Source organism: Burkholderia sp. KL41 (genome assembly GCF_057005415.2).
The window spans coordinates 2,327,138-2,382,141 of sequence record NZ_CM174446.1 but is presented as its reverse complement, the minus strand read 5'-3'; the positions used below and the strand labels follow the sequence as shown (position 1 = coordinate 2,382,141).

Annotated in this window: 60 protein-coding genes and 1 tRNA gene (2 of these 61 running past the window's edge); 39 read left to right on the top strand and 22 right to left on the bottom strand. The window is 62.9% G+C overall.

Features of this window, described 5'->3' with window-relative positions:
- Positions 1-146, bottom strand: partial view of a hydroxyisourate hydrolase gene (uraH, locus tag PQB87_RS11160; RefSeq protein ID WP_233344676.1) — the beginning only. Its footprint begins 208 nt before the window's first position; 146 of the gene's 354 nt are visible here — the first part of the coding sequence; it begins with the start codon at positions 144-146; the stop codon falls past the left edge of the window.
- 518 nt (positions 147-664) lie between these two features.
- Here uraH and PQB87_RS11155 point away from each other — a divergent pair.
- Positions 665-2,077 (top strand): 8-oxoguanine deaminase, encoded by a 1,413-nt coding sequence (locus PQB87_RS11155; RefSeq protein WP_059490025.1) that lies wholly within the window; start codon positions 665-667, stop codon positions 2,075-2,077.
- Positions 2,078-2,223: 146 nt separating this feature from the next.
- On the opposite strand, the gene PQB87_RS11150 is transcribed toward PQB87_RS11155, so the two are convergent.
- Both PQB87_RS11150 and PQB87_RS11145 read right to left on the bottom strand, forming a co-directional pair.
- On the bottom strand, positions 2,224-3,153 hold the full coding sequence (locus PQB87_RS11150; RefSeq protein ID WP_006478550.1) for a LysR substrate-binding domain-containing protein: 930 nt from the start codon (positions 3,151-3,153) through the stop codon (positions 2,224-2,226).
- Between the two features lie 222 nt (positions 3,154-3,375).
- Complete coding sequence (locus tag PQB87_RS11145) at positions 3,376-3,585, bottom strand: dodecin (RefSeq protein ID WP_021160372.1); 210 nt, start codon at positions 3,583-3,585, stop codon at positions 3,376-3,378.
- A 135-nt stretch (positions 3,586-3,720) separates the two neighbouring features.
- On the opposite strand from PQB87_RS11145, the gene PQB87_RS11140 reads away from it, so the two are divergent.
- Positions 3,721-4,614 (top strand): NAD(P)-dependent oxidoreductase, encoded by an 894-nt coding sequence (locus PQB87_RS11140; protein WP_048020970.1) that lies wholly within the window; start codon positions 3,721-3,723, stop codon positions 4,612-4,614.
- A gap of 66 nt (positions 4,615-4,680) precedes the next feature.
- Here PQB87_RS11140 and PQB87_RS11135 read toward each other — a convergent pair whose 3' ends face one another.
- The 4 genes from PQB87_RS11135 to PQB87_RS11120 form a co-directional block, all read right to left on the bottom strand.
- A complete protein-coding gene (locus PQB87_RS11135) occupies positions 4,681-5,127 on the bottom strand; it encodes a hypothetical protein (RefSeq protein WP_027784713.1) in 447 nt (148 codons plus the stop codon).
- A 333-nt stretch (positions 5,128-5,460) separates the two neighbouring features.
- Positions 5,461-5,892: a large conductance mechanosensitive channel protein MscL gene (gene mscL / locus PQB87_RS11130; RefSeq protein WP_006487991.1), complete on the bottom strand. Its 432-nt coding sequence runs from the start codon at positions 5,890-5,892 to the stop codon at positions 5,461-5,463.
- 232 nt (positions 5,893-6,124) lie between these two features.
- A complete protein-coding gene (locus tag PQB87_RS11125; protein WP_233344675.1) occupies positions 6,125-7,288 on the bottom strand; it encodes a tetratricopeptide repeat protein in 1,164 nt (387 codons plus the stop codon).
- Positions 7,289-7,378: 90 nt separating this feature from the next.
- The gene (locus PQB87_RS11120; protein WP_021160377.1) at positions 7,379-8,059 is read right to left on the bottom strand and encodes a PspA/IM30 family protein; all 681 of its coding nucleotides are present in this window, start codon (positions 8,057-8,059) and stop codon (positions 7,379-7,381) included.
- Positions 8,060-8,502: 443 nt separating this feature from the next.
- Here PQB87_RS11120 and PQB87_RS11115 point away from each other — a divergent pair, with 443 nt between their 5' ends.
- On the top strand, positions 8,503-11,022 hold the full coding sequence (locus tag PQB87_RS11115) for a penicillin-binding protein 1A (protein WP_489241808.1): 2,520 nt from the start codon (positions 8,503-8,505) through the stop codon (positions 11,020-11,022).
- 83 nt (positions 11,023-11,105) lie between these two features.
- Here the strand turns inward: PQB87_RS11115 and PQB87_RS11110 are convergent, their stop codons facing one another.
- From PQB87_RS11110 to mfd, 4 genes are all read right to left on the bottom strand, one after another.
- Positions 11,106-11,576, bottom strand: a complete 471-nt coding sequence (locus tag PQB87_RS11110; RefSeq protein ID WP_489241806.1) for a DUF3574 domain-containing protein — start codon at positions 11,574-11,576, stop codon at positions 11,106-11,108.
- A 145-nt stretch (positions 11,577-11,721) separates the two neighbouring features.
- Positions 11,722-12,741 carry a threonine/serine dehydratase family protein gene (locus PQB87_RS11105; protein ID WP_021160381.1) on the bottom strand — a complete coding sequence of 340 codons (1,020 nt, stop codon included), beginning with the start codon at positions 12,739-12,741 and terminating at the stop codon, positions 11,722-11,724.
- 60 nt (positions 12,742-12,801) lie between these two features.
- On the bottom strand, positions 12,802-14,022 hold the full coding sequence (gene argE / locus PQB87_RS11100; RefSeq protein WP_021160382.1) for an acetylornithine deacetylase: 1,221 nt from the start codon (positions 14,020-14,022) through the stop codon (positions 12,802-12,804).
- 115 nt (positions 14,023-14,137) lie between these two features.
- Complete coding sequence (gene mfd, locus PQB87_RS11095; protein ID WP_027787144.1) at positions 14,138-17,608, bottom strand: transcription-repair coupling factor; 3,471 nt, start codon at positions 17,606-17,608, stop codon at positions 14,138-14,140.
- Positions 17,609-17,715: 107 nt separating this feature from the next.
- Between mfd and ispD the strand changes: the two genes are divergently transcribed.
- A complete protein-coding gene (gene ispD, locus PQB87_RS11090) occupies positions 17,716-18,426 on the top strand; it encodes a 2-C-methyl-D-erythritol 4-phosphate cytidylyltransferase (RefSeq protein ID WP_489241803.1) in 711 nt (236 codons plus the stop codon).
- 28 nt (positions 18,427-18,454) lie between these two features.
- Positions 18,455-18,940, top strand: a complete 486-nt coding sequence (gene ispF / locus PQB87_RS11085) for a 2-C-methyl-D-erythritol 2,4-cyclodiphosphate synthase (protein WP_060068091.1) — start codon at positions 18,455-18,457, stop codon at positions 18,938-18,940.
- Between the two features lie 132 nt (positions 18,941-19,072).
- Here the strand turns inward: ispF and PQB87_RS11080 are convergent, their stop codons facing one another.
- The 4 genes from PQB87_RS11080 to ompR form a co-directional block, all read right to left on the bottom strand.
- Complete coding sequence (locus tag PQB87_RS11080; protein WP_011352388.1) at positions 19,073-19,600, bottom strand: carboxymuconolactone decarboxylase family protein; 528 nt, start codon at positions 19,598-19,600, stop codon at positions 19,073-19,075.
- Between the two features lie 76 nt (positions 19,601-19,676).
- A complete protein-coding gene (locus PQB87_RS11075; protein WP_006478563.1) occupies positions 19,677-20,225 on the bottom strand; it encodes a peroxiredoxin in 549 nt (182 codons plus the stop codon).
- Positions 20,226-20,414: 189 nt separating this feature from the next.
- Positions 20,415-21,776 carry an ATP-binding protein gene (locus tag PQB87_RS11070; RefSeq protein WP_027787146.1) on the bottom strand — a complete coding sequence of 454 codons (1,362 nt, stop codon included), beginning with the start codon at positions 21,774-21,776 and terminating at the stop codon, positions 20,415-20,417.
- A gap of 40 nt (positions 21,777-21,816) precedes the next feature.
- Positions 21,817-22,551: an osmolarity response regulator transcription factor OmpR gene (gene ompR / locus PQB87_RS11065; protein ID WP_006478565.1), complete on the bottom strand. Its 735-nt coding sequence runs from the start codon at positions 22,549-22,551 to the stop codon at positions 21,817-21,819.
- A gap of 258 nt (positions 22,552-22,809) precedes the next feature.
- Here ompR and PQB87_RS11060 point away from each other — a divergent pair, with 258 nt between their 5' ends.
- The 3 genes from PQB87_RS11060 to PQB87_RS11050 all read left to right on the top strand — a co-directional run bounded on the left by PQB87_RS11060 (position 22,810) and on the right by PQB87_RS11050 (position 26,006).
- Positions 22,810-23,088: a hypothetical protein gene (locus PQB87_RS11060; RefSeq protein WP_011352385.1), complete on the top strand. Its 279-nt coding sequence runs from the start codon at positions 22,810-22,812 to the stop codon at positions 23,086-23,088.
- Between the two features lie 139 nt (positions 23,089-23,227).
- The gene (locus PQB87_RS11055; protein ID WP_233344673.1) at positions 23,228-24,730 is read left to right on the top strand and encodes a DUF1800 domain-containing protein; all 1,503 of its coding nucleotides are present in this window, start codon (positions 23,228-23,230) and stop codon (positions 24,728-24,730) included.
- Positions 24,731-24,797: 67 nt separating this feature from the next.
- Positions 24,798-26,006: a DUF1501 domain-containing protein gene (locus PQB87_RS11050; protein WP_060068089.1), complete on the top strand. Its 1,209-nt coding sequence runs from the start codon at positions 24,798-24,800 to the stop codon at positions 26,004-26,006.
- A gap of 13 nt (positions 26,007-26,019) precedes the next feature.
- Here the strand turns inward: PQB87_RS11050 and hpnD are convergent, their stop codons facing one another.
- Positions 26,020-26,853 carry a presqualene diphosphate synthase HpnD gene (gene hpnD / locus PQB87_RS11045; RefSeq protein ID WP_059490014.1) on the bottom strand — a complete coding sequence of 278 codons (834 nt, stop codon included), beginning with the start codon at positions 26,851-26,853 and terminating at the stop codon, positions 26,020-26,022.
- Positions 26,854-27,088: 235 nt separating this feature from the next.
- Between hpnD and PQB87_RS11040 the strand changes: the two genes are divergently transcribed.
- The 5 genes from PQB87_RS11040 (at position 27,089) to PQB87_RS11020 (ending at position 29,925) form a co-directional block, all read left to right on the top strand.
- Positions 27,089-27,175, top strand: a tRNA-Leu gene (locus tag PQB87_RS11040).
- A gap of 172 nt (positions 27,176-27,347) precedes the next feature.
- Entirely contained in the window at positions 27,348-28,529 is a 1,182-nt protein-coding gene (locus PQB87_RS11035) for a tyrosine-type recombinase/integrase (RefSeq protein WP_489241798.1), read from the top strand.
- A gap of 119 nt (positions 28,530-28,648) precedes the next feature.
- On the top strand, positions 28,649-28,897 hold the full coding sequence (locus PQB87_RS11030; protein WP_489241796.1) for a hypothetical protein: 249 nt from the start codon (positions 28,649-28,651) through the stop codon (positions 28,895-28,897).
- A gap of 3 nt (positions 28,898-28,900) precedes the next feature.
- The gene (locus tag PQB87_RS11025; RefSeq protein ID WP_489241794.1) at positions 28,901-29,461 is read left to right on the top strand and encodes a hypothetical protein; all 561 of its coding nucleotides are present in this window, start codon (positions 28,901-28,903) and stop codon (positions 29,459-29,461) included.
- A 248-nt stretch (positions 29,462-29,709) separates the two neighbouring features.
- On the top strand, positions 29,710-29,925 hold the full coding sequence (locus PQB87_RS11020; RefSeq protein ID WP_489241792.1) for a hypothetical protein: 216 nt from the start codon (positions 29,710-29,712) through the stop codon (positions 29,923-29,925).
- A 14-nt stretch (positions 29,926-29,939) separates the two neighbouring features.
- Here PQB87_RS11020 and PQB87_RS11015 read toward each other — a convergent pair whose 3' ends face one another.
- A complete protein-coding gene (locus tag PQB87_RS11015; RefSeq protein WP_489241790.1) occupies positions 29,940-30,431 on the bottom strand; it encodes an aldose epimerase family protein in 492 nt (163 codons plus the stop codon).
- Positions 30,432-30,485: 54 nt separating this feature from the next.
- Between PQB87_RS11015 and PQB87_RS11010 the strand changes: the two genes are divergently transcribed.
- From PQB87_RS11010 to PQB87_RS11000, 3 genes are all read left to right on the top strand, one after another.
- Positions 30,486-31,187 (top strand): SOS response-associated peptidase family protein, encoded by a 702-nt coding sequence (locus PQB87_RS11010; RefSeq protein ID WP_489241788.1) that lies wholly within the window; start codon positions 30,486-30,488, stop codon positions 31,185-31,187.
- Positions 31,188-31,236: 49 nt separating this feature from the next.
- On the top strand, positions 31,237-31,599 hold the full coding sequence (locus PQB87_RS11005) for a hypothetical protein (protein WP_489241786.1): 363 nt from the start codon (positions 31,237-31,239) through the stop codon (positions 31,597-31,599).
- Positions 31,600-31,699: 100 nt separating this feature from the next.
- Complete coding sequence (locus PQB87_RS11000; protein WP_489241784.1) at positions 31,700-32,020, top strand: hypothetical protein; 321 nt, start codon at positions 31,700-31,702, stop codon at positions 32,018-32,020.
- Positions 32,021-32,038: 18 nt separating this feature from the next.
- Here the strand turns inward: PQB87_RS11000 and PQB87_RS10995 are convergent, their stop codons facing one another.
- The gene (locus PQB87_RS10995; protein WP_489241782.1) at positions 32,039-32,317 is read right to left on the bottom strand and encodes a pyocin activator PrtN family protein; all 279 of its coding nucleotides are present in this window, start codon (positions 32,315-32,317) and stop codon (positions 32,039-32,041) included.
- Positions 32,318-32,740: 423 nt separating this feature from the next.
- Between PQB87_RS10995 and PQB87_RS10990 the strand changes: the two genes are divergently transcribed.
- The 11 genes from PQB87_RS10990 (at position 32,741) to PQB87_RS10940 (ending at position 41,331) form a co-directional block, all read left to right on the top strand.
- Positions 32,741-33,076, top strand: coding sequence for a hypothetical protein (locus PQB87_RS10990; RefSeq protein ID WP_489241780.1), 336 nt, complete (start codon positions 32,741-32,743; stop codon positions 33,074-33,076).
- A 46-nt stretch (positions 33,077-33,122) separates the two neighbouring features.
- Entirely contained in the window at positions 33,123-33,272 is a 150-nt protein-coding gene (locus PQB87_RS10985) for a hypothetical protein (protein ID WP_489241778.1), read from the top strand.
- An 804-nt stretch (positions 33,273-34,076) separates the two neighbouring features.
- A complete protein-coding gene (locus PQB87_RS10980) occupies positions 34,077-35,135 on the top strand; it encodes a hypothetical protein (protein ID WP_489241776.1) in 1,059 nt (352 codons plus the stop codon).
- 150 nt (positions 35,136-35,285) lie between these two features.
- Positions 35,286-35,552, top strand: a complete 267-nt coding sequence (locus PQB87_RS10975; RefSeq protein ID WP_489241774.1) for a helix-turn-helix transcriptional regulator — start codon at positions 35,286-35,288, stop codon at positions 35,550-35,552.
- Positions 35,553-35,603: 51 nt separating this feature from the next.
- Positions 35,604-35,873, top strand: a complete 270-nt coding sequence (locus tag PQB87_RS10970) for a hypothetical protein (RefSeq protein WP_489241772.1) — start codon at positions 35,604-35,606, stop codon at positions 35,871-35,873.
- A 283-nt stretch (positions 35,874-36,156) separates the two neighbouring features.
- Positions 36,157-36,450: a hypothetical protein gene (locus PQB87_RS10965; RefSeq protein ID WP_489241770.1), complete on the top strand. Its 294-nt coding sequence runs from the start codon at positions 36,157-36,159 to the stop codon at positions 36,448-36,450.
- On the top strand, positions 36,428-37,435 hold the full coding sequence (locus tag PQB87_RS10960; protein ID WP_489241768.1) for a hypothetical protein: 1,008 nt from the start codon (positions 36,428-36,430) through the stop codon (positions 37,433-37,435). The genes PQB87_RS10965 and PQB87_RS10960 overlap by 23 nt, the downstream gene beginning before the upstream one ends.
- Positions 37,432-38,982, top strand: a complete 1,551-nt coding sequence (locus tag PQB87_RS10955) for a DEAD/DEAH box helicase (RefSeq protein ID WP_489241766.1) — start codon at positions 37,432-37,434, stop codon at positions 38,980-38,982. The genes PQB87_RS10960 and PQB87_RS10955 overlap by 4 nt, the downstream gene beginning before the upstream one ends.
- A complete protein-coding gene (locus tag PQB87_RS10950) occupies positions 38,979-39,866 on the top strand; it encodes a toprim domain-containing protein (protein WP_489241764.1) in 888 nt (295 codons plus the stop codon). Before PQB87_RS10955 ends, PQB87_RS10950 begins: the two co-directional genes overlap by 4 nt.
- Positions 39,867-40,195: 329 nt before the next feature.
- Positions 40,196-40,549 (top strand): hypothetical protein, encoded by a 354-nt coding sequence (locus PQB87_RS10945; RefSeq protein ID WP_489241762.1) that lies wholly within the window; start codon positions 40,196-40,198, stop codon positions 40,547-40,549.
- Between the two features lie 524 nt (positions 40,550-41,073).
- Positions 41,074-41,331, top strand: a complete 258-nt coding sequence (locus tag PQB87_RS10940) for a hypothetical protein (protein ID WP_489241760.1) — start codon at positions 41,074-41,076, stop codon at positions 41,329-41,331.
- Between the two features lie 16 nt (positions 41,332-41,347).
- Here the strand turns inward: PQB87_RS10940 and PQB87_RS10935 are convergent, their stop codons facing one another.
- Together PQB87_RS10935 and PQB87_RS10930 are read right to left on the bottom strand one after the other, a co-directional pair.
- Positions 41,348-41,527, bottom strand: a complete 180-nt coding sequence (locus PQB87_RS10935; protein WP_489241758.1) for a beta-lactoglobulin I — start codon at positions 41,525-41,527, stop codon at positions 41,348-41,350.
- 67 nt (positions 41,528-41,594) lie between these two features.
- Entirely contained in the window at positions 41,595-41,867 is a 273-nt protein-coding gene (locus PQB87_RS10930) for a hypothetical protein (protein WP_489241756.1), read from the bottom strand.
- Between the two features lie 538 nt (positions 41,868-42,405).
- On the opposite strand from PQB87_RS10930, the gene PQB87_RS10925 reads away from it, so the two are divergent.
- Genes PQB87_RS10925 through PQB87_RS10910 form a run of 4 tightly spaced genes read left to right on the top strand, consistent with a single transcriptional unit; the run spans position 42,406 to position 45,503 of the window.
- Positions 42,406-44,409 (top strand): hypothetical protein, encoded by a 2,004-nt coding sequence (locus PQB87_RS10925; RefSeq protein ID WP_489241754.1) that lies wholly within the window; start codon positions 42,406-42,408, stop codon positions 44,407-44,409.
- A 2-nt stretch (positions 44,410-44,411) separates the two neighbouring features.
- A complete protein-coding gene (locus PQB87_RS10920; RefSeq protein ID WP_155624950.1) occupies positions 44,412-44,573 on the top strand; it encodes a hypothetical protein in 162 nt (53 codons plus the stop codon).
- Between the two features lie 2 nt (positions 44,574-44,575).
- Positions 44,576-44,752, top strand: a complete 177-nt coding sequence (locus PQB87_RS10915; RefSeq protein ID WP_489241752.1) for a hypothetical protein — start codon at positions 44,576-44,578, stop codon at positions 44,750-44,752.
- Positions 44,753-44,759: 7 nt separating this feature from the next.
- Positions 44,760-45,503 (top strand): hypothetical protein, encoded by a 744-nt coding sequence (locus tag PQB87_RS10910; RefSeq protein ID WP_489241750.1) that lies wholly within the window; start codon positions 44,760-44,762, stop codon positions 45,501-45,503.
- Here the strand turns inward: PQB87_RS10910 and istB are convergent, their stop codons facing one another.
- Complete coding sequence (gene istB / locus PQB87_RS10905) at positions 45,504-46,370, bottom strand: IS21-like element helper ATPase IstB (RefSeq protein ID WP_489241748.1); 867 nt, start codon at positions 46,368-46,370, stop codon at positions 45,504-45,506.
- Entirely contained in the window at positions 46,367-47,593 is a 1,227-nt protein-coding gene (istA, locus tag PQB87_RS10900) for an IS21 family transposase (protein WP_248557994.1), read from the bottom strand. Before istA ends, istB begins: the two co-directional genes overlap by 4 nt.
- 177 nt (positions 47,594-47,770) lie before the next feature.
- Here istA and PQB87_RS10895 point away from each other — a divergent pair, with 177 nt between their 5' ends.
- The 8 genes in view from PQB87_RS10895 to PQB87_RS10860 are tightly spaced (at most 37 nt apart) and all read left to right on the top strand, a layout consistent with a single transcriptional unit that may run on beyond the window.
- Positions 47,771-49,276, top strand: coding sequence for a hypothetical protein (locus PQB87_RS10895; protein WP_489241745.1), 1,506 nt, complete (start codon positions 47,771-47,773; stop codon positions 49,274-49,276).
- Positions 49,273-49,617: a M48 family metalloprotease gene (locus PQB87_RS10890; RefSeq protein ID WP_489241743.1), complete on the top strand. Its 345-nt coding sequence runs from the start codon at positions 49,273-49,275 to the stop codon at positions 49,615-49,617. Before PQB87_RS10895 ends, PQB87_RS10890 begins: the two co-directional genes overlap by 4 nt.
- Positions 49,610-49,858: a hypothetical protein gene (locus PQB87_RS10885; protein ID WP_489241741.1), complete on the top strand. Its 249-nt coding sequence runs from the start codon at positions 49,610-49,612 to the stop codon at positions 49,856-49,858. The genes PQB87_RS10890 and PQB87_RS10885 overlap by 8 nt, the downstream gene beginning before the upstream one ends.
- On the top strand, positions 49,855-51,732 hold the full coding sequence (locus PQB87_RS10880) for a glycosyl hydrolase family 28-related protein (RefSeq protein ID WP_489241739.1): 1,878 nt from the start codon (positions 49,855-49,857) through the stop codon (positions 51,730-51,732). The genes PQB87_RS10885 and PQB87_RS10880 overlap by 4 nt, the downstream gene beginning before the upstream one ends.
- Positions 51,733-51,769: 37 nt before the next feature.
- Entirely contained in the window at positions 51,770-52,534 is a 765-nt protein-coding gene (locus PQB87_RS10875; RefSeq protein ID WP_489241737.1) for a hypothetical protein, read from the top strand.
- Between the two features lie 12 nt (positions 52,535-52,546).
- Entirely contained in the window at positions 52,547-53,302 is a 756-nt protein-coding gene (locus tag PQB87_RS10870; RefSeq protein WP_489241735.1) for a hypothetical protein, read from the top strand.
- Positions 53,303-53,318: 16 nt separating this feature from the next.
- On the top strand, positions 53,319-54,734 hold the full coding sequence (locus PQB87_RS10865; protein ID WP_489241733.1) for a N4-gp56 family major capsid protein: 1,416 nt from the start codon (positions 53,319-53,321) through the stop codon (positions 54,732-54,734).
- Positions 54,735-54,744: 10 nt separating this feature from the next.
- Positions 54,745-55,004: the 5' portion of a hypothetical protein gene (locus PQB87_RS10860; RefSeq protein ID WP_489241731.1), read on the top strand. Its footprint extends 256 nt past the window's final position; 260 of the gene's 516 nt are visible here — the first part of the coding sequence; its start codon is at positions 54,745-54,747; its stop codon lies off the right edge, out of view.

Sequence of the window (55,004 nt, the reverse complement as noted above, 5' to 3'; positions counted from 1 at the left end):
GGCTCGTCGCAGCGGCCGTCGCTATTGGTCAGCACGGTCTTGATCGCGCGGCGCGATTCGCTGTCCAGCGCGTAGAGGTCCACCTTGATTGCCGCGCCGGGGCGACCGTGCGCCGTATCGAGTACGTGGGTAGTGAGCTTTCCCATTCGTTGAGTCCTTGTGTGAATGCGAGGTTCGGCGGCGACTCGATCCATTGACTGTGCGGCGGATCGAGGCTCCACGTCACGTGGCTACATACCCGTCGGCGAGATTGAAGCGAGCGCCGTGCAGGCATTGTAAAAAGGTTCCCCGCGCAAATACGGGCGCGATATCAAAGATAATGCGCCGCGCATGAGCGGCTGTCGACGGTACGCCGGATACCGCTTCCGGCGGGCTTTTCGCGTGTTTCCGGCCTTCCGCCGGGCGGTGCGCGGCGTACCATATCGAAACCGTGAAGCGCGGTATTCCGGATCGCGCATTGTGTGCGGCGCGTGCTTGGGCGATCCTCCCGCCGTGCGCGTCGGCTTGTGGCCCGCGCGTACCCCGAAGACGGCGAGCACGCCGGGTAACCGGGCCAGGGCGTTCGAACGGACGCAGGCACCGGAGCGTGCCGCGATTCAGCGTTCGAACGGCTGTGTGACCGCCTCCAGGATCAGCGCCTGGGGCAGACCGACGCGGAGAACGCATGAACCTCGAGCAGTACGCTGGCGCACGCGCGCCGAACCCTTCCTCATCCCGCCCGAAAACCCTGCTGGTCAAGCACGCCGACGTGCTCGTGACCATGGACGACACGCGCCGCGAGCTGCGCGACGCCGGGCTCTACATCGAAGACAACCGGATCGTCGCGGTCGGCCCGAGCGCCGAGCTGCCCGACACGGCCGACGAAGTGCTCGACCTGCGCGGCCACCTCGTGATCCCGGGGCTCGTGAACACGCACCACCACATGTACCAGAGCCTGACGCGCGCGGTGCCGGCCGCGCAGAATGCCGAACTGTTCGGCTGGCTCACGAACCTGTACCGGATCTGGGCGCACCTGACGCCCGAGATGATCGAGGTGTCGACGCTCACCGCGATGGCCGAGCTGCTGCAGTCGGGCTGCACGACGTCGAGCGACCACCTGTACATCTACCCGAACGGCAGCCGCCTCGACGACAGCATCGGCGCCGCGCAGCGGATCGGCATGCGCTTTCACGCGAGCCGCGGCTCGATGAGCGTCGGCCAGCGCGACGGCGGGCTGCCGCCCGATTCGGTTGTCGAGCGCGAGCCCGAGATCCTGCGCGACACGCAGCGCCTGATCGAGACCTATCACGACGAGGGCCGTTACGCGATGCTGCGCGTGGTGGTCGCGCCGTGCTCGCCGTTCTCGGTGAGCCGCGAGCTGATGCGCGACGCGGCCGTGCTGGCGCGCGAATACGGCGTGTCGCTGCACACGCACCTCGCGGAGAACGTCAACGATATCGCGTACAGCCGCGAGAAGTTCGGGATGACGCCGGCCGAATATGCGGAAGATCTCGGCTGGGTCGGCCACGACGTGTGGCATGCGCACTGCGTGCAGCTCGACGATGCGGGCATCGGCCTGTTCGCTCGCACCGGCACGGGCGTCGCGCACTGTCCGTGCTCGAACATGCGGCTCGCGTCGGGCATCGCGCCGGTGAAGAAGATGCGTCTCGCGGGCGTGCCGGTCGGCCTTGGCGTCGACGGCTCCGCGTCGAACGACGGCGCGCAGATGGTCGCGGAAGTGAGGCAGGCGCTGCTGCTGCAACGGGTCGGTTTCGGGCCCGATGCCATGACCGCGCGCGAAGCGCTCGAGATCGCGACGCTCGGCGGTGCGAAGGTGCTGAACCGCGACGATATCGGCGCGCTGAAGCCTGGCATGGCCGCCGACTTCGCCGCATTCGACCTGCGCCAGCCGCTGTTCGCGGGCGCGCTGCACGATCCGGTCGCGGCGCTGGTGTTCTGCGCGCCGTCGCAGACGGCATACACGGTGGTGAACGGGAAGGTGGTGGTGCGGGAGGGGCGGCTGGCGACGCTCGATCTGCCGCCTGTCATCGCGCGGCATAACGCGCTGGCGCAGGCACTCGTGGAGGCGTCGCGCTGATGCACTGAGCTGGAGAGTGCGCCGCGCGCTGCACGTCGGGCGCGTGGCGGCCGAGGCGGGATCCGTCACGCGCGGCCGCACGAGGCCACTTCGGGCCACGCCGGGCCACTCCGCAGCGGCGTGGCCGGCGCGCGCGTCGTGCGCGCTTACGCTTCGATCAGCGTGCGGGTGGCTTCGGCGACGAGGCTGCGCAGCCAGCGCACTTCGTCGGAGTAGTGGCAGCGCTCGTGCCACAGCTGGTAGTACTGCATCGGCGGGAAGTCGAGCGGTGCCGGCACGACCGACAGCGGCAGGAACTTCGCGTAGTGATCGGCGAACAGGCGCGTCGTCGTGAAGATCAGGTCGGACTTCACGAGCACGTACGGCGCGAGGTTGAAGTACGGCAGCGTGACGACCACGTGGCGCTTCAGGCGTTCGCGCGCGAGATGCACGTCGATCGCGCCGCGCTGGCCGACCGAGTACGGCGTCGGCGCGAGATGCGGCGCGTTCAGGTACTGGTCGAGCGTGAGCCCGCCACGCTTCGCGAACGGGTGCGTGTTGCTCATCAGGCAGACGATTTCGTCGACGAACAGGTTCGACAGGTGCAGCTGCTCGGGCGGTTCGGGCCAGTTGCCGACGACGATGTCGAGCTTGCCGTCCTCCAGCGCGAGCTCGTAGTCGAATGCGGGGCCGAGCGAATGGAACTCGAGCGTCGCGTTCGGCGCGGCCAGGCGGAAGCGCTCGACGACGGTCGGCACGAACAGCACGTTCAGGTAGTCGGGGCAGCCGATCCGGTAGCAGCGGATCGACGTGGCCGGGTCGAAGTTGTGCTGCTGGAACTTGATTCGCTCGATTTCACGCAGCGCGTTCTGCACGGGCTCGAGCAGGCGCAGCCCGTATTCGGTCGGCACCATGCCGGATTTGCCGCGCACCAGCAGCGGATCGCCGGTGATGTCGCGCAGGCGCCGCAGCGCGGCGCTGATCGCCGGTTGCGACTGGTTCAGTTTGACGGCCGCGCGCGTGACGCTGCGCTCCATCAACAAGGTATGCAAGACGCGCAAGAGGTACGTGTCGATCGCCTCGCGTTGCTGACTCATGATTTCTCCGGGTTATATGTCTGGGCTGATCGAGGGGTACTGTGGGTATATCGTTTTTAATATGAACGAAAGTCAGCGTCAAGAGATGGATACCCGCAGGCACCCGCCGGCCGGGCCTCGACAAGGGGCCTGAACGGGGCTGCAAGCGGACGCGCCGCGCCGTGCGGAGGCACGTGTCGTGCGACTCCGGATCGCGGCGCGGCGTGGGATGCGACGGGCGCGTCAGTCGTCGATGCGCATGCCGACCTTCAGCGTCACCTGCCAGTGAACCACCTGGTCGCCTTCGATGTGGCCGCGCGTTTCGGTCACCTGGAACCAGTGCAGGTTGTGCAGTGTCTTGCCGGCTTTCGAGATCGCGTTGCGGATGGCGTCGTCGCTCGATTGCTGTGACGAACCGGTCAGTTCGATCATCTTGTACACGTGGTCGCTCATGATGCGCTCCCTGGGATATCGGCATATATCGCCGGTGCAGGTCGCGTTCCCGAAGCGGCGCCGCGCATGCCCGGCTTCTTGAGTGATAGGTATGATGGGCGGCAAGTGCAACCCATATCGGAGACGAGGAACATCGTGGAAGTCGGATTTTGCGGACCGGGATTGATGGGCGCGCCGATGATTCGGCATTTGCTGGCGGCCGGGCATCGGGTCAGCGTGTGGAATCGCTCGCGCGACAAGGCCGAGGCGCTCGTGAAGGATGGCGCGCAAGTGGCCGGCACGCCGCGTGAACTGGCGGAGCGCGTCGATACGGTATTCGTGTGCGTGCTCGACGGCCGCGCGGTGGGCGACGTCGTGTTCGGCGAGCACGGGCTGCTGGCCGGCGACGCCGCCGCGCGTCGCCTGCAACGCATCGTCGATCATTCGAGCATCCCGCCCGCCGCGACGCGCGATTACGCGGCGCGCGCGGCCGCACTCGGCGTCGGCTGGATCGATGCGCCCGTATCGGGCGGCGTGCCCGGCGCGCAGGCCGGCACGCTCGCGGTGATGGCCGGCGGCCGCGCGGCCGATCTCGACACGGTGCGGCCGCTGATCGACACGTATGCGTCGCGCATCACGCACATGGGCGACGCGGGCGCGGGGCAGACGGCGAAGCTGTGCAACCAGGCGATCGTCACCGCGACGGTGACCGCGATTGCCGAGGCCGTCGGCCTCGCGCAGGCGAGCGGCATCGATGCCGCCCGCCTGGCCGAAGCGCTGGCCGGCGGCTGGGCCGATTCGGTGCTGCTGCAGACGTTCGTGCCGCGCATGACGTCGGGCGGTCATGCACCGATCGGCGCGCTCGGCACGTTCCAGAAGGACGTCGATGCGATCGCCGACGCGGCCCGCGACACGGGTGCGGTGATGCCGGTGTCGGCCACCGTGCAGCAGGTGCTGCGGCTGGGCGCCGCGCAAGGGCTCGCCGGCGCCGATTTCGCCGCGTTCATCGACATCGTGCGGCCCGGCAACGGGCGTCGGCAGGCGTCGTGACGGGCAAGCGGGGCGCGTGAATGGCAGATGGGCCGCCCGGAGGCGGCCCATCGAATGGCAGGCGGATCAGCCGAGGGAGCGGGGTGTCGTGTCGCCGGCGTTCTGGCGGCCGAGCCCGCCGCGCAGGCTCGCTTTCGTGCCTGCACCAAACTCGGGCAGGATGCGCGCACGCGCACGGCTGGCGAACACGAGGAAACCGAAGCCGTTCGCTTCGTACCAGTAACCACCGTTCTCGAGGCCGTCGAGCGGCTGCTCGAGTGCGTTGGCGATCGATTCGATGCAGCGCTTGCGCAGCTCGGCGATGGCGGGATAGGGCGGCTGGGCGCCGCGCACGCTGCACAGGAGCACGTCGAGACCGGGCAGCACGTGGGCGTACAGGACGGGTTCGTCCTGCGCACGGGCGCGGGCAATCTTGGTGTCGAGCTGGGCAAACGGTTTCGAGTGGCGCAATACCGCGAGGAATGACTCCTGGCCATCCTGCTGGGCACGCCGACGTTTTTTCGGGAAGGACATAAACACTCGCCTCAAAAACAATTGCAAGAAATGCGGCATTTTCATGCGACCCACTCCCGGCTATGTACGCCGCATGTCGATCCTTTATAGCACACGAAAATGCTGCCTTCGTGCAGTACGACGATCAATGTCTCCCGTCGACCTGCTCGCCATGATCGACACAGTCAGCGTCTTGGCGCCCGTACTGTCGTTTAGTCTCCATCATAGACCTGCTTTTCCCGCGCGTGCATTCGCCCGTCACAAAAAAGTGAGATAGGCCGCATGCGGCGGTGCATCGCGCGCGCAATAAAAAGGCCCGCACGGGGCGGGCCTGGCAGGCGGAGTGCTCGGCGATCAGCGCTGCTTCAGCGAATCGCGGATCTCGCGCAGCAGCACCGTGTCTTCCGGCGTCGCGGCCGGTGCGGCTTCTTCCGGCTTGCGCAGCTTGTTGATGAATTTCACCATCAGGAAAATGATGAACGCGAGGATGACGAAATTGATCGCCACGGTGATGAACGAGCCGTAGCCGAACGCGGCGACACCCGCGGCCTGCAGGTCCTTGAACGAATCGGGATTACCCTTGAACGTCGGGGGGATGGTGCCGAGCAGAACGAACTTGTTCGAGAAATCCAGACCGCCCGTCAGCACGCCGATCACCGGCATGATGAGGTCTTTCACGACCGAGTCGACGATCTTCGAGAACGCGCCGCCGATGATCACGCCGACGGCGAGATCCATGACGTTGCCCTTGACGGCGAACTCCTTGAATTCCTTGATGATGCTCATGAGCGGCTTTCTCCTGTTGGGGGCGAGGGGAGGCGTGCCGCGACGCGCGGGGATGCGGAGCGTCGAATGAGGGTCGGTGGCACGCCGATGGCCGCATGATAGCGAACGCTCCCCATTGCCGGTAGTCCATCTTGAAATGATTGACAAATCCGCGCGTCGGCGCGGCCGGCGATGAAAGGGAGCGTGGCGTGCGTTGCAGCGCGTCGCGGGTGTGTCGACGCGCTGCGCGGCGTCAGGTGTTGTCGTCGGTCCAGCCGTCGTCGTTGCTGCCGAGGTCCATGCCGCCGCCGCCGTTGCCGTCGCTCCAGTTCGACGCATCGCCGCGTCCCAGGTCGAAGCCCGGGTCGTTCTCCTGCCGGTGGCGTTCGCCGTCGACGATCACGTCGCGTTCGACCACGCGCTCGCGGCCGCCCGACATCGCCTCGCCGAGCAATACGCCCGTCAGCAGCCCGCCCATGCCGCCGCCGAAACCGCCGCCGCCTTGCTGGATCACGACGGGCGGTTGCTGTTGCGGGTAGGGTGGCGGCGGATACGGCTGGCCCTGTGCGCCCGTCATGCGATCGGCTTCCTGCGCATACACGGAGCCGCTGCCGTTCACCGGTGCAGCAGGTTGCGCGGCCGGGTCGGGGCGCCCTTCGACGCGTGCCTTCACGCTCGCATGGCGCTGTTCGAGTTCATCGACGCGATAGGGCGGTACCGGATTCTTGCCGTTGGACAGCGTTTCGACGAGCGTGCGCGCGTCGGTCTCGATCGCTTCAAGTTCGCCCGTGAGCGCCGCGGCCCCCGGCGCCGTCGACAGCTTCGCGTCGAGCTTCAGCGGGCGGATGTCGTTCAGCACGTCGGTGGCGCGCTTGAGCTGCGTGCGGCGCTCGTCGTCGGCGCGGCTGTTGTCGGCCGTGCGCGCGCGCCGCAGCGTCCAGCGCAGCACCAGCGCGATCACCGCGACGATCAGCCCGAGGCCGATCCACATGCCGGTCGACGGGCCGTGTTTTTCGGCCGGCGCGGCAGCGGGCGCGAGCGACGATTGCAGCGTACCGGCCTGCGTCGCCGACGGCGCGTTGCCGCTCACGCGCGCGGCGTCGGCGCGAATGCGCGACTCCGTCTGGGCAAAGCGCGACGCATCGGTGAACTTCAGTTGCGGATCGAGCGACTTCGCGCGCTGCAGCTGCGCGAGCGCATCGGACGCGCGGCCCTCGCGGTCCAGCACCTGTGCATACAGGTAGCGCGCGTGCGCGTTGTTCGGATGGGCGTCGATGACTTGCGACAGCTGCGTGTCGGCCTGCTGCCAGTTGCGTTGCGCGATCGACTGCTCGACCTGCTGCAGCGACGGGACCGCAAACGCGGCGGACGACAGCAACATCAGCGAGAGGCCGAGTGCGGCGAGAGATTTCTTCATGGTCGAACCGGGCGCAGGCGCCCGTCTCCTGACGATCGGTTCGCACCGCGCGCCCGGGACGGGCGGCGGCGCGGTTGCCCGCAGTTGCCGTTACTGCGCGGGCGTGTCGAGCTGCTTCTTCAGCGCGGCGAGGCGATCCTCGACCGACGGGCCCTTGTTCAGCGCGGCGAGCTTGTCGTCGAGTGCCTTGCCGCTCGACGTGTCGGCGGAATTGAGGCGCGCGTCCGAGCGGGCGTTCTGCAGCGCGACCTTGTCCTCGAGCTTCTGGAAGTCTTCGGACAGGTTCTTGCCGCCGATGCCGCCCAGCGCGCTTGCCGCGACGTCCTTCGCCTGCGCGATTTCCTGCTTGGCCTGCAGGATGTTCGAGCGTGCATTCAGGTCGTTGCGGCGCTGACGCATGTCGGCGATCTGCCCCTTCAGCTTGTCGACCGACGGCTCGAGCGTCGACAGTTCGGCCGCGAGCGCGTCACGCTCGGCTTCCGCGTTCGACTGCGCACCGAGCGCCTCGCGTGCGAGTGCCTCGTCGCCGGCCTGCAGCGCGCGTTTCGCGCCGTCCTCGTACTTCTTCACCTTGTCGTCGGCCGCATCGCGCTTGCTGCGCTGGGTCGCGACCTGTGCCTCGATCTCGATCAGCGAATTCTCGGCACGACCGATGCTGTCGTCGAGCTCCCGCACGATCTGCCGTGCGTCGCGCGACGGATCCTGTACCGAATCGGCCGCATCGTTCAGCAGGCCTTTGATCGTGCGCGAAACAGAGTCGAAAAGCGACATGAAATCCTCCGTGATTGAAAGGCGCCGCGTCACCGCGGCAGTGCCCGTAGCGAGCCGGTTCCGACCCGCATGAGCCGGCGGATATTACACCACCGGTTCACTTAAATACGGCTTAAACGCGCGAGTTCAAGCGGCGTGCGCATCAGGATGTCGAACCTTTCGCGGTTGAAAGAAAATCGACCGTGCGCACCATATTGCGTGTCCATGATAGGCAGAGGATGCCGACAATACGTTCCTCAAATCACGGCATTGCGGGAATTTTTACAAAAAATCGCGAAGGCCCCCGGTCGATTTCATTAAAATGCGCTGTCACGTCGCGGGAACGGATCGCCGCGCGGCGGGGTCTGTCGACGTGACAGCCGCATCACGCTGTACCCGCTCTGATTCATCCGCTTGCATTTCCGCATGCGTCCGAGGGTGCCACGTACGCCCGCCATTCCGACATGCCAATTATCAAACGACCGCCTTCTTCTTCCGACAGGAACGAACCCCACTACACGCTGCGCCGTTCGCCGTCCGGAGCCTATTACCCCGATGACGACGATCGCGACGACGACCGCCGCACCCAGCGCAGCAGCGGCGGCGGAGGGCGCCGTCGCTCGTTCGGCTCGCGCGTCGCGCTGTGGTTCGCCGGCCTGTTCGCGACGCTGGCGATCGTCGGCGCGCTGATCGTCGGCTACGCGCTGGTCGTGATGGCGCCGCAACTGCCGTCGCTCGATGCGCTGACCAATTACCAGCCGAAGGTGCCGCTGCGCGTGTTCACGGCCGATCACGTGCTGATCGGCGAGTTCGGCGAGGAGCGCCGCAGCCTCGTGCGGTTCCAGGACATTCCCGACGTGATGAAGAAGGCCGTGCTCGCGATCGAGGACTACCGCTTCTACGAGCACGGCGGTGTCGACTTCGTCGGCATCCTGCGCGCGGGCGTCGCCGACCTGATGCACGGCGGCGCGCGCCAGGGCGCGAGCACGATCACGATGCAGGTCGCGCGCAACTTCTTCCTGTCGAGCGAGAAGACCTACACGCGCAAGATTTACGAAATGCTGCTCGCGTACAAGATCGAGAAGGCCCTGACGAAGGACCAGATCCTCGAGCTGTACATGAACCAGATCTATCTCGGCCAGCGCTCGTACGGCTTCGCGGCCGCCGCGCGCGTGTATTTCGGCAAGGACCTGAAGGACATCACGCTCGCGGAAGCGGCGATGCTCGCGGGGCTGCCGAAGGCGCCGTCCGCCTATAACCCGGTCGTCAATCCGAAGCGCGCGAAGGTGCGCCAGGAATACATCCTGAAGCGCATGCTCGAGGTCGGCTACATCACGCAGCCGCAGTACGACGAGGCCGTGAAGGAAGAGATCCACGTGCGCACGCCGGGCAACCAGTACGCGGTGCACGGCGAGTACGTCGCCGAGATGGTGCGGCAGATGATGTACCAGCAGTACAAGGACGAAACCTATACGCGCGGGCTGACCGTCACGACGACGATCAATTCGGCCGACCAGGAAGCCGCGTACCAGGCCGTGCGTCGCGGCATTCTCGACTACGAGCGCCGCCACGGCTATCGCGGGCCGGAAGCGTCGATCCAGCTGCCCGCGTCCGGCGACGACCGCGACGAGGCGATCGACGACGCGCTCGCCGATCACCCGGACAACGGCGACCTGCAGTCGGCGGTCGTGCTGTCGGCGTCGCCGAACGCGGTCGAGGTGCAGTTCGTCGGCGGCGCGACCACGACGATCGGGCCGGCCGGGCTGCGCTTTGTGTCGGCCGCATTGAGCCCGCGCGCGAACGATGCGCTGCGCATCAAGCCGGGCTCGGTCGTGCGCGTGCTGAAGGACGGCAAGACGGGCTGGCAGGTCGTGCAGTTGCCGCAGGTCGAAGGCGCGCTCGTCGCGATCGCGCCGCAGGATGGCGCGATCCGCTCGCTCGTCGGCGGCTTCGACTTCAACAAGAGCAAGTTCAACCACGTGACGCAGGCATGGCGGCAGCCGGGCTCGTCGTTCAAGCCGTTCATCTACTCGGCGTCGCTCGACAAGGGCATGGGGCCGGCGACGATGATCAACGACGCGCCGCTGTACTTCCCGCCGAGCGTGCCGGGCGGCACCGCCTGGGAGCCGAAGGACGACGACCAGCCGGACGGCCCGATGACGATGCGTACCGGCCTGCAGCGTTCGAAGAACCTCGTGTCGATCCGGATCCTCGCGTCGATCGGCACGCAATATGCGCAGCAGTACGTGACGCAGCGCTTCGGCTTCGATCCCGCGAAGACGCCGCCCTACCTGCCGATGGCGCTCGGCGCGGGCCTCGTGACGCCGCTGCAGCTCGCGACGGGTTATGCGGTGTTCGCGAACGGCGGCTACAAGGTCGATCCGTACCTGATCGCCGAGGTCGACGACGCACGCGGCCAGCCGCTGCAGAAGTCGCAGCCGGTGCTGGCGGGCAGCACGGCGCCGCGCACGATCGAAGGCCGCAACGCGTACGTGATGAACAGCCTGCTGCATTCGGTCGCGACGGCCGGCACGGGCGCGGGCACCAACGCACTGGGCCGCAGCGACCTGCAGGGCAAGACCGGTACGACGAACGACGCGAAGGACGGCTGGTTCGCCGGCTACCAGCAATCGCTCGTCGCGGTTGCATGGATGGGCTTCGACCAGCCGAAGAGCCTCGGCAGCCGCGAGTTCGGCGCGCAGCTCGCACTGCCGATCTGGGTGAACTACATGCGCACCGCGCTGAACGGCGTGCCCGAGCAGCAGATGCCGATGCCGGACGGCCTGACCTCGATCGACGGCGAGCTGTACTACGCCGATCGCACGCCGGGCAACGGCTTCGTCGCGAACGTCGACATCAACCCGGCCGAGAACGCGATCAGCGCGAACGACGCGCTGGGTTCGGCCGGTGCGGCCGGGCTGGCGCCGCCGCCCGTCACGCCGCAGGAGAAGCAGCAGATCATGGACATGTTCGAGAACAAGTAAGCGGGATACCGCTGTTCATGCATGCGACGGGCGCCTTCGGGCGCCCGATTTTTTGTGCGTCGACGCAAGCGGGAGCGGCTGAATCAGAACGACGCGCAGACAGGCGCCACCGTCAGGCCGACCGATTCCTGATGAAACCGCTGCATATAGGCCTTGCGGATCGCGGCGAGCCGCACGCGCGTGTCGGGCGTATCGTCGGCGATGATACGGATCACGAAGCTGTCCTCGCGCGTGATACCGCCGGTCGTGCGGTCGCGCCATTGGCCGTGCGTATCCCAGTAGGTCAGGCCGTCGGGAAAACGCGGCGTGACCGTGTCGGCGAGAAACGCCGCGCGCTCCGCATCGGTGACGGAGCCGTGTCCCGCGATGTCGCGCCCGAACAGCAGGTCGGCCTGCAGCATGCGGCTCTCGCCCGTCTGGGTGCAGGCCGGTGCGGTGCCGGCGGCGGGCGGGGGCGGTGCCGCGCAACCGGCGAGCAGTGCGATCGCGACGCCGCCGATCATGGGCGCCGCGCGGTGCCACCAGGTCGCGGGGCAGGCGGCTGAAGGGCGCATCTGCCCAATTCGTGTCGATCGACCTCCGCGCGCGCAAAACGCTGCGCGCTCAACCACTTGCGTGCTTGTCCGGCGGGTTATCAACAGGGCTGTCAACATAATCTGGGGATAACCCTAGGTTGGTTCGCTGACGCCCGGCGCGCGATCAGTGCTGCGGTTTCGCGTGCGCGAGATGCATGCCGAGCGTACCCGGGTCGGTATTCGTGCCCGACAGCAGCACGCCGACGCGCTTGCCCTGCAGCGTTTCGCGCAGCGGGCCGAGCAGCGCGGCGAGGGCGGCCGCGCATGCCGGTTCGACCGACAGCTTCAATTGCGAGAACAGGAACAGCATCGCGGCACGCAGCGCGTCGTCGGACACGGTGACGATGCGGTCGACGTGGCGCCGGCACAGCTGGTAGCTGTATTCCTCGGTATGCGGCGCCATCAGCGAATCGGCGATCGTCTGCATCGCGCTCATCTTGATCGTGTGATTGGCCGCGAAGCTGCGGCTCATCGCGTCGGCGCCTTCCGGCTCGACGCCGTACACGTGCACGCGCGGATTCGCGAGCCGCAGCGCGGTCGCCATGCCGGCCGCCAGCCCGCCGCCGCCGATCGGTACGATCACCGCGTCGAGGTCGGGAGTCTGCGTCGCCCATTCGTAGCCGAGCGTCGCGGTGCCGAGGATCGTGTGATAGCCGTTGAACGGATGGATGAAGAAGCGGCCTTCCTCGGCCTCGATCCGGCGCACCAGATCGAACGCCTGCGACGCGCTGCCGGCCAGCACGACTTCCGCGCGGTACTGCTTGCACTGCGCGATGCGCGTCGGGCTCGCCGTGTGGAACATCACGACCTTGGCGCTGCTGCCGAGCCGCATGGCCGCATACGCGACGGCCGCCGCGTGGTTGCCGGCCGACACGCAGGTGACGCCCGCGTTCTTGCGCGCCTCGTCGAGCGCAAGCAGGTTCGTGAATGCGCCGCGCGCCTTGAAGCTGCCGCTCACCTGCAGCAGCTCGAACTTGAAGTTGACGTGCGTGCCCTCGAGGGACGGCAGGTCGGCGCGTTCGAACACGGGCGTGCGCGCGACCCAGGGCGACAGCGCGAAATGCTGCGCGGCGATTTCGTCGAGCGTCGGGATCGGCTCGCCGTCGATCGTCGTATGGGCCGTGCCCTGTTGTTCAGTCGACATGACGTGGCGGGTGGCGGAGTGGGCCGGCCCGCACACGCGGGCCGGCGTGGCGGGAGGCAGTCAGTGCGCGTCGACCGACATGCTGCGGATGAACTTGCGCAGGAACTGCTCGCAGCCGGCGAGCTGCGCGAGCTCGACATATTCGTTCGGCTTGTGCGCCTGCTCGATGTTGCCGGGCCCGCATACGACGCTCGGGATGCCCGCGCGTTCGAACAGGCCGGCCTCGGTGCCGTATGCGACCTTGCGCTTGTCCTGGTCCGCCGTCAGCGCGCGCACGAGTTGCGTGATCGCGGCCTGTTCGGTTGCGTCGAGGCCGGGCGCCGCGGCGATCTTCGAAAATTCGATCGCGGCATTCGGATGCTCGCGAAGCATCTGCGGCAGCAGCGTTTCCCGTGCATACGCTTCGATGCGCGTGAAGATCTGCTCGGGATCGAGCGTCGGCAGGTTGCGGAATTCGAAGTCGAAGCGGCACTCGGCCGGCACCGTGTTGATCGCGTTGCCGCCCTGGATCGTGCTCGTCTGCGCGGTCGTGAACGGCACGTCGTACAGCGCGTCGAACGGGCCTTCGGCGCGGAAGCGGTCGGCGATGTCGCGGATGTGGCAGATGAGGCGCGCCGCATACTCGATCGCGTTCAGCCCCTTCGGCGTCAGCGACGAATGCGCCGCATGGCCGCGCACGCAGCAGCGGTATGCGTTGATGCCCTTGTGCGCGATGATCGGCCGCATGCTGGTCGGCTCGCCGACGATGCAGCCCGACGGTTGCACGCCGCGCTTGACGAGGTCGGCGATCATCAGCGGCGCGCCGGCGCAGCCGATTTCCTCGTCGTAGGACAGCGCGAAATGGATCGGCTTCGCGAGCTTCGTCGCCTGCATCTCGGGCAGCAGCGCGAGCGCGGCGCCGATGAAACCCTTCATGTCGCAGGTGCCGCGGCCGTACAGGCGGCCGTCGCGGATTTCCGGCGCGAACGGGTTGCTGTCCCATTGCTGGCCGTCGACCGGCACGACGTCGGTATGCCCCGACAGCACGATGCCGCCGTTCGTCGAGCCGTCGTGCGCGGGCACGGTCGCGAACAGGTTCGCCCAGCCTTCGCGTGGATCGTGCGTGATCGTCGATGCGATGCCTTTCGCGGCGAGCGCGTCGCGCACCGTTTCGATCAGGCCGAGGTTCGGCACGCGGCTCGTCGTGTCCATCGACACCAGTTGCTTGATCCAGGGCAGGCTGACGAGCGACGCGTCGCCTTGGGTGTCGGTGGACGGCGCCGTGGCGTCGAGAGTGGACATGGCAAAACTCCGTCTGATGAATGCGAAAATCATACTCAAAAACGCGCCGGCCCGCCCGCGCCGCGCGCAGTGCGGTGCAGCATCGGCGCGGCCGTCAGTACCGCGTCACGACCCGTCAGCGCGCCGCGGCCACCGCGCCCTGCCTCGGGGCGAGCGCGCGCAGCGTTTCCTTGATCGTCGACACGCGGATCGCGAGGTCGGGCGAGCGCGTCTCGATCCGCAGCTTGTCCTGGCCCGCCAGCTTGATGTGCCGGTGCTTCTGCACCATCTCGATGATCCGCATCGGATCGATCGGCGGATTCGGCTCGAACTGCAGCCCGATCGCGGCCTCGCTCGCATCGATCTTCACGATGCCGAGCGGCTTCGCGGCGATCCGCAGCCGGTGCGTCTCGACCAGCGCGTGCGCCTGCGGCGGCAGCTTGCCGAAGCGGTCGATCAGTTCCTCCTGGATACCGTCGATCGCGTCGCCGTGCTCGCAGTTCGCGAGCCGCTTGTACAGCGACAGCCGCTCCTGCACGTCCGCGCAGTAGTCGGCCGGCAGGATCGCCGGCGCATGCAGGTTGATTTCCGTCGTCGCGGCGAGCGGGGCGGTGAGGTCGGGCTCCTTGCCGTTCTTCAGCGCCTTCACCGCGTCGTTCAGCATGTCCGTATAGAGCTGGAAGCCGATCTCGTGGATCTCGCCCGACTGCTTGTCGCCGAGCACTTCGCCGGTGCCGCGGATCTCGAGGTCGTGCATCGCGAGATAGAAGCCCGAACCGAGTTCCTCCATCTGCTGGATCGCTTCCAGCCGGCGCTGCGCCTGCTTGGTCAGCGCCTGCGGATCGTGCACGAGCAGGTACGCGTATGCCTGGTGGTGCGAGCGGCCGACGCGGCCGCGCAACTGGTGGAGCTGCGCGAGGCCGAACTTGTCCGCGCGATGCATGATGATCGTGTTCGCGCTCGGCACGTCGATGCCGGTCTCGATGATGGTCGTGCACAGCAGCACGTTCGCGCGCTGCGCGACGAAATCGCGCATCACCCGTTCGAGCTCGCGTTCGTGCATCTGGCCGTGCGCGATCACGATGCGTGCCTCGGGCACGAGCGCCTCGAGCATCGCCTTGCGGTTCTCGATCGTCTCGACCTCGTTGTGCAGGAAGTACACCTGGCCGCCGCGCTTCAGCTCGCGCAGCATCGCCTCGCGAATCACGCTTTCTTCCTCGCGGCGCACGAAGGTCTTGATCGCGAGGCGCTTCTGCGGCGCGGTCGCAATGACCGAGAAGTCGCGCAGCCCCTCGAGCGCCATCCCGAGCGTGCGCGGAATCGGCGTCGCGGTGAGCGTCAGCACGTCGACTTCCGCGCGCAGCGCCTTCAGCGCTTCCTTCTGGCGCACGCCGAAGCGGTGTTCCTCGTCGATGATCACGAGGCCGAGGCGCTTGAACTGCACGTCCGACGACAGCAGCTTGTGCGTGCCGATCACGATGTCGACGCTGCCTTCGTTGATCTGCGCGATCGCCGCGTTCACTTCCTTCGTCGTCTTGAAGCGCGACAGCTCGACGATCCGCACCGGCCAGTCCGCGAAGCGGTCGGCGAAGGTCTGCGTGTGCTGCTCGGCGAGCAGCGTGGTCGGCGACAGCAGCGCGACCTGCTTGCCGCCCAGCACCGCGATGAACGCGGCGCGCAGCGCGACCTCGGTCTTGCCGAAGCCGACGTCGCCGCACACGAGGCGGTCCATCGGCTTGCCGCTCGTCATGTCGCCGATCACGGCCGCGATGGCTGCCGCCTGGTCGGGCGTTTCCTCGAAGCCGAAGCTTTCGGCGAACTTCACGTAGTCGCGCGGATCGAGCGAGAACGCATGGCCTTCGCGGGCCGCGCGGCGCGCATACAGGTTCAGCAGCTCGGCGGCCGTATCGCGGATCTGCTGCGCGGCCTTGCGTTTCGCGCGCTCCCACTGGCCGGAGCCGAGCGCGTGCAGCGGCGCGCTGTCGGGATCGGCGCCGCTGTAGCGCGAGATCACGTGCAATTGCGCGACCGGCACGTAGAGCTTGCTGTCGCCCGAGTATTCGAGATGCAGGAATTCGGTCTCGCCTTCGCCGAGGTCCATCGACACGAGGCCCATGTAGCGGCCGATGCCGTGCTGCGCGTGGACGACCGGGTCGCCGACCTTCAGTTCCGACAGGTCGCGCACCATCGCGTCGACGTTGCTGGCCTGTTCCTGCCGGCGGCGGCCCGCGCGGCGGCCGAGCGCGCCGTACAGCTCGGTCTCGGTGACGACCGCGTAGCCTTCGCCCGGCACCGCGAAGCCGTTCGCGAGCGGCGCGACGCCGAGCGCGAAACGTTCGTCGCTCTCGAGCCAGCCCGCGAAGTGGTCGTTCGACGCGGGGCGCAGATGGTGTTCGGCGAGCAGTTGCAGGATCGTCTCGCGACGGCCGGCCGATTCGACGGTCAGCAGGACGCGCTTGCCGGACGATTCGACGAACGTGCGCAGCGACGCGAGCGGATCGTCGGCATGGCGATCGACGGAGAGCTGGGGCAGCGCCGTCGCCCAGCCGCCGGCCGGCTGCGCGGGCAGCACGACGCGTGCGAACGGCTTCGCGAACGCGAAGAAATCCTCGTCGGACAGGAACAGGCGCTGCGGTTCGAGGATCGGCCGCTCGCGATCGTGCGCGAGGAACGCATGACGCTGCTTCGTATCGGCCGTGAAGCGGCGGATCGACGCCTCGAGATCGCCGGCGAACACGAGGTGCGCATCCTGCGGCAGGTAGTGGAACAGTGTGGCGGTTTCGTCGAAGAACAGCGGCAGGTAATACTCGATGCCGGCCGACGGCACGCCGTTGCCGATGTCCTTGTAGATCGGCGCGCGGCTCGGGTCGCCTTCGAACGTCTCGCGCCAGCGGCTGCGGAAGGCCGTGCGCGCGGCTTCGTCGAACGGAAACTCGCGGCCCGGCAGCAGGCGCACGTCGCGCACCGGGTAGAGGCTGCGCTGCGTGTCGGGGTCGAATGCGCGGATCGAGTCGACCTGGTCGTCGAACAGGTCGATCCGGTACGGCAGCGGCGAGCCCATCGGGTACAGGTCGATCAGCGAGCCGCGTACGCAGTATTCGCCGGGCCGCACGACCTGGCTCACGTGCTCGTAGCCGGCCAGCGTGAGCTGCGCCTTCAGCTTCGCCTCGTCGAGCCGCTCGCCCTGCGCGAATGCGAACGTGTACGCGGCCATGAACGACGCGGGCGGCATCCGGTACAGCGCGGTGGTCGCGGGCACGAGCAGGATGTCGCAGCGGCCCTCGCCGAGATCGTGCAGCGTCGCGAGACGCTCCGATACGAGGTCCTGGTGCGGCGAGAACGTGTCGTACGGCAGCGTTTCCCAGTCCGGCAGCAGGCGCACGCGGGCGTCGGGCGAGAAGTAGCGGATTTCCTGCGAAAGCCGCTGCGCGTCGACCGCGTTCGCGCAGATCACCGCGAGGAGCGGCACGTCCTGGCGGTTGTCGGCGAGATAACGGGCGATGGCGAGCGCGTCGGCGGAACCATGCGCGCCGTCGAAGGCGAAACGCTGGCCGGACTTGACGCGGGCAATGGGCGAGGCGGACGGGGTGGAAGCGTTATCTGGCATAGGGACGACAGGGGTGGCGTGCACGGGCGCATCGCGGTGCGCCGGTCGAGACGAAAGACCTATTATAAAATCCGCTTCTCGATTTCATCTTTCCGGCGTTTCCCTTCGTGACTCCCCGACTTTTCGCCCTGATTCCCTGTGCCGGCACGGGCAGCCGTTCCGGTTCGGCCGTGCCGAAGCAATACCGCACGCTGGCCGGCCGCGCGCTGCTGCACTACACGCTTGCCGCGTTCGACGCGTGCAGCGAATTCGCGCAGACGCTCGTCGTGCTCGCGCCCGACGATTCCCATTTCGACGCGCGCCGCTTCGCGGGCCTGCGCTTCGCGGTGCGCCGCTGCGGCGGCGGCTCGCGCCAGGTGTCGGTGCTGAACGGGCTGCTCGAGCTGGCCGAATTCGGCGCGACCGACCAGGACTGGGTGCTGGTGCACGACGCCGCGCGCCCGGGCATCACGCCGGAGCTGATCCGCACGCTCGTCGCGGCGCTGAAGGACGATCCGGTCGGCGGCATCGTCGCGCTGCCGGTTGCCGATACGCTCAAGCGCGTGTCGGCCGGCGGCGACGCGATCGCGCGCACCGAGTCGCGCGACGCGCTGTGGCAGGCGCAGACCCCGCAGATGTTCCGCATCGGCATGCTGCGCGAGGCGATCCTGCGCGCGCAGCGCGAAGGGCACGACCTGACCGACGAAGCGAGCGCGATCGAATGGGCCGGCCATACGCCGCGCGTCGTGCAGGGCAGCCTGCGCAATTTCAAGGTCACGTACCCGGAAGATTTCGCGCTCGCGGAAGCGATCCTCGCGCGCCCCGCGAACGCCTCCTGACTTTCACCCCCTCTCAATCGGAACACGCATGGATTTCAGAATCGGACAAGGCTACGACGTGCACCAGCTCGTCGAGGGGCGCCCCCTCATCATCGGCGGCGTGACGATTCCGTACGAACGCGGCCTGCTCGGCCACTCGGACGCGGACGTGCTGCTGCACGCGGTCACCGACGCGCTGTTCGGCGCGGCGGCGCTCGGCGACATCGGCCGCCATTTCTCCGACACGGACGCGGCGTTCAAGGGCGCGGACAGCCGCGTGTTGCTGCGCGAGTGCGCGGCCCGCGTCAAGGCGGCCGGCTTCACGATCCAGAACGTCGACAGCACCGTGATCGCCCAGGCGCCGAAGCTGGCACCGCATATCGACGGGATGCGCGCGAACATCGCGGCCGATCTCGGGCTGCCGCTCGATCGCGTGAACGTGAAGGCGAAGACGAACGAAAAGCTCGGCTATCTCGGCCGCGGCGAAGGGATCGAGGCGCAGGCCGCCGCGCTGCTGGTGAAGCAGGGCGGCTGACGGCCGCCGGCGGCGGCGCGCGGTTCGCCCCGCGCGATGCCGCGGCAATGAAAAATGCCACGCTTCGGCGTGGCATTTTCGTTTGAAACCGGCGCCGCGCGCGGCATTGCTGCCGGCGCGGAACGCAACCGCTTATTCGCCTTCGGCGGCGATCACCTGCGCGGCGGCGTTGATCACCGATGCGATCCGGCCGACGTCGCGCAGCTGCGTGACGGTCATCCCTTGCTCGTTCTTCAGCAGCGCATAGTGCGACTTCACGCAGAAGTGGCACTTGCCGACGATCGACGCGGCGAGCGCGTACATCTCGAACTTGCGCTTGTCGACGCCGCCGTGCGTCGCGTACGCGCCCATCCGCAGTTCGGCACGTTGCGTCTTCAGGTCGGCGTCGTCGGCCATCTCGACATACGGATACCAGGTGTTGTTCATCCCCATCAGCGCGGCCGCCGTCAGCACGGCGTTCGTCTCTTCGGGCGACAGGACGCCGGCTTCGCGGATCGTCTTGATGAGCACCGTGCTCTTCGCCGCGATCGCCGCCGCCAGCGCGACGCCGACCGCGTCGGTGCCTTCGAGCGACGAGCGCGAGATCGTGCCGTCGAGGTTCAGGCGAATGTCCTTCGCATAGTCGGGAATACGTGCCTTAATCGAATCGATGAATTCCATTGATATCTCCTATGGGTTGGCCGTTAAAAAAGCCCGCAGGCAGGACGTGCGCCGCGGGCTTCGTGCATCGATGCGCTTACAGCGTTGCGCCGCCGACTGCACGGTTGCACGGGCAGAGTTCGTCCGTTTGCAGGCCGTCCAGAATCCGCAGGACTTCTTCCGGGCTGCGGCCGACGTTCAGGTTGTTCACCGAAACGTGCTGGATCGTGTTGTCCGGATCGACGATGAACGTTGCACGCAGGGCCACGCCGGCTTCCTTGTCGCGCACGCCGAGCTGGTCGATCAGCTCGCCCTTGACGTCGCCGAACGAGTAGTGATTCAGCTTGTCGAGGTCCTTGTGCTCACGGCGCCATGCGAGCTTGACGAATTCGTTGTCCGAGCTGCCGCCCAGCAGGACGGCGTCGCGCTCTTCGAACTGCTTCGTGAGCTTTGCGAATTCGACGATTTCCGTCGGGCACACGAACGTGAAGTCCTTCGGGTAGAAGTAGATGATCTTCCACTTGCCCGGGAACGACGCTTCGGTGACGGTCTCGAATGCCGACTGGCCGTTTTCTTCGTGGTTGTTGAAGCCCGGCTTCGCGGCCACGACGGTGAAAGCTTCGAGTTTATCGCCAACGGTTTTCATGCGGATACTCCTGTATGAGTTGGGAAGAAGACTGAGTCAAGCTACCTCGGTGCTGCAACGATGGTGTGACAGCATGGGTGAGACTGTAGCACTATTAATAAGGCGCTTCAATAGATTTTGACTAACACCATCCATAGTTTTTTTCAACCGGATCGATAGTGTGAAGGGCGGCAGGCGTACGCGAGCGCGTCACGCCGTCGCACGTGCCTTGCCGGCGCCGGGGAATTCGAGCGTGACTTCGAGGCCCGCGTCGGGGCTGCGGTTGCGCAGGCGCAGCGCACCGCGATAGCGGCCGACGAGGCGCAGCACGATCGCCATCCCGAGCCCCGTGCCGTCCGCCTTGGTGCGCGCCGTGTCGACGCGATAGAACGGCCGCATCACGAGCGGCAGCTGGTCCTCGGGGATGCCGGGGCCCTCGTCGCTCACCGACAACTCGACGCGCGCGTGCGTCACGCGCGTCTCGAGCGTGATGCGCGACACGCCGTCGTCGCGGCTCTGGCCGTATTTGCGCGCGTTTTCGACGAGGTTGCCGATCACGCGGCGCATGTCGGTCTCGTCGGCTTCGATCACGGCGTTCGGCGCGAGCCGCGTGCGGATCTCGACGCCGTCCTCGCCCGACACGCGCGCGGCGACTTCGTGCGCGATCGACGACAGGTCGACCGGCTCCGGCTTGCGCTGGGTCGGACGCGCGTAGTCGATGAAGGCCGCGATGATGCGATCCATTTGCTCGATGTCGTCGACCATCGCGTCCTTGGTCGCCTGGTCGGACGGGCTCATCTCGGTCTCGAGCCGCAGCCGCGCGAGCGGCGTGCGCAGGTCGTGCGAGATGCCCGCGAGCATCAGCGCGCGATCGGCCTCGAGCTGCTCGAGGTCGCGCACCATCTGGTTGAAGCTGCGGTTGGTGTCGGCCGCGACGCCCATCCCGCGCTCGGGCAGCGGGTCGGGCGCCTGCCCCGAGCCGACCTGGCGTGCGACGAGCGCGAGCCGCGAGAACGGCCGGTTCACGAGGCTGGTGATGAACGCGGAGCCGAACAGCGACAGCGCGAGCGCGAACAACCCCCAGCCGGCCCACTGCAGGCCCGTGACGTTGTCGAGCTGGTCACGGTCGAGCGCGACCCAGTAATCGTCGTCGTCGATCTTGAAGCTGATCCACACGCCGGGAATGTCGTTGACCGACTGTGCGATCACGGTATCGTCGCCGAGGCGGCTGCGGATGTCGTGCTCGATCAGGCGGTTCAGCGATTCGTCGGGCTGCAGCTTGAACTTGTCGGTCTTTTCGCGCGGGTACACGCGCACGCCCTCGTTGCTCTCGAGATCCTGCAGCAGCGCGCGCCGCAGGTCGGGATCGGAATAGAGCAGGGCGGTGCGCGTGAGCTTCACGACCGCGACGAGCTGGAGAGCCACGCGCTGTGCGCGCGGCTCGCGCTCGATCACACGAAAGCTCTGGAACCACGCGGCGAGACTGACCGAGATCAGCAGCGCGATCAGCAGGAAGGTGCGCCAGAACAGCCCGCCGAACGCGAGCTGCAGGAGGCGCCGGTCGATACGCATGGGACGGGCCGTGGGCGGGCGAAACCGGAAAGGAAAAAGATCAGGCGGCGCCGTCCGGGATGAACACGTAGCCGAGGCCCCAGACGGTCTGGATGAAACGCGGGCTGCCCGGATCCGGTTCGATCAGCTTGCGCAGGCGCGAGATCTGCACGTCGAGGCTGCGGTCGAACACTTCGTATTCACGGCCGCGCGCGAGCTCCATCAGCTTCTCGCGCGACAGCGGCTGGCGCGGATGGCGCGCGAATACCTTCAGCACCGAGAATTCGCCGGTCGTCAGTGGAATTTCCTGGCCGGATTTCGTCAGTGTGCGGGTCGCGAGGTTCAGCGAGAACTCGCCGAACTCGAACACCTCGGTGGTTTCCGACGGTGCGCCCGGCAGCTCGGCCGGCGCCTGGCGGCGCAGCACCGCATGAATGCGCGCGACGAGCTCGCGCGGGTTGAACGGCTTCGGCAGGTAATCGTCGGCGCCCATCTCGAGGCCGACGATGCGATCGACGTCCTCGCCCTTCGCGGTGAGCATGATGATCGGCGTGCGGTCGTTGCTGCCGCGCAGGCGGCGACAGATCGACAGGCCGTCTTCGCCCGGGAGCATCAGGTCGAGCACGAGCAGGTCGAAACGCTCGCGGACCCAGAGCTTGTTCATTGCGGTCGCGTTTTCGGCGACGTAGACATTGAAACCCTGCTCGCCGAGATAGCGGCGCAGCAGATCGCGCAGGCGCGGGTCGTCGTCGACGACGAGAATCTTGGAGGGGTTTTTCGTTTCCATGATCGGCATCTTATCGCGAATGGGAATTGACGCACGGCCACGTATTTTCGTGCGTTACAGTCGGTTACAAAATTTACCCGTAGTGTCGCGCCGAGTAAAGGCAGGCTATATAGATTCCTTTACTCGAAGCCGAAATTCGGTAGATACTCCCCTGCACTCCATCATTCATCTTTGCACACCCGAATTCCGCAGGGTTTTTCAAGTACCAGAGGTAACCGGTTGCCGCGTGACGAAGGGAACAAATCGACCAAAGAAGCGAGGACGGTCATGCGATCTGCCCGGATTGCACTGATGCTGACGATCGCGCTCGCCGGTCCGTATGCGTCGAACTTCGCGTATGCGCAGCGCCCCGAGCAGGGCGCATCGTCGCGCAAGCTGCCGCGCGGCAAAGCGCCGCAGTCCGATCGTACCGCCGAGATGACGGTTCGTTCCGCCGTGCCTCCCGATCTCGAACAGCGCCGCCGCGACGGGCACATGACGCCCGAGGAGCGCCACCTTTTGCGCCAGCACATCGAGGACGCCGTTCGCGAGCTGTACAAGCGCTGACGCGCCGTCTTCGCCCTGCGGATTACAACGCGATATATCGCGCGGAAAAGATTCGTAGCAATTTTTCCGTCAACTTTCGCCTGCCGATTGCCGTTGTACCGGCATCCGCACCGCCGGTGCGCACCGGGAGTCCATGACGATGAAAGCGAACGCTGCCGCACCGGCGCCGTCGCCCGCCATGCAGTCGCCGCTCGACGCCGACGATGCATTGTTTTTCCTGAGCCGTACCGGTTTTTCTCCCGCGCCCGCCGATGTCGCGCGCATCGTCGGCATGACGCGCGCACAGGTCGTGGCCGACACGCTCGGCAGTGTTCGGCGCGAGCCCGTCACGACGTGGCCGGACTGGATCGCCGAGTTGCCGCCGACGCGCGCGCAACGCCAGGCGCTGACCCCAGACATGCGGCGCGACGAGCAGCGCGAGCGCAATGTCCGCTACGATGCGCTGCGCGCGGCCTGGATCAACGAGATGATCGTCACGCCGTCGCCGCTGACCGAGCGCATGACGCTGTTCTGGCACGGGCACTTCACGTCGGGGCAGGACAAGGTGCCTTACCCGCAGACGATGGCCGCGCAGAACGCGCTGTTTCGCCGCGAGGCGCTCGGCAATTTCGGCGTGCTGCTGCACGCGGTCGCGAAGGATCCGGCGATGCTTCAGTATCTCGACGGCGCGAGCAATCGCAAGGGCCGCCCGAACGAGAACTTCGCACGCGAGGTGATGGAGCTGTTCACGCTCGGCGAAGGGCATTACACGCAATACGACGTGACCGAAGCCGCGCGCGCGATGACGGGCTGGACGGTCGATCCCGACACGCTGCGCTTCGAGGTGCGGCCGGAATGGCACGATGCGGGCGACAAGACGATCCTCGGCGAAACCGGGCCGTTCGACGGCGACGGCTTTCTCGACATCCTGCTGAAGCGGCCCGGCACCGCGCGCTTCATCGCCGGCAAGCTGTGGCGCGAGTTCGTGTCGGATACGCCCGATTCGGGCGCACTCGATGCGGTGGCCGAGCGGTTTCGCTTGAGCGGCTACGACATTCGCGCGGCGCTCGCCGCGCTGTGGTCGACCGACGCCTTCTGGGACCCGCGCAATCGCGGCGTGCTCGTCAAGTCGCCGGCGGAATTCGTCGTCGGCTCGGTACGGCTGTTCGACGTTGCGTACGGCGATCCGCAGATGCTTGCGAACACCGTGCGCACGCTCGGGCAGAACCTGTTCTATCCGCCGAACGTGAAGGGCTGGCCGGGCGGTGCGCTGTGGATCAACAGCACCACGCTGCTTGCGCGCAAGCAGTTCGTCGAGCAACTTTTTCGCGCGACCGAGACGGCCGGCATGCACCCGCCGGCGCGTGCGATGGTGCCGCCGCCGAATGTCCGCGCGCACGCGATGCCGGTGAGCGATGCGGCGTCCGCCGCCGGCATGCGCGCGGCGCCTGCCAGGCCCGCGCGCGGCGGCCTGCGTTTCGACCTCGAACGCTGGCTCGCGCAATATCGCGCGCGGCCGCAGGCGATCGCGGGCTTATCGACCGAGCTTCAGTTGCAGCACGCGGTGCTGCAGCTTTCGCCGGTCGCGGCGATCGACACGGATTCGACCGGCAGCGCGTATCTCGAGGCGCTGCTGATGGATCCGGCCTATCAACTGAAATGATTCGAACGACGATGAAGCGGGGAGCCGGTGCGGCAAAGGTGCCGGGCGGCGAACCAAAGGATGCGCGATGAACCGACGTGATTTTCTGACGCTGACGGGCGCCGCGGCCGCAGCCGGCGTGTCGCTGTGGCAGGCGCCCGCGACGGCTGCGACCGGACGGCAGCCGGCTGCAGGGTATGCGAACGTGCTGATCCTCGTCGAGCTGAAGGGCGGCAACGATGGCCTCAACACGGTGGTGCCGTATGCCGATCCGCTGTATTACCAGTTCCGGCGCAGCATCGGCATCAAGCGCGAGCAGGTGCTGCAACTCGACGCGCACACGGGGCTGCATCCGTCGCTCGCGCCGTTGATGCCGCTGTGGCGCGACGGGCAGGTCGCGGTCGTGCAGGGCGTCGGTTATCCGCAGCCGAACCTGTCGCATTTCCGCTCGATCGAGATCTGGGATACCGCGTCACGCTCCGACCAGTACCTGCACGAAGGCTGGCTCACGCGAACGTTCGCGCAGGCGCCGGTGCCGCCCGGGTTCGCGGCGGACGGCGTCGTGCTCGGCAGCGCCGAGATGGGGCCGCTCGCGAACGGCGCGCGCGCGATCGCGCTCGTCAATCCCGCGCAGTTCATCCGTGCGGCCCGCCTCGCCGAGCCGTCGTCGCTGCGCGAGCAGAACCCCGCGCTCGCACACATCATCGACGTCGAGAACGACATCGTGAAGGCCGCCGACCGGCTGCGCCCGCGCGGCGGGATGCGCGAATTCCGGACGGCGTTTCCGGCCGGCGCGTTCGGCACGTCGGTGAAGACCGCGATGCAGGTGCTGGCCGCGTGCGAAGCGTCCGGGCCCGGCGCGCAGGATGGTGTCGCGGTGCTGCGCCTGACGCTCAACGGCTTCGACACGCACCAGAACCAGCCGGGGCAGCAGGCCGCGCTGCTCAAGCAGTTCGCGGAAGGGATGAGCGCGATGCGCGGCGCATTGATCGAACTCGGGCGCTGGAACCAGACGCTCGTGATGACGTATGCGGAATTCGGGCGGCGCGTGCGGGAGAACCAGAGCAACGGCACCGATCACGGCACGGCCGCGCCGCATTTCGTGATGGGCGGTCGCGTGGCCGGCGGGCTGTACGGCGCACCGCCGGCGCTCGGGCGGCTCGACGGCAACGGCAACCTGCCGGTCGCGGTCGATTTCCGCCAGCTTTATGCGACCGTGCTCGGGCCGTGGTGGGGGCTCGATGCGACGCGCGTGCTGCAGCAGCGCTTCGACACGCTGCCGTTGTTGAAGGCGTGATGCGTCGTGACGTTCAGCGGCGGCGCGCGGCGCGCCACGCGATCCACAGCTTGCGGATCGGCGTCAGCGCAATGCGCTGGTGCAGCACCTGGTAGTCGTCGCGCTCGATTTCGTCGAGCAGCGCGCCGGCCAGTGCGATCTGCGCGCGCAGCGTGCGCTGTGCGCGGCGCCCGGATGCGGGGATCGCCGCTTCGGCGGCTGCAAGCGCTTCGCGCGCCCGTGCCGTCTGGAATTGCAGCAGCTCGGTGAACGCCGGGCTGTAGCGGCGGTTCAGCAGGTCGGCCGCCGTCACGTTGTAGCGCTGCAGTTCGTCGATCGGCAGGTAGATGCGGCCGTGGCGCGCGTCGTTGCCGAGTTCCTGCACGAACTGCGCGAGCATCAGCGCGCGGCCGGCGTCCGCGGCCCACGGCTGCGGATCGGCCGGGTTCGCCGAACTGGCGCGCGCGACCAGCGACGCGAACGTGCCGCCGACCTGCGCGATGTAGCGCTGCAGATTCGCGAAATCGAGGTAGCGCGCCTGTTCGAGATCCATCCCGTAGCCGTTGACGAGCGTGCGCAACGCGTCGGCTTCGGCGGCGATCGCAGGGTGATGCTGCGCGAGTGCCTTCGTGACCGGATGCGACGGCTGTCCGTCGGCCAGCGCCGCGAGTTCCTTGTGCCACCACGCGAGCTTCGTGTGTCCGACGGTCGGGTCGCTGGTTTCCTTGACGGTTTCCTCGAGTTCGCGGCGAAGCGCGAACAGCGCGGTCAGGCGCGGTTGCGTGGCGAGCGGCGCCTGACGCAGCGCGTAGTAGACGCTGGAGCCCGCAGGGGCGGCCTTTTGCTGACAGTAGTCGTCGAAGTTCACGGGCGGAATCGTGTGGGGGCGGGTTCGGGGGACGCGCGGCGGCGCGGTGCCGAAACGTCGAGCGCGGCATTCTAGCACCGCCGCACGACGGGTGCCGGCGGGGCGAGACAACGCCGCCCGGATCGGGTAGAATCTCGCGCTCGCCTGATCGGGCGAGCCGGCTCGAGGCCGGCGCGATGTCCCGGGCACGCCGCAACGCATCTTGCGTGCCGCGTAGTCAGGCGACGGAAAATGCGCGTGAGTGGCGAAATTGGTAGACGCACCAGGTTTAGGTCCTGACGCCCGCAAGGGTGTGCCGGTTCGAGTCCGGCCTCACGCACCACAGACTCTCCCAACGACAACCATCGTTGCCCAAAAAGCCCTGCTAGTCAATGACTTGCGGGGCTTTTTGCTACCAGCGTTGCCCATCCCTTCCCATTGACACCCACGAAATCAGGGGGCATCGTAGGGGGCAGTTTTTCCGATCAGGGGCATTGAAATGCCCCCGCGCTCAAATGCCCCTTACCGATGTCGCTGTTCGTGCGGCCAAGCCCCGCGAAAAATCCTACAAGCTGGCCGACGGCCAGGGCATGTACCTTGAGGTCATGCCGACCGGCTCCAAATACTGGCGGCTGAAGTATCGCATCGACGGCAAGGAGAAGCGGATGGCCCTCGGGGTCTATCCAGCCGTGACCTTATTGGCTGCCAGGAAGGCCCGTGACGAGATTAAAGACCAGTTGCGCGCCGGCCTCGATCCCTCACACGAAAAAAGGCGTGTGAAATTGCAACGCAGCCTCGATCGTACGAACTCGTTTGAGCCAATCGCGCGAGAGTGGCATGAGCAGAGGAAAGGGGCGTGGAGCGAGCGACACGCGGTTCGGATCAAGAAGTTGCTTGAGCGGGAATTGTTCCCGGTGCTTGGTGCCCGCCCGATCGCCGAAATTTCGGCTCCGGAATTGCTCGAGGTCATCCGGAAGATTGAGGCGCGTGATGCGATCGAGCTCGCCCACAAGTCGATTCGGGCAACGAGCCAGATCTTCCGATACGCGATCGCCACCGGTCGAGCAGAGCGCGACCCAGCGCCAGATCTCCGCGGCGCGCTGAAGACCCGTACTGTCGTGCACATGAAGCGCGTGAGCGAGGCCGAGCTGCCGGAGCTCATGCAGAAAATCAGCGCGTACGACGGCGACTTTCAGACGCGCCTGGCGCTGCAGTTCATGGCGCTGACGTTCGTTCGTACGAGCGAGCTGCGCTTCGCCGAGTGGACCGAGATCGACGAGAAGAAGAAGGAGTGGCGCATCCCGGCCGAAAAGATGAAGATGCGCTCGCCGCATATCGTGCCGCTGTCAAAGCAGGCGCTCGAGGTGATCGCGAAGCTGCGCGAACTGAACGGCCAAAGCCAGTTCGTGTTCCCCAGTCGTTCGAGCTCAAAGAAGCCGATGAGCGAGAACACGATCCTGTACGCCCTGTACCGAATGGGCTACCACTCACGGATGACGGGGCACGGCTTCCGCGGCCTCGCGTCGACCATCCTGAACGAGCACAATTTCAACCGGGACTGGATCGAGCGCCAACTGGCTCACAGCGAGCGCGACGGCGTTCGGGCGGCCTACAACCACGCCGAGTACCTGCCGGAGCGCCGGAAGATGATGCAGTGGTGGGGTGACTACCTTGGAAACCGAATCGGTGACAGTTGATCGCAGGGTGTTGCGATTCCGGTGCTTCCCGGGTACACAGTGATACTATTCGGCGGAACATTCATCGACGTACTGAACCAAAATTTCAACTTCGAATGCCTCTTTACTACGTAACAGCGTTGACGAATCCGGACAAGATTCTTGCGGCGGCCAAGGAGGCTACCAAGGACCAGTCGACGGATTTGCACGAGGTCGCTCCTGACAAGTTCTTCATCAAGTTCGATGGTACGACCGTCGAACTGGGTGAGCGCTTGGGCATCAATGAGGGTGCAACGGGACAAGGAATCATTCTTGCCGTTGGGGCCTATCATGGCCGTGCGCCAAAGTCGGTGTGGGAGTGGGTCAGCCAAAAACTGAGCGCGAAATAAAAATTGGGAACCTCAAAAGCTACGGGAACAGGCGACCCCAAAAATGATGTGGTTGCTCAGGCGCCTGACCAGGCAGTTACGCCCAGCCACCTTGGCGGTGCGCCGGGGGACTATGTTTTCGCGATCTATAACCAACTTTCGAACATTCAGGGCGCCATTGGCGAACTGAAGTCCGCGCAAGCTATTCTTGCCGCCGCGGTCAAAGAGTCAGAGGGGCGGTTGATTTCGCAAATCGGCACCATTCAAACCGCACTCTCCGCTCACGTCAAGGAATCGGAGGCGCGGTTGTCGACGCATATCTCGACCGCCGAAGCGCGCGTGTCGACGGCGACGCAAGATGTAGAAAAGAGGGCAACAGTCCAACTCGACAAGGTTGAGCGAGCAATTCTTGACCGAACCAAGGACGTCGAGGGCAAGGTTTCGGCTCTAAAAGAGCGGGTCAACAAGGTGTTGTGGACAGGGGGAGCGCTAGGCACCGTCGTTGCGGCATCGTCGGCGGCAATTACGGCGTTTGTTGGGTGGAAGACATTTGGCCACTGGATCGTCGGCTTGGTTGGCGGTTAGCCCGGGTGGCTGACTGTCCTAACTGGTGGCAAGCCGGATTTTGTGATCGAGAAGCACCCTAAGGCGATGCAGATGCTCGAATCGCTATAGTTCGACTGTCCACGGCGAGAGCCGTCCTAGCCCTGTCGCATCTATGTTGAGACAGCAACCCGAAGCCAGGAATGTCTCACCAACGCCCGCCCTGAGTGGGGCTTTTCACATCCGGCGGCCTGCGCGATGATGACGAATCGCGTGACTCGGAGCGTGCAATGCCTGCCATCAAGCTGCGTATCCCTCGAAAAGACGTTTTCGACTTCAACGACGACCTATCTGCCTGGTCGGCCACCAGCGGCGTCGATCCCAAACTGGCGGTAGGCACTCAGATGCAGACGACAAATGAGTCGTCGCCGACCTTGTACCTGGCGATTGTCGACGAACGATTCTTCGAGCAGTATCCGCGGTGGCGCCAGTTCGTCGAGCATTGACCGTCAGTCACGCACTACCGCATCCCCGCGCGCCTCATCTCCTCGCGTAGCAGGTGCATCAGTCGATACAACTGCCCCTGCGCGCCGGCGAGATCGCCCTTGTTGGCGACGTTTTTGTCTGTGTATTGATACCACTCCTCGATGCGCTCGAGAGACTTGCGAAGGGCTCGGATCTCGAGAATGAGCCAGCGCACTTGAAGGTCGGTGTACTCGCGCCACAACGAGCGAAGCTCGGCGTCAGTCGGCGCGTCAAATTCCGGGATTGCCGGCCGGAGCTTGAACCGCGGATCCGTGAGCGGGACCCGATTGCGATCGATCCTGGTTGCCTCGATCGGCGTGCAGGTGCCGAGGAACGTCGACCGCGGGTCCTCGTCGATCCAGTGCTCAAATTCACGTTTCGTGAGCTCGATCGGGGTCCTCAGGCGGTTCTTGTCGCCCTGAAACCCGTACTCCCAGATGTATGCCCACTGCGGCTTGATCACGTCTACGCCACTGTATAAAAACACAGTATATTTCGAGATAAGCTATAGCGGTCAAGATCAGAAAAACGGGGACGGGCGATGTGTACAAACTACCGAGCGCCGCACGAAGACTACGAGATCCGCGAACTGAGGATCGAGCCGTTCAGTGACCTGTATCGAGACTTCCCGTGGAAGCCGGAGATCTACCAGGACTACATCGCACCGATCGTCGCGAACGTCGACGGAAAGCTCAGACCATTGGCCGCCGGGTTCGGCTTCTGGCCGCGGGCGCTCCAGAAGGCCAACATCGAGAAGGCGAAGGAGCAGGGGCGCAAGCCGCCGATCATGCGCAGCACGATGAACGTGCGCGACGACAACCTCGGAAAATCTCCCCTATACGGTCCGGCATGGCGCGCCGGCCGTCGCTGCCTGATCCCCGCTGACTGGATCTATGAGCCGTGCTACGAGACAGGCAAGAACGTGTGGCATCGGATCGGCCTGACCAACTGGCGGACGATGTGTGTCGCCGGTATCTGGCGCACTTTGACAGGCTCGGACGGCACCGAGCACCACGTGATGTCGATGATCACGGTGAACGGCGAGGGGCACCCGATCTTCTCCCGCATGCACAAGCCCGAGGACGAGAAGCGAGCCGTCGTGATCCTGCGGCCGGACGACTGGGAGGAGTGGCTGACGACGTCGAACGTCGAGGCGGCACGTGCGATGCTGCAGCTTTATCTCGCAGAGGAAATGGAAGCTGAACCGGCCTCAAGTCCGAAGGTGGCGGAGAAGATCAAATAGTCTGGCCGCGTGCTACGATAACTTTCCTTTCAATGGAGACCCATAAAATATGAAAATTGTGCAAGTGATTGATTTGTATGACGGCGTGCTTAATGCGATGGTTGCCCGTATCAGGGGATTTTCCAACGTTCGAATTTTGGGCTATACAGACATTGGCGTGAATCATGGCGATTGCTATATCGGATCGGTAGTTTTTGACCCGTCTGAGCAGGATCTAGTGAAGACGCTACGGGATCAAGGAGCATGGGAAACCAAGGCACCGAGAGTGCCGGGAGGATTCCACATTGCTCACTTCGAAGGAGGTCCCGAACAGCAGGGCGTAACGAAGTTGGAGGCTATCAAGCGGGCATATGTCGCCAAGCACTACCCCGATGGAGTCTTGCTAGAAGAGATTGAGTCTATGCTTTGCTAAGCATGTAGACCAGTACGCCATCCGCGCTATCGTCGATCTGTAACACGCTTAAGAAATTTTATTAATCAACCTTCATTCAGTGAATCTTCGAGGAACGAGTATGCTGATGATGACCCGAGAAAACGTTGCTTGGCAACAGTCGCAGGTGATTGTGAAAGTCGCTCGCGATATCAAAATTCCTGATTACGAATTCTACATGGCATTCGAGCTATTTGACATGATCAAGGATATCAATCCGCCGGTCTTTCAAAAACTCGAAGCGTTTCTGGATGCACATAATAAATGGTGGGCATTTCAAGAAGAGCACGAGGCTGAATTGTCGGCGAACGGCCTTCTTCCTCAAAATTTTAGTAAGAACATGGATCTGATGAAGGCGCGAGAAGATACGCGTCAAGAACTGATTGATTCGCTGAAAATCTGACTGTCCGGCAGATGCTGGCTAGTCCTCCGGCCAGCGCCGTCCATGAAACGCCTCAAATTCCTTGACAGCGGCGGCGCGTTGCTGGTCGATGTAGATAGCGAGATCCATGATATAGACGCCGAGGGTGGTCTTCTGGGAACGGTCCATGCGTATCACAGGAAGCTTGATTTCTCCGTGGTTGACCTTCCTAACGAATATTTCGCGTGAGATGTGAGGAAAGTAGTCTCTCCGTACCATTTCGAGCGGAACGATCGCAGTGGCGCCGTACTGGGCCATGAGTATGAAGACCGTGTTCATTTCACAGTGACATCGCTTCAGAGACCGGATGGAAGTTCAGGAAAATTGGTTTCATCGAGACGATCGCCGGCGCGACCTTCTTTGCTAGCCATCAGCATCTCCTGTCGATTGTCCATATGGTCGCATCATCGTGCGAGTTTACAAATTTCCGCTTGACGACGTTTCGTGACGGACATAGTCTACAAGTGCGCTTGAGACAACAAGCGCCGGGTTTGGCGACCCGAGCTCTACAGGCGGACGACCGCCGCCCCAGGCGGTATTTTTTCGTCCGTTGTATCATCACGTCCATACTGTTACGGGTGGGCCGTGATAGGGAGACCTTCGGGTCTGCCGGTTTCCTGTAGGCCGGTTCGCCAACCCTGTTACGTGCCCGCCCACCCCATTTGGCGATGGGACGCGGGCTCCAAATCTACAGGAGCCATCATGCCTCTCCATCCCGAAGCCGCAACGCCGGCAGACGAAGAAAACTTTCTCAATCGCACATTTGATCGCATCAGCCGGGATGGGCTGCATGTCGATTCTGCCTGCCGTACGCTGAATCACGTTTACCGTGGCCTGTACGGCATCAATACGATCTCACAAATTCTCATTGCCAACGGCGTTGCAGAGGACTGCGATCAAGCTCCGCTGAACGACACGGTTGTCGGCGGTCTGCTCGACGCAGTCAACGCTCTCTCATCGCTGATGATGATTGAAATCGATCGTCTGGCGGATCGTGCCGCATTCGGTGTAGAAAGCACGGAGGTTCGTCATGGCTAACGCAACGAGGTCGTTCCAGTCGTCTAACGGAGCCCGAGTCGTAAAGTTGTCTGACTACAGGACGATCACCCGCGAGATTCAGCCTCCGTCCGTTGATCACGAACTTGTCGACAACACGCTGCTTGCCATTGATACGCTTTTCAAAGCGGCCATGAGCATGATCGAAAAGTTGCGTGTGGAGGTGCGACATGGCTAAGCGCGAAATCGAGCGTCCCGATGACGCACCCTCGCCGGAGGTAAGTTCGGTCGCACGGCAGATCGACATCGGCGGACTGACTATTCTTCTTGATCCGCTCTTAGGTGGTGCGTCATATATAGGTACGCGTGCGCAGATTGAGGCCGAAGGTATGGTTCCGGCAACTACCGAGTGGCCGAAGGGTTTTGACGTCGTAAGATGGTCCGCAGGTGACAATGAGTTCTGGTTGAGGCGAGATCGTCCTGAAGGAGCGAAAGGCCCGCGTCGTGACTTCCTAAGCTGCGATAACTGGCGCTTGGGTATATTGCGACGGAATTGGAGTCCTTTCGACCATCAGATCATGCGTAGGACCGAGGAGCTGCGCAAAATGCTTCATCGAGATTCACGAGCGGGAAGGGCAGCATTCAGTAAGTTCTGGACTGCTCTACAGGTTGCAACGGAAGATCAGAAATTCCAGGCTTTCAAGGCGCTCGTTCCGGGGCTCGTTCCGGAACCTCGGGCCCGCCGCGGCGGCAGGTCGACACAGGCGCGGAAAATCGAATAGTTGGAATTTCGACGTCAAGACGATTTCGATAGACGATGCTGCTTTGAGAGTTACAACCGCGCCCAGCCAAATGGGGCGAAAGCAGGGCTCCCTTACCCTGTTGGCGTGGTTCCCAATATGGGGTGCGTGAGGACGCAATGGCGAATGAATCGAATAAGCCGAGCCGGAGAGAGCATACGTACCGGATTCGGGCAGAACGAAAACATTATCAGCAGCCTTCTCTTAAGGATGAGGCGAAAAAGCTTGCCAAAGAGCGAGGCATGACTCTGGACGAGGCAACCGACGCAGTCCTTGCCGCTAGGCGGGACCACGCTCGGCAACTGGCTGAAGATGCCAAGATCCGGCGTTCTGCCGGCCGTGGAACCAGAAAGCAGAAAGTCGATACGAATGACCCGGCGCAGGTGAATGCAATGAGGCCGATAAGATTTGTTTCGATTGATAGTCCTGCTGATAGACCCGATCCACAAAAAAAAGCTCCTATGTTTTACGACTTGGACCCTGCGCAAGTGACACTCGCTGAAGCCGAAAAAATAGAGGCGAGGAAAAAGTTCGAAAAGGAGCGGGCACGGCAGCAACGGATTGAGCTTCGGGATTCCCTAGTCCTTCGTGCGGACGCATTTGCTGCTTTCGTTCTCATAGTAGAAAAGAAAGGGTTGCCTGCTCACGTCATAGACGAGAGGAAGTTTGCGGCAATTACGACGCAAAAACGATGGGATTTGGTGCCCAACGTTTTAGCGTGGTTGATCCGAGAAGATTCGGAAGTGAGGGTCGCATTCGATGCCTTTTCTGATGCCGCCAAACGATGCACGGAGAACCTACGCGTAGGAGCGAGCAAAGTGAGCGGCCACGCGAGCGAAATCATTTCCGAAAAGTATCGAGAGATGTTTTTGCAAGCTGCGTCAATCTACGCGCGAAAGCTGAGTCATCTAGAGTCGTCGCTTGATCGACTCGACGTGCTTCCGGCTGAAGAGTTGCAAAGACTGGTTGAGGACGGGGATGAACTCTCAAGGCGCATTGCCGATCTCAGTCTGCGAGTGGCTGCCGAACTGAAGAGTAGAAGTGCACGGGAGGGCAAAGCTGCACAAGACGCTCAATGGGTCCCGATTAGAAAATTTGCAGTTGACCTGGCTAGCAAGCGTCCGTATCCAAGTTTAAGGAACGCTGCGCTTTCGATAAGTAAGGAAGTCCTCGGGTTTGCCAAGACGCTGGGCATCACGATGAGCGAGTCTCAGGCTGAGAAAACCATAACTTCATACTTGAAGGATGGCGGATGGAAGCCTACCCCGTCTGCTAGCAAGCGGGGTACGTCGGCAAGCTAACGAGCGACCTCGGCTGGCTAACGACCTACCGAGATTAGTCCGCGACGGCCATCATTAGCTCACCAAGTTGAACCACCGACGACCAAGATCTGTTGCACGGAAATTTCCCGCTGCCTAGATTGAGGTTGTCGTCAGTCCAGGTGAGCGAAAGTGAAGAAGACAACAGCGCCAGCCGATTCCGGCAAGCCGATCGAGCCGATCCTCCCCCGGGTCGGCCTCTCCAAATGGGCACAGATCGCGCCCTTTATTCCGATGTGCCGCGAGTCCTGGCGGAAGCTGGGGCTCGCTGGCAAGGCACCCCAGCCCATCCGTATGAGCCGCACCCACTCCTGCTACAGCAACGCCGAGGTGCACCGCTGGATCGCTGATCCGCTTGGCTATACCGCAACGTCTCAGGAACACCGGGAGGTCGCGTGATTTCGAATCGTCCCCAATATCAGAAAGAGCGAACTGTCCAGGCATTGCTGGTTGCCGAAAGTCGTCGAGAACATCAACAAGCCGACCCTCGGACTGTTCGAGAACATGCCGTCCGACCGCGAGTTCGAGAAGTTGAAAGAGATCACCAAGCACGTGGTCGACAACGTCCGCGACATTGCCGAGATCGCCGACAGCAACGACTGTTCGACTACTTCCAAGGCTTCGGTAACACATAAAGCGGGCGCCGAAGCCGTGGAAATCAGCCTATCGGAGCGCTTAAAAAGGGCAGGGCCGCCAGAAGTTGCCGGGAAACTGAGTTAGCTTATATCCATCGATTGGTCGTCGATGAACGAGAGGCACCCCGCGTTTGTGGGGAGTGAGGCGAGCCGATCCTCTCCGGCAACCCGATCCGACTGACCATCGGCACTCCCCAGAAGCGCGGGGTTTTTTGTTTGTGAATTCGTACAACTAAGCAAATATGGTTGGAGATGGGAAGCATGAGAACCGCAGTCAAGCAGTTGATCATGGCCGAATACGATCGGGGCTTCCTGTCGTTTTCGGCGACTGGATTCTTGATCCGTTCGCTGGATCTGGAGGCGCATTGATGAAACGAGACCAGATCGACGTTTCCGCAGTGGGTGAAATCCAGCGCCATTTCCGATCGCACGCAAATCTCATCGGTCTGCATGTCAATGGACTGCAGGGCCTGACGATCTATCGGGACAGTCAATTCGAGCTTGAATGGTCCCGCGCCGGCTATCCGGTGGCGCATAAGTCAGTAGCCCGCGGATATTTCAATCGCGCTGTCGATGAGCGCGTAGTGCGCGAATTCCCGAACCATCCGCTGACAAACTTTTCCCGCGAGCGCCTTACAAATGCAGCAGAAGCCCAAGTCTAAGCTTTTGAAGCAGGCGGAAATTCGCCGCGAGATCTCGCTCCAGACGCGGGCCGGAATCAACGTGTCGACCGTCGAGGAATACAAGGAAGCGCTGCAAGGCGGCGCGTCGTTCCCGCGCGTCGTCACGTTCTTCGATGGGGTGTACTACTACCTTGCCGACGGCTGGCATCGGTATGAGGCGTATGTCGCTGCCCGGATCGATGAGATTCCGGCAGAGGTGTACGAAGGCTCACGGCGCGACGCTCAGCTCTACGCGCTCGGTGCGAATGCCGTTCATGGGCTTCGTCGCACGAACGAGGACAAGCGCCGGGCTGTCGGGCTGATGCTGGAAGATCTAGAGTGGACGGATTGGAGCGACAGCGAGATCGCGCGCACGTGCAAGGTGTCGCATACGTTTGTTGGCAAGGTCCGTTTAGCCCTCACCTGCAACGTTGCAGGTGAAAAGGCAGCGAGTTCGTTCGCTGAGAGCATCAAGAGTCATGTAGCCGAGGGCGCGGCGGCCGAATCCCTTCATTCGTCCGTTGAAGGCGACAAGCCTCGCAAATACACCACGAAGCACGGCACAGAAGCCGTGATGAAGACGCGCAATCTCGGCCGTAGTCCCGATCCAGCCACTCCGATCGGAGCCGGCGATCGCGGCGGCGCGCAACCCCAGACCAATAATGCGTCCGACGATCTTTCCGATGGCGACGATCAGGTTGAACTTGATGCATACGTGAGTCGTCTCGAGCGCGATAACGAAGCGTTGCGCCTCGAAAACGATTCGCTGCGTGCGAGCGATCGAGGTGCGGAGATACAGAAGCTTACCCAGCGACTGATCAACGCCGAAAACAAACTGTCGGAGGCGGCGCAGGGCACGCAGGTTCGCGAGAAGTCCCTCCGCTGGTTCGGGAGCAAATTCGCCGAACTGCGGACCATTCTGGGTGTCCAGCACGACCGTGACATCGTCTCGCGTGTGCGCGCGCTCGCGGAGACTGGTCAATGACGCCCGTCACGCCAGAAGAGCAGGCGGCATTCGAACATTTTGGCCTGCGCCCGTATCAGATCGACGCCGTAATGCGTGTGCGCGAGGCTTACCGAAATGGTGCCCGGAACGTCTTGCTCTGTGCTCCGACCGCGGCCGGCAAGACTCGGATCGCCGCGTGTGTCGTGCATCTGACGAGCAATCGAGGGAAATTCTCGCATTTTGTCGTCGACCGGGAAAACCTTGTCCAGCAGACGAGCGACACGTTCGATTGCTTCGGCATCGCCCATGGCGTGATCAAGCAGAAGCACTGGCGGTATCGCCCCTACGAACGCGCCCAGATCTGTTCGGTCCAGACGCTCATGCGTCGCGGTTGGCCGGAAGATCCCATGCCGAGCCTGATCGTCGTCGACGAGTGCCATACGTTGCACGAGATCACGATCAATCGTCTTGGCAAGAAGGACGTTCGTGGTCTTGGATTGACAGCAACACCATTCTCGAAGGGCCTTGGCAAGACCTATGACGCGCTGGTCAACGTCGCGACGACCAATGAACTGATCGAGCAGGGCGCCTTGGTCCCCTACCGCATTTTCTCACCGTCTCAGCCTGATATGACGGGCGTTAAGGTGAACGGTGGCGAGTGGGAGCAGAAAGAGGCCACGAAACGAGCGCTTCAGGTCGTGGGAGATTGCGTCGCCGAGTATTTGAAACATGGCAATGGCCTCAAGTTCATCTGTAGCGCGATCACGGTCGACCACGCGCGGGAACTGCATCGGCAGTTCATGGCTGCCGGCATTCAATGCGCCGTCTACACGAGCAAAGAATCCGAGGAGGAGTGCGACGAGATCGTCGCCGAGTTTCGCAAGACGGACTCGTTCATTCGCGGCCTGATCACGGTTTCAAAGGCTACCAAGGGGTTTGACGTTCCGGACGTTGGCGTCGTCATCATGGCTCGCCCCCTGCGCAAGTCACTTGCCGACCATATCCAGTTAATGGGCCGTGGCTTACGCCTCAGCCCCGAGACGGGCAAGACAGAATGCATCATCCTCGACCATTCCGGGAATTGCGAACGCTTCTGGGACGAGATGAATGAGTTCTTCTCGACCGGCGCGATGGAACTCGACGACGGAAAGAAGAAACCGAAGAAGGAAAAGCCGAAGACCAGGCCCGAAGACGTGATGATGAAGTGCCCGCATTGTGCGGCGCTTCACCGGGTTGCCCCGTTCTGTCCGAACTGCGGTCACGAATATCCGAAGCGTTCGACGGTTGAGCATGTCGATGGAACGCTCGAGGAATTGATTAAGGGCGGTAACGACCGTCGTCTCATCACGGACGTCTGGCCTCAGATCTGCTCGTACGCGCGCAGTTTCTACAAGGACGATGCGCCGCCGGAATGGGCGAAGAAAAAGGCATATGCCATGTATGCCGCTCTGGTCGGGCACATGCCACGAGCGGATTTTTTCCGGACGGATTCCAAGGAGCCATCTCCCGAGATCTACCGGAAGCTGCGAAACATGGATAAGGCCCGCTTCGCACGCAAGCGTGCCGAGCAACGGAGGGCGGCATGAGCTTCGAGCGGGCACTCGTTGCGCACGGACTCATGCCACGTCGCATCGTCGCCGACGGTAAATGGTATCGATGCCCAACCGTCGACAAGCCCCGGAAAAGGAACGGCGCCTATCTGCTATGGGCGGATGGGCAGCGCGGCTATTACAAAAACTTTGCCACCGATGACGGTTTTTGCGAGTGGCGGTCCGACAGGCCGGTGAGTCTTGCTGATCAGCGTTCCACGGATGAGCGCATCAAGCGTCTTCGGCAGCAGGAAGCACAAGCGCGCGCCCGTGCCGTAACGCAGATGCGTGAGCACTGGGCATCTCTTCCAATCTTGACCGATTGGCACGCCTATATCGAACGCAAAGGACTGTCTTTGCGGGGTTGCAAGGGCCTTCGTCTCGAAGGCGATGACCTTGTTATCCCCATGTATCGCGACGGCGGGCTGGTTAGCCTCCAGAACATCTCCATAGACGGTGAAAAGCTCTATCGGAAGGGATGCTCGACTCGGGGTGCCTCTTTCGTCATGCGTCGCCCAGGCAGTGTAGTCACGTGCTTCGTCGAAGGTTTTGCGACGGGCCTCGCTGTTTTCCAGGCGGTTACCAATGCCTCCGTCATCGTCTGCTTCGACGCCCAGAACCTGCTCGTCGTGGCGCAGGAAGCCAAAGTTCACGGAATGGCTGTTGTTTGCGCAGATAACGACTGGGAGACGCAGCGAGATAAAGGCATTAACAAGGGCGTAGAGAACGGCCGAAAGGCCGCCGAGATGATTGGATGTGGTTTGGCATACCCGGAAGACATCACGGGTACTGATTGGGCTGACGCGCTTCAGGAATGGGGCGATCGCGGGCCTGCAAAGGTTCGCATGCAGATCATGAAGGAGGCCAGACTGGTCGTCTGATTGGCAGTGAAGCACCGCGCTGGGCGGGCACAAGCGAACACCAGCGGCGCGGGAAGAATCCGTACTGGGGGATAGGTCTGAAACACGGATAAGGGCGGCGAAGACAGCACCCTAGATCGAAAGGCTGTCGGGTCATGTGGCTCCGGCGGAGATGACATGTGAAGGCCTCCCAGGATAGGCGAGGTCTGTTCACCAGCAGAGATGAACGTAGGGATGTGGTGTTAGAGAGATAAGTAGTGCTTATTAAAGAGATCGGGGTTTTACTGGGAGATAGGAGTGAAAAATTCGGCAGTCGGCTTCAAAATACGCGTGACGATTGGAGCAACACCGTGATCTCGCTGCGCAACCTGTCCAATCCGGACCTCGTCGGTCATCGCATCTGTGAGTTGCTCGAGCAGCAGGGGATGCTGACCCAAGCGAGTCTGGGTTTGCAAATCGGAGTGCCCCGCGGGACGATCTCGAAATACCTGACGGCGCTGAATTACGAGGGGTACACGTACATCGTCAACAGGATCCCTTACGCCAAGTCGAGTGGGTCGAAGGGCTTAAGGCGCGGGTTGATCCTCGTCTACGCGAGAACCGAGAAACCGCTGCCCGACAAGAACGGGGTTCGCGAAGAACTGACCGGGACCGAGTTGCACCGGATCATGTGTGGAATCGTTCAACGCGGGAAACAGCTTTAACGTGGTCGCGTCTCCTTCACTACGGTGATTTGCCCGGCAGGTCCGGGCATTCTTTTCTGGATGCGCCTTGAATCCTCCATCTGCCCGCAATGCAAGCGCCTCTGGCGATTGAACATCGTCGAACTGCTGCGTGAAGCGAAAGGGAAGAAGTGGGTATGCCGCGTATGCCAGATCGCCAACGAAGCGGACGTCGCAAATAGGCAGCGCGACTCAGAAGAAACCGCCGACGGGGGCCCATTAGCCCAGGCCCGAACAACTGGTGTCGCGCCAGCTCGATAAACGTGGCTGAATGGCGGAGACGCACCGCCAGGACCGACCGGAATGGCTGAACGCACCAAGGCGCAGCAGGTCGACCAAGCCGGATATACCCGCCGCGACCTAGCAACGCTTCAAAAAAAGCGGGTGGGAGGTTGCGCCCGTTCCATCGGTCCACGGGCTGTCGTAGGGATCGTTCGAATAATCGCACGATTAAAACTGCGCGATAGAATACTGTTGGCTCTTGCTAAACCCAATGGAGACCAACTATGACCGTCTACACATTCGTCGTAAAAGGAATCACCGAGGAAAACGAAGCCACCGTCGTCAAGATCCTTCAGGGCATTTCGGGCTTTATCCGCTTGTCCAAGACTGGAGCCGGCGAATACATCCTTGTGTTCGAAATTGACTTGAGCGAGCAAGACGCCTTGGATTTCGTTCAAGGATATCTTCCTGAGGGTGTCTTGGTGCAATCGATCCCAACGCTCGGAAAGAAGCCGGAGAAAAAGCACAAACTCAAGAAATGATCCGACCTGCTGATACTCAGTGAACCGGCGCAAAGCCGATTTGTTCGACACCGTAGGCATCCATCCACGCATCACGATCGACGAAGCCGAACGCCTCGGAAAGGTGATCGGCCAGTTCCTCGAGTGTCGGTGTATCGGCCGAATCGAAGTATCCGAGCGGTACTTCGTCCCCTGGCGTCAAGATGGCGTAGAGCATGTGATCCTCCTGTCTCTACCCATCTTAACGGCGTTACCCCCCAAGACTTGATCAGGGAAGACTAGGGTTAGATCTCGGCACCTAGCACTCTCGCCAGATGCAGGTACACCTCGACCTTCGCCTGCTCAGCCTCTCGGTTTCGCGGTTCGCGGGGATACAGAGGAACCTTGCTCAAGTCAATTTTATCCTCCCGCTCAGCCTGCCGCTTTGCCTCGTTGTATTCGCGATTGAAGAGGGTTCTTAGCTTCTGCTGAATCCCTGGATTCTCCTTGCCAAGGACCAGAATCGCCGATTGCAGCGCCTCGACCTGAGCCTTCAGCTTCTCGTACTCTGCATTCATTTTTGTGGCCTCCGTGTGGGTCGGCGACCTTCTGATCGCCATTCAAGACGGTATCAGGTTTCAAATGAGCGGAGTGTGAGCTCAGACAATCCCTCGCGTGCGCGCACGTACGCGCGTGGAAAGGCTCAGTGCGGGATGAGGGAAGAGGGGAAAGGTGGCGCAAGAGGGTGTCCTGCGTGCCTCCAAAACACCTGTTTCCGGACCCGCCACATCCATTCGATTTGCTTTCAACAATATTCAAAAGCTTTCATGCTGCACCGCATTCGTCGTGATCGCCGCATCGCTCGACTCACGAAATTTCGCAACTCATTGATTTTATTGAGTTTGTGCGGTGCATCCAAACTTGACATAATGGGCGCTATCGGGCGAAACGGGGCGTTATCACTAGGTAATGAGATCTATTCTCATCTGTATCTTTCAAAATCATAACTCTGGGGCCACCCTGGGCCCCACGGACGGGGGTGACGAAATTTTGCCGACCCTCTCTCCAATTTGCGCAAGGGAAAAACATTGATGATCCTCCGCGAGGAGGAATCTCATGGCCCTAACCAGTGGAGCGTTGCTAACCGCGATCTCGGGCGATCGTGCGCTAGGTTCGGCGATGTTGTTCCCGCATCGACATCCGCAGGCGTCGCCGGCGTTCCACGTCGAGGTCATGGACCTCTGGCGATGTGCTGACGAATGGGTGTTGATCGAGGCATTCCGGGAGGGGGCGAAGTCGACGCTTTCGGAAGAGCACCTGTTGATCGAGGCGTGCTTCGGCAACTTCGGGTACTGCCTGGTCATCGGCGAGACTTACACGAAGGCTTGCCAGCGTCTCGAGGCGATCAAGTTCGAAGCCACCCGCAACATGAAGCTTCAGGGGCTCTTCGGCCGTCTTAAGGAGTCTGGGCGCGTCTGGAACGAGCATCAGATGGAGCTTTCGAACGGCGTGCTGCTTGAGGCACACGGCTGGGAGGAAGAATTCCGCGGCTTCAAGTGGCGCGACATCCGTCCGGACCGCGCGTACCTCGACGACATCGAGAACAAGGAGCGGGTGAAGGACAAGGCGGCGGTCGACGCGTCGATGCGCAAGCTCTACCTCGAACTGATCCCGGCGATGGACAAGGTCAAGGGCAAGATTCGGGTCACCGGAACGCCGCTGGCCGAGGACTGCATGATCACCCGGCTGCGCGACAACCCGGACTGGACGAGTCGCCGCTATCCGATCTGCAAGGGAGACATCGACGATCCCGCCGCGGAAGCGATGTGGCCGGAGCGCTATCCGATGGACTGGATTCGCCGCAAGCGTGACGAAATGGAGCGGGCGGGGCAACTGCGCGGCTTCATGCAGGAATACATGCTCATGGCGATCGGTAGCCAGGACAAGCCGTTCGAAGGGGATCATATCCGCGAGTGTCCAGTGGACCCGGCGCCGTGGCTGCCAAAGGTGGTGATCACCGACCCGGCACGGACCACGGACGTGAAGAAGAGCGACCGGACCGGGCGAGTGGTGGTGAGCCGCCTCGGCACGAAAATCTACGTTCATGCTTCGTCGGGCGAGTTCTGGAAGCCCGACGAGGTGATCGACGATGCCTTCAAGACGTCCGCGCGGTACGGCGACGCGGCAGTCGCGATCGAGAAAAACTCGCTCGATGAATGGTTGCTGCAGCCGATGCGGGCGGAGATGCTTCGCCGCGGCGTGACGCTGGCACTGCGTCCGCTCACTGCACCGCAGGATCGAGACAAGGTGCAGTTCATCATGGGCATGCAGCCGTTCTTCGAGGCCGGCGATATCGTGCTGGTCGGTGGACAGGGGGCGCACCCGAAGCTTGTCGCGGAGGTCCTGAATTTTCCCAGCGGCAAGCGTGACATCCTCAACGCGCTCGCATACTTTCAGCGCGTCTTCTCCGGTTCGCCAGTGTACGAGGACTTCGGGCAGTGGAACCTCGTCGCCGAGTATGAGCCGAGTCAGCAGCACCCGCTTGCCCTCGCGTTCAACTCCAACGGCACTGAGACGACTGCGGCGCTGATCTGCATCGAGGGGCAGCGCATTGTCGTCGTCGCGGACTGGATTTCGCCGGTACCGCCGAAGGAGGCAGTGCCCGATATAACGCAGCTTGTGCGCGCCGCGTTCCCGCGCGCGCGCGTGACGGCATGGCTGCCGGCCGATGTGCTCGACCAGGCCGATCGCATGCCGATCGTATCTGCGCTTCGCGCAGCGAATCTGTACCCGATGCGCGGCTCGTACGCGAATGTCTCGCGAGGTTCTCTCTCTCCGCTTATACGCACCGAGGCCAAGGCGCGACGACTGTTTCAGGTCGACCAGCAAGGCGCGAAGCATACGCTCAATGCGATGGCCGGCGGCTACAACTATCCAGTCGATCGCGCGGGAAACCGGAATACGCTCCCCGAGACTGGTCCGCACCGTACCCTCATCGAGGGACTTGAAGCGGCCGTGTACGTGATCTGCTCGCAGCAAGCGGACGTCCTGCCGGAAGGCGTGAACATGGGCGTGAACCCGCAGGGTGTGAGCTATCTGACCACTTTGCCGCGGAGATGAAAATGGCAGTCGATCGAAAAATCACGCCCAAGGCGCCCTCGCAGCGCCCGTCGGATTTCTACAAGGGCAAGCAGCAAGGCGGCGCGTACGGCAAGGCTGAGAAGGTCGGCGAGCGTATGTCGGGTGGCCCGATGCGCGAAAAGATGTCGAAGCCGGGTCTGTGATCGTGAAAAAGCGCCGCGAATTCCAGGGCACGCGCTCCGAGTCGCGTCCGGTTGGCGACTTCTTTGCCGAAAAGACGTCGAAAAAGCCGAACGTCGACGATCGCCCGAAGCGCACGCCACGTGATCGCGGCACCGGCACGACGCTGGAGCGCAAGCTACGCGGCAAGGTGATCGGCTGATCCTTCTATGGCCCGCCCGAAGAATCCGAAGAAGCAGGACGACAAGCCCGCAGTCGAAACACTTGACGCGCGGGCTCTCGATGCTGAGAAGACTGGCGAAGCAGTCGAGAACTGGGCCGGCCAGCCCGATTCGGATGCCTACATCGAAGCGGCCAAGCTGTACCCGAAGATCGCGAAGTGCTACCAGAACAAGCAGGAGCAGATGGACCGCTGCGAGGAGTATTGGTCCATCTACAACGCCCAGCCGGATGAGAATCAGCAGTATTCCGGCAACTCCCAGTGCTACATCCCCGCTGTGCGCAACGCGGTCAATGCGCGCGTGAAGCGCACGATCGCGCAACTCTTCCCCGTCAATCACAAGCACGTCGGCGCGACCGGTCCGGACGGCAACATTCCGTTCGCGCAGATCAGCTTGCTCGAGCATTACATCCGATCGGCTGCGATCAAGGACGTCGTGCGTGCCGACCTGATCGCGGGCGACGTGACGGGGCAGTGGAATCTCTACGTCGACTGGTCGCGCACGCAGCGCCGGATCACGGAGCTGATCAAGAAGCCGCCAATCCTCGAAGACCATGAGCTCGGCGGGGAGGTCGAAGACATCGCCGCGGACGAGGGCGAGTGGAGCTGGGAAAAGGAAGAGAAGGAAGTCACGACCGAGGGCCCGGACATCGTGCAGTTCGCGACTGTCAACGTCGGGCGTAATTTCCCCAGAAGTGTCGAAGTAAAAATCCCCACCCTGTGCGAACGGTGATCAGCCGCCATCGTGATCAGGTGAACTCCTACGGGGGCGGCCCGGTCGCCGGCGAGCGGGTTCAACGGGCACGGGGGTCAGCGAGGATGTGCGGTTGCGCAGATGGTCAGGCAGCAGATCGGCGTGCTCACGCAGGCGATACGACGACCCCTCGATTTGCACCACAATGGCGTGATGTAGCAGACGGTCAAGCAGCGCCGCTGCGACCACGCTATCGCCGAACACTTCGCCCCATTCGCCGAAGCTGCGGTTCGAAGTCAGGATGATGGCGCATCGCTCATAGCAGGCATTGACGAGCTGGAAGAACAGGTTGCCGCCGTTCGAGCCGATCGGGAGGTACCCGATTTCGTCAACGATCAACAGGCTGTTGCGTGCAAGGAATCGCACACGTTGCGTGAGATTGCCCTCGCGCTCGGCCTTGGCCATCGAGGCAACAATTTCGGCAAGCGTGCCGAAGTAGACGCTCTTGCCAGCTCGCACGGCTTCGACGCCGAGCGCGACGCATAGATGGGACTTCCCGGTTCCAGGCGGGCCGAGGAAGTGAACTGTTTGCCGCCGCTCAATGAACTCGAGCTGCGCGAGCGCCATGATGCGATCACGGTCCAGGCTGGGCTGGAAACTGAAGTCGTAGCCAGCCAACGTCTTGATCGTACCGAGCCGCGCAGTTTGCAGTGCCATCTTGATGCGCCGGGTTTCACGTGTCGTGAACTCCTCGCCCAACAAGGTTTCGAGCACCTCCATCATGGAGCTGTCGCCCTGCTCGAAACGCTTCATGGTGGCGTCCAGCGCTTCGAGCGCTCGCGGCATGCGCAGGCCAACCAGGTATCGGCGAATCCGTTCGAGTGTCGATGATGGCATGCTGTTCATGCAGGCCTCCCGGCACCGGCCAGGCGTTTGGCCACCTGGTCATAAAACGCCAGCGGGCGACGCACAACCGGCGTCGCTGGCAGTGGAGCGGCATGCTGTGTAGCCTGCTTCTGACGGTCGTGTGAACGTCGGTGCCCCGGCAGCAGCGATGTTCGTCGACGGCCTTCGAGCACTGGATGAACGGCCAGCAGCTCCCCGTCCTCGTAAATGCGGATCTCGTGAGCCAGGCTGTGAATGTCGAGCGTGCGCCTGCGGGTACGGTCCGGCACGCTGTAGTAGTTGCCGCCGACGGATACGAGCCCTTCGTGACTGACGCGCCGCTCAAGCCGGATCACACCGTTAAACGTTCCAGCGGGTAAGGCCTGCAATGCGGGCCGCTCCTCGCTGAAGTGCTGGGTGACGACACGATGCGTGGTGCCATGCAGGCGGACATTGGCAACCGTGTCGAGCCATTCGCGCAACTGACGGTTCATGTCGCCGAGGTTCTGGAAGCGGCGAGCCAGGAAGAAGTCCTGCCGGATGTACCGGTAGGGGCGCTCGACCTTGCCTTTGGTCTTGGCGCGATAAGCCTTGCAAGCCCGTGGAGTAAAGCTGTAGTGCTGCGCGAACGCGACCAGCTTCGCGTTGTAGACGATGTGCTTCTCGACCTCGCCCAGCACAGCGGTCTTCATCCGGTCGTAGAGAATCTCGCGCGGCACTCCGCCCAGATGTTCGAACGCTTCCATGTGACAGCGCAGCACCGTCTGCAGGTCCTGATGCTCAACGAATCGGCCCCACAGGTACCGGCTATGTCCGAGGACGATCGAGAACAGCCAGATCGAGCGTCGCTGGCCCGGTGCGTCGTCGAATTCAACGTTGAAGTGTGCGAAGTCAACCTGCGCCTGATGGCCGGCGGCGGTCTCGAAGCGCACTTCGAAGCCGCGCTGGCGTGGCGGCCGAACCTCCCGTACCAGGTCGCCCAGCGCAGTGCGACCACCCTTGTAACCCATCGCCCGGACTTCGCGCAGCAGCCGCTCAACACTGAGTTCCGGGAACGTGCGTACGCGTTCGGTCACATAGCTGACGAAGGGGTCGACTACACACGGTCGCGGTGCACGCGGGCCGTAGCGCGGCGCCTGAACGCCATCCTTGATGTATTTGCGAATCGTCTTGCGATCCATGTTCAGTCGAGCGGCGATGGCAGAGATACTCAGCCCCTGCCGGTGCAGTTCCAGAATCGTCATCACTTCTCCCAGCTCGACCACCGACACCTCCCAGGACGGATCTCAAGGGCGATATGGTCGGTGATCAGTCAGTGCGGTGCGCGGCATCCCTGCCGCGCACCGCACTCATGAAAACTGGGGAAATTTACTTCGACGAAAGTGGGGAGTATCTATCCGACGCTGACAGCGACCGAGGACTTGGCCGTCTATCCGCCGACCTGCAACGACATCGAGAAGGCCACTGCGACCGCGATTCGGCTGCGCCTGACGATCGATGCCGTGGAACGGTTCGTCGACGAGGGCATATTCGTCGGAGTCGAGGCGAAGGAACTGGTCGACAACCTCGCGAAGCCGGACGGCGGGCGCGAGAAGTACGTCCCGCCGAAGAAGCGCACCGGCGATGCCGGCATCCGCACGGAAGGCACGTTCAAGTACGCGCTGATCTACGAGGTTCACACGAACCTGGACCTCGGCAAGGGCAGGGAGCCGTGCTTCGTGTATTTCGCCGGCCAGGACGTGATCCTCGGGATAATCCGGAACCCGTTCTGGTCGGGCAAGCGGCCGATCATTTCAGCCCCGATCGAGCGCATAACGGGCTCGTTCTTCGGGATCTCGAAGATCGAGCCGGTCAAGTTCCTGCAGTGGAACCTGAACGATTTCTGGAACATGGGGCAGGACTCGGCGCAATACAGTCTGCTGCCGATCACCATGGTCGACCCGCTGTCGAACCCGAATTACCAGTCGATGGTGGTCGGGCTCGCCGCGGTATGGCTCACGGACCCGAGCAAAACGAAGTTCGCGAATTTCCCGGCCATCTACAAGGACGCGATCCCGCTCTGCGAGAACCTGAAGCAGCAGATCAATGAGTCGATGGACGTCAATGACGCCATGCTCGGGAAGATGCCCACCGGTCGCAAGAATCAGGCGCAGATGGCTGCAATGGCGCAGCAGCAAGAATCGAACATCATCGACAACGCGAAGCGGTATGAGGAGGTCATCCTCAATCCGCTGGTTGAATGGATGTTTGAGCTCGACCGACAGTTCCGTACCGAAGAACTGACCGTCGAGGTGCTCGGTGAGCTTGGCGCGCGCGCGAACCTGCAGGTGATCCCGCCGCAGGCCTTTGGCGAGCGCTACTTCTTCCGTTGGTGCGGCACATCGTATCAACAGAACCTGCAGCGCATGCAGCAGATGATCGCGTGGATGAACGTCTTGCGCGGCATCCCGCCGCAGCAGCTGGACGGCCGGCGTCTGAACATCGGCCCGATCCTTGAGTACGGCACTGAGCAGATCTTTGGGCCGGAAGTGGCGCCGCGCATCCTGATCGACGAGCGAAACCTGTTCCATCTCGATCCGCAGGACGAGAACTTGATGATGCACAACGGTCTACCGGCTGAGATCCACCAGGCCGATGACGACAGGGCACATATCGCTTCGCACCTGCAGGCCGCGCAACTCACTGGTGACGCCGCAGGCCTGTTCCGCGCGCACATTCAGCAGCATCAGCAGGCTATGCAAGCCAAGCTTCAGGCGCAGATGGCACCGAAGCAACCACAGGGTCAGACGGGCGTGCCTGGTGGCGCGGGGCCTGGTGTCGCTGGTACACCTCGTTCGGGCGCGCAACCCGGACAGCCGAGGCCGCAGGGTCCGGCCGGCATGATTCATCCCGATCAAATTGCATCACCGATGGCGGGGTCGCGATGAAACGCTTCGTGGCCCGGTGCACCCCGTGGGGAACCATCCAGACTGGCATCTTCTTTCGATCGCTGACAGAGATCGAAAAGGATGCCGTGATCGCGCACGAGCGCGCACACCTGATCAACCGGGATCCATGGCGTCGCCTCTGGTGGTTGCTGACGCTGCAACTGATTTTCCGTCCAGAGTGGGTTTTCGCCCACGTGCGCGAGCAGGAACTGGCCGCTGATCAGTACGTGAAGAAACAGGGACTTGCCGCGGGTATGCGCATGTTCCTCCGACGGCATCCGCACCCGGGCAGCGCGCTGCATCCGAGTTCGCAGGAAAGGCTGGAGGCGCTCCATGTCTGACGCATTCCGCATTGTTCCACCGATGATCCGCGCGGAAGGCAAGGACGCACCGCCGGAAACCATCCAGGCCGCAGTAAATGCTCTCGCACAGCAGACGACCATTGCGCTCAATCAGATTGCCAACGGCGCTGGCCCGATCTTTTCGGCGCTGATGCTCGCCTGGTTCAACAGTTTGCCAACCACTTTGCCGGCAACGTCGGGCGTCTTGTGGAACAACGGCGGAACGCTCGCAAAGTCATGAAGAAACTGCTTTCGGCCTTCCTCTTTCTGGTTTCGTCTCTGGCGGTTGCTCAGAGTTATCCGTCGCCGACTTATAACAATCTGTCAGTGAATGGGACGGCTACGATTCCGCATGCCGCGATCACGGGTGGGACGATCGCAGGAACGCCGATCTCTGGCAGCACCGGGGCGTTCACGACACTTAATTCGAGTGGCCTCGCGACGCTCAACGGCTTGACCGTCACGAATGCGCCGACGTTTTCGACGCCGGTTCCTATTGCATCCGGCGGGACTGGAGCAAATACGTCAACGGGAGCAACTAGTCAGCTGCAATATCTGCAAGGCGCTTCTGGTAGTGGTGCACGCACACTTGCTAACAAATTCGCAGAATCGTTTTCCGTTCTCGATTTCACGGGCGTCGATTCGACCGGGACGACGGATAGCACTACGGGCATCCAAAACGCCATTAACTACGCTGCGACAGTTTCCAGCGTCGTGCAGAACGGCGTCCGCGTCCTGTTCCCGCACGGGACGTACAAGATCAGTGCATCACTAAACCTGACTGGCAAGAGTGGCGTAATGCTGGAGGGCGAGAGCCGCCAATCGACGGTCATCCGGCAGACTGCCAATGCCCCGGCAATCATCGACAATGGCACGCTTTCTGCGGTGGACAACAACGTTGGTGTCCAGTCGTTGTGGATTCAATGCCCAGGCTTGTCGAACACGAGCGCACATGGCGTGAGTTTCACTTACGTCAATAGCGGCATCATTCGCGATCTGTTTATCACTGGGTGCAATCACGCGCTGGATATGCAAGACCAGTGGCAGACCATCATTGACAACGTTCGCATCTATGGTGCCGGCAGTCAGCAGAATTACGACGGCCTTTATGCAGGCGTGCCGACAAACGTTTCAGACGCGATGCCGAACAATGCGCTGATCGTCACGAATACGACGGTGCAGGGCGTATCGAATATCGGCTATGAACTGCGTTACTTTGCTGGGTCAAAATTCAGCAATGATGAATCTGAAAATGGCGTAAATGGCTGGGCGTTGTGCGGGTACTCCTACGTGCAGAGTACAGTCCCGTGCCAATTTGGTCACTTCAGCAATATTTTGTCTGACACAACCACCGGGCCTAGCATCACGATTCAACAGGGAACAAATGCGCAAGGAGTAAAGGATCTCCAGTTCTCCAATGTATGGGCCGGGAATAGTGTCACATACGCATTTCTGATGAATGGTGTGACGTACACAACCGTTCGCGGGCTACACATCGCGACCGCCGACAACGGCGTATATGTGACGAATTCCAATAATGTAACAGTTGATTCGGATATTCATAACTATAACAAGAGCAATAGCAGTTCGTATGCCGTTGTTCTGAACAATACGACGAACAGCGAACTGCATGCTCTTACGCAGACACCTAATACGGTTCTTGGGTACAACGGCATAACCGAAACAGGTTCGTCGAGCGGAAATCGGATCTACGGCGGACCTGCCGCATGCACAATCGGCGTAGCTTTTGGTGGCGGAACGACCGGTCTAACCTACAACACCCAATCGTGTCAATACGAAGTGAAGGGGATGCAAGTGGCGGTGCAGTTCTATACGTCCCTTTCTGCCGTGGGGTCATCGACCGGAGCTGCCACATTGACTGGGTTGCCAATTCAAGCCGGGCCTGCGAGTGGTTTTTACTTCGGCGGTGTCTCACCCATTCTCGGCGCGTCCGGGATGGCATCGCTGACGGGTCCGATTCTCGCAGAAGCTGCGGCCGGTGGCACAACCGTCAATCTCTACAGTCAAGGTGCAACTGGCACGAGCAACATTACGAACTCCAACTTCACGAATACAAGCACATTGATCGGGCAGTTGAATTACTTCAAGCAATGACCGATATCGCGCAATTTATGTGCGCTGAAAGCTGATTATGACAGTCGCCCTCCAAACCGTCCCTCCGCAGACAACAGTTAGAGACATCATCACGCTCGCGCTTAAGACTGCGAACGTGCTTGGCGTGGGGCAGGCTGCGTCGCCAGAGGACATGACGGATTCGTTTCGGCTGCTGAACATGCTGATGGCGCAGCTCCAACGGCGCCGTTACATGATCTATCAGCTAATAGACGTAGGTAGAGGCGGGAAACCGATATACAAATTGCGCAACCCTGATCAGGAGATCATCGTGCGCAAAACCGTTCTGGCCCGAGTGATTGGCCTCATCTTCCCGGCCATCGGGCCGGGGCAGACCCCCAACATCCCGATGCTCGGCGCGTTGCCGGATCAGGTTGGTCTGGGGAACGCGATTCTCGGCATCAATCCGCTGCAGGAAGCGATCTACAACGCAGACGCTGCGACGGCTTCGAAAACGCTGCCTGCTACCGAAATCTGCGGCGCGGCCCAGTGTTTCCTCGCATTCACCGGAACGTTTGGTGCGGGCGGCGCGATCACGCTGCCGACGGTGGCCAACCTGGTCGCTGCGCTTCCGGCCGCCGTTCAGTCCAATCCGGTCGGCATCACGTGGCAGCTTCGAGTGATCAACGTCGGCACCACGCAGACACTGACCATGACGACGAATACCGGCTGGACGCTGGGCGGCACGATGACCCTCGCGACGGCCACCTTCCGTGACTTCGTGGTCACCATCACCAGCGCGACGACTGCGAGCCTGCAGAACGTCGGTTCCGGTACGCCGTAAGGAAATGACGCAATGAGCACACTCCTGCAGCGACTTCTCGGCTTTCTGTTTCCCGGCGTCGATGACGCTAATCCTTCGGATCCTGGCGGCGATGCTGGGGGCGGTGACGCTGGCGGTGATGATGCTGGCGGCGGTGATTCTGGTGCTGGCGATCACGCTGCTGATGTTCCGGAGGACGATTTCGATTTCGATTTCGTTGAGCCGGCAGCGCCTGCTCGCCGCGGAACAACGGAAGCCGAACGACTCGCAGCACTCGAAGCAGAAGTAGAGCGCCGCGGTCGCATGGTCGATTCGCGCGCACCGGTTGCGCCGTCGGTCGATCGCGATTTCGAAGCAGAAGGGGCGCGCCTGCGGGATCCGAATCTGGATCCGATGGAGCGCTGGCAGATTCAGTCGAACCGTACGCTGCGCCAGAGCCAACAGGCCGCGCAAGCTGCGTTGTTCCAAGCTCAGGATCTCCGCGACCAGACGCTGTTTGAATCGAAGATCGCAAGCGACCCGCATCGCTCGCGCTATCGCGAGCGCGTCGAGCAGGCCGTTCAGGACGAGCGCCGTGCTGGTCGGAACGCTTCACGAGAGGCCGTCTACTACTACATGCTCGGCAAGGACATCGCGGACGGCAAGCTGAAGCCGAAGGCCAAGCCGAAAGCTCCCGCTGCCGACGTTCCGCGAGGCAAGACGCCGGGCGTGCGCTCGACGGTACCGGCCGGCCGCGGGCAAACCGAACACCAGAAGCGCGCCGCGCGTCTGGCCGACGTGAACATCTGACCAGCACGAGGACACCATGCTGACGAAAATTTTGGCCCTCCTGACGGGCCTCATGTTCCCCGGGGTGACGAACCAGTCGTCGAGCTTCACGGCTGACGTCGAAGCGTACATCCAGGAAGAAGTCGAGCCGCTCGCACGACGCCAACTGGTTGCGTATCAGTTCGGCAAACCGCTCAAGCTCGACACGAACCGCGGCACGACGTACACCGCATCGCGCTACCAGCGCCTGCCGCTTCCGTATGCGCCACTGCAAGAAGGCGTCGCGCCTCCGGGTGAAGCAATGACGCTGCAGCAGGTCAGCGCGACCGCGCAGCAGTGGGGCGATCGCGTCATCATTACGGACGTGGCGAACCTCACGATCAAGCACCCGCTGTTCCAGCAAGCATGCGAACTGGTGTCGCTGCAGATGCCGGAAACACTCGAGCGCAACACGCTCAATACGCTGCTGTCCGCGCCGCAGGTGAACTACGCCGGCGGCGCCGCAAACCGCGCTGCTCTGACGGCATCGAACGTGATGTCGCCGCACGAGTCGAACCGCCTGTTCGCGTCGATGGCTGCGTACGGCGTGCCGCGCTTCAACGGCGACGAGCGCGAAGACATGATGATCGAGGCGGGCGCGTATCGCGACCCGTCGCAAACGCCGCGCGTGAAGCAGCACTACGTCGCGTTGATCAGCCCGTTTTCGGCGCAGGACATGCGCGAGAACACTTCGGTCCAGCAAGCCTGGGCCTACAGCGACGTCAACCGACTCTATAACAACGAGCTCGGTGATTTCGGCGGCATCCGTTTCTGCGAAACGAACATGATGCCGTACTGGACGGGTGCAGCCGCGGTCAACGGCTCCGCGTCGGCGTCCGGAGGCCAATTGGCAACCGGCACGTATTACATCCAGGTCACCGCCGCTCCCGCGCTCACGTCGGTCGAGCAGACGATTTACCAGGTTTCGTCGTCGATCAGCGTGACGGGCCCGACCGGCTCGATCTCGGTAACGCTGCCGTCATTCCCGAACTACGTGTTTAACGTCTACATCGGCACGACCACCAGCCCGGCGAACCTCGCCACGGCGATTGGCAACGGCGTGCCGGTGACCGGCGTGCTCGCCGGCCAAGCGACGCAGCTACAGCCGAACCAAACGATCACGCTGACCGGCGTCGGCGTCTCGCAGGTACCGCCGGCCGCGCCGGCAACCGGCGTCTCGGTATTCCCGGTGCTTTTCATCGGCAACCACAGCTATGGCCAGGTGCTGCTCGAGAACCCCGAGTTCCACTACCTGACCGGCGCCGACAAGTCGGATCCGCTGAATCAGACACGGGTCGTGTCGTGGAAGGTGTTCTACGGTTCGATCCTGCTAAACACGGCCTTCCTGGCCCGTGTCGAATGCGGCTCCGCATTCGCGCCGGGCTATCAGGGCGGTACCGTGACCACCCCGTAAGGAGTAACTGATGGCCGCACGTAACTCGCAGGAGCCGGGAAAACCGGTTCCTGAGTTGACTCACGCCGGCGAATTGCTCGGCGATACCGCACCGATTGAGGAAAGCCGCGAAGCGCTGCTCGAACGCATCAAAGCGCTCGAAGCCGAAAACGCCAAGCTGGGCGCAGCGAAGGACATCGCCGAAGAAGAATCGGCGCGCCTGTCCGCGCAGGCCCAATCGTCTCTTCTGACATCGGGTGTCGTCGAGCGCTTCGCCGGCAAGGCCGAGGA

Excerpts from the sequence above, each read along its gene's own strand:
- PQB87_RS11155 (WP_059490025.1), top strand. The coding sequence starts at position 665 with ATGAACCTCGAGCAGTACGCTGGCGCACGCGCGCCGAACCCTTCCTCA.
- PQB87_RS11150 (WP_006478550.1), bottom strand. The coding sequence starts at position 3,153 with ATGAGTCAGCAACGCGAGGCGATCGACACGTACCTCTTGCGCGTCTTG.
- PQB87_RS11145 (WP_021160372.1), bottom strand. The coding sequence starts at position 3,585 with ATGAGCGACCACGTGTACAAGATGATCGAACTGACCGGTTCGTCACAG.
- PQB87_RS11135 (WP_027784713.1), bottom strand. The coding sequence starts at position 5,127 with ATGTCCTTCCCGAAAAAACGTCGGCGTGCCCAGCAGGATGGCCAGGAG.
- mscL (WP_006487991.1), bottom strand. The coding sequence starts at position 5,892 with ATGAGCATCATCAAGGAATTCAAGGAGTTCGCCGTCAAGGGCAACGTC.
- PQB87_RS11125 (WP_233344675.1), bottom strand. The coding sequence starts at position 7,288 with ATGAAGAAATCTCTCGCCGCACTCGGCCTCTCGCTGATGTTGCTGTCG.
- PQB87_RS11120 (WP_021160377.1), bottom strand. The coding sequence starts at position 8,059 with ATGTCGCTTTTCGACTCTGTTTCGCGCACGATCAAAGGCCTGCTGAAC.
- PQB87_RS11115 (WP_489241808.1), top strand. The coding sequence starts at position 8,503 with ATGCCAATTATCAAACGACCGCCTTCTTCTTCCGACAGGAACGAACCC.
- PQB87_RS11110 (WP_489241806.1), bottom strand. The coding sequence starts at position 11,576 with ATGCGCCCTTCAGCCGCCTGCCCCGCGACCTGGTGGCACCGCGCGGCG.
- PQB87_RS11105 (WP_021160381.1), bottom strand. The coding sequence starts at position 12,741 with ATGTCGACTGAACAACAGGGCACGGCCCATACGACGATCGACGGCGAG.
- argE (WP_021160382.1), bottom strand. The coding sequence starts at position 14,022 with ATGTCCACTCTCGACGCCACGGCGCCGTCCACCGACACCCAAGGCGAC.
- mfd (WP_027787144.1), bottom strand. The coding sequence starts at position 17,608 with ATGCCAGATAACGCTTCCACCCCGTCCGCCTCGCCCATTGCCCGCGTC.
- ispF (WP_060068091.1), top strand. The coding sequence starts at position 18,455 with ATGGATTTCAGAATCGGACAAGGCTACGACGTGCACCAGCTCGTCGAG.
- PQB87_RS11080 (WP_011352388.1), bottom strand. The coding sequence starts at position 19,600 with ATGGAATTCATCGATTCGATTAAGGCACGTATTCCCGACTATGCGAAG.
- PQB87_RS11075 (WP_006478563.1), bottom strand. The coding sequence starts at position 20,225 with ATGAAAACCGTTGGCGATAAACTCGAAGCTTTCACCGTCGTGGCCGCG.
- PQB87_RS11070 (WP_027787146.1), bottom strand. The coding sequence starts at position 21,776 with ATGCGTATCGACCGGCGCCTCCTGCAGCTCGCGTTCGGCGGGCTGTTC.
- ompR (WP_006478565.1), bottom strand. The coding sequence starts at position 22,551 with ATGCCGATCATGGAAACGAAAAACCCCTCCAAGATTCTCGTCGTCGAC.
- PQB87_RS11060 (WP_011352385.1), top strand. The coding sequence starts at position 22,810 with ATGCGATCTGCCCGGATTGCACTGATGCTGACGATCGCGCTCGCCGGT.
- PQB87_RS11055 (WP_233344673.1), top strand. The coding sequence starts at position 23,228 with ATGAAAGCGAACGCTGCCGCACCGGCGCCGTCGCCCGCCATGCAGTCG.
- PQB87_RS11050 (WP_060068089.1), top strand. The coding sequence starts at position 24,798 with ATGAACCGACGTGATTTTCTGACGCTGACGGGCGCCGCGGCCGCAGCC.
- PQB87_RS11035 (WP_489241798.1), top strand. The coding sequence starts at position 27,348 with ATGCCCCTTACCGATGTCGCTGTTCGTGCGGCCAAGCCCCGCGAAAAA.
- PQB87_RS11020 (WP_489241792.1), top strand. The coding sequence starts at position 29,710 with ATGCCTGCCATCAAGCTGCGTATCCCTCGAAAAGACGTTTTCGACTTC.
- PQB87_RS11010 (WP_489241788.1), top strand. The coding sequence starts at position 30,486 with ATGTGTACAAACTACCGAGCGCCGCACGAAGACTACGAGATCCGCGAA.
- PQB87_RS11005 (WP_489241786.1), top strand. The coding sequence starts at position 31,237 with ATGAAAATTGTGCAAGTGATTGATTTGTATGACGGCGTGCTTAATGCG.
- PQB87_RS11000 (WP_489241784.1), top strand. The coding sequence starts at position 31,700 with ATGCTGATGATGACCCGAGAAAACGTTGCTTGGCAACAGTCGCAGGTG.
- PQB87_RS10995 (WP_489241782.1), bottom strand. The coding sequence starts at position 32,317 with ATGAACACGGTCTTCATACTCATGGCCCAGTACGGCGCCACTGCGATC.
- PQB87_RS10990 (WP_489241780.1), top strand. The coding sequence starts at position 32,741 with ATGCCTCTCCATCCCGAAGCCGCAACGCCGGCAGACGAAGAAAACTTT.
- PQB87_RS10980 (WP_489241776.1), top strand. The coding sequence starts at position 34,077 with ATGACTCTGGACGAGGCAACCGACGCAGTCCTTGCCGCTAGGCGGGAC.
- PQB87_RS10965 (WP_489241770.1), top strand. The coding sequence starts at position 36,157 with ATGAAACGAGACCAGATCGACGTTTCCGCAGTGGGTGAAATCCAGCGC.
- PQB87_RS10960 (WP_489241768.1), top strand. The coding sequence starts at position 36,428 with ATGCAGCAGAAGCCCAAGTCTAAGCTTTTGAAGCAGGCGGAAATTCGC.
- PQB87_RS10955 (WP_489241766.1), top strand. The coding sequence starts at position 37,432 with ATGACGCCCGTCACGCCAGAAGAGCAGGCGGCATTCGAACATTTTGGC.
- PQB87_RS10950 (WP_489241764.1), top strand. The coding sequence starts at position 38,979 with ATGAGCTTCGAGCGGGCACTCGTTGCGCACGGACTCATGCCACGTCGC.
- PQB87_RS10940 (WP_489241760.1), top strand. The coding sequence starts at position 41,074 with ATGACCGTCTACACATTCGTCGTAAAAGGAATCACCGAGGAAAACGAA.
- PQB87_RS10935 (WP_489241758.1), bottom strand. The coding sequence starts at position 41,527 with ATGCTCTACGCCATCTTGACGCCAGGGGACGAAGTACCGCTCGGATAC.
- PQB87_RS10930 (WP_489241756.1), bottom strand. The coding sequence starts at position 41,867 with ATGAATGCAGAGTACGAGAAGCTGAAGGCTCAGGTCGAGGCGCTGCAA.
- PQB87_RS10925 (WP_489241754.1), top strand. The coding sequence starts at position 42,406 with ATGGCCCTAACCAGTGGAGCGTTGCTAACCGCGATCTCGGGCGATCGT.
- PQB87_RS10920 (WP_155624950.1), top strand. The coding sequence starts at position 44,412 with ATGGCAGTCGATCGAAAAATCACGCCCAAGGCGCCCTCGCAGCGCCCG.
- PQB87_RS10910 (WP_489241750.1), top strand. The coding sequence starts at position 44,760 with ATGGCCCGCCCGAAGAATCCGAAGAAGCAGGACGACAAGCCCGCAGTC.
- istB (WP_489241748.1), bottom strand. The coding sequence starts at position 46,370 with ATGAACAGCATGCCATCATCGACACTCGAACGGATTCGCCGATACCTG.
- istA (WP_248557994.1), bottom strand. The coding sequence starts at position 47,593 with ATGACGATTCTGGAACTGCACCGGCAGGGGCTGAGTATCTCTGCCATC.
- PQB87_RS10890 (WP_489241743.1), top strand. The coding sequence starts at position 49,273 with ATGAAACGCTTCGTGGCCCGGTGCACCCCGTGGGGAACCATCCAGACT.
- PQB87_RS10885 (WP_489241741.1), top strand. The coding sequence starts at position 49,610 with ATGTCTGACGCATTCCGCATTGTTCCACCGATGATCCGCGCGGAAGGC.
- PQB87_RS10880 (WP_489241739.1), top strand. The coding sequence starts at position 49,855 with ATGAAGAAACTGCTTTCGGCCTTCCTCTTTCTGGTTTCGTCTCTGGCG.
- PQB87_RS10875 (WP_489241737.1), top strand. The coding sequence starts at position 51,770 with ATGACAGTCGCCCTCCAAACCGTCCCTCCGCAGACAACAGTTAGAGAC.
- PQB87_RS10870 (WP_489241735.1), top strand. The coding sequence starts at position 52,547 with ATGAGCACACTCCTGCAGCGACTTCTCGGCTTTCTGTTTCCCGGCGTC.
- PQB87_RS10865 (WP_489241733.1), top strand. The coding sequence starts at position 53,319 with ATGCTGACGAAAATTTTGGCCCTCCTGACGGGCCTCATGTTCCCCGGG.